This window comes from Sphingomonas sp. Leaf30, from assembly GCF_001422525.1.
Taxonomy (GTDB): domain Bacteria; phylum Pseudomonadota; class Alphaproteobacteria; order Sphingomonadales; family Sphingomonadaceae; genus Sphingomonas; species Sphingomonas aerolata.
Genome location: NZ_LMKZ01000002.1, coordinates 1 through 57,671, shown reverse-complemented (window position 1 = coordinate 57,671; position 57,671 = coordinate 1). Strand labels below are relative to the sequence as shown.

General features: G+C 58.1%; 38 protein-coding genes and 4 pseudogenes (1 of these 42 running past the window's edge). 17 read left to right on the top strand and 25 right to left on the bottom strand.

Features of this window, described 5'->3' with window-relative positions:
* The 6 genes from ASE89_RS07130 to ASE89_RS07105 form a co-directional block, all read right to left on the bottom strand.
* A protein-coding gene (locus ASE89_RS07130) for a glycosyl hydrolase 2 galactose-binding domain-containing protein (RefSeq protein WP_236701658.1) crosses the window boundary here: on the bottom strand, window positions 1-903 show its beginning. It extends 2,574 nt beyond the left edge of the window; only the first 903 of its 3,477 coding nucleotides appear in the window; its start codon is at window positions 901-903; the stop codon falls past the left edge of the window.
* Entirely contained in the window at window positions 900-2,060 is a 1,161-nt protein-coding gene (gene uxuA, locus ASE89_RS07125; RefSeq protein WP_082451357.1) for a mannonate dehydratase, read from the bottom strand. Before uxuA ends, ASE89_RS07130 begins: the two co-directional genes overlap by 4 nt.
* 41 nt (window positions 2,061-2,101) lie before the next feature.
* Entirely contained in the window at window positions 2,102-3,415 is a 1,314-nt protein-coding gene (locus ASE89_RS07120) for a gluconate:H+ symporter (protein WP_031440594.1), read from the bottom strand.
* 106 nt (window positions 3,416-3,521) lie between these two features.
* Window positions 3,522-4,667, bottom strand: coding sequence for a hypothetical protein (locus ASE89_RS07115; RefSeq protein WP_056675571.1), 1,146 nt, complete (start codon window positions 4,665-4,667; stop codon window positions 3,522-3,524).
* 311 nt (window positions 4,668-4,978) lie between these two features.
* Window positions 4,979-5,986: an ROK family protein gene (locus ASE89_RS07110; protein WP_236701657.1), complete on the bottom strand. Its 1,008-nt coding sequence runs from the start codon at window positions 5,984-5,986 to the stop codon at window positions 4,979-4,981.
* Window positions 5,950-9,381, bottom strand: coding sequence for a glycoside hydrolase family 2 (locus ASE89_RS07105; protein WP_056675569.1), 3,432 nt, complete (start codon window positions 9,379-9,381; stop codon window positions 5,950-5,952). Before ASE89_RS07105 ends, ASE89_RS07110 begins: the two co-directional genes overlap by 37 nt.
* Window positions 9,382-9,635: 254 nt before the next feature.
* Here ASE89_RS07105 and ASE89_RS07100 point away from each other — a divergent pair, with 254 nt between their 5' ends.
* From ASE89_RS07100 to ASE89_RS07085, 4 genes are all read left to right on the top strand, one after another.
* A complete protein-coding gene (locus tag ASE89_RS07100) occupies window positions 9,636-12,545 on the top strand; it encodes a TonB-dependent receptor (RefSeq protein WP_082451316.1) in 2,910 nt (969 codons plus the stop codon).
* Window positions 12,542-13,537 (top strand): alpha/beta hydrolase family esterase, encoded by a 996-nt coding sequence (locus ASE89_RS07095; RefSeq protein ID WP_082451315.1) that lies wholly within the window; start codon window positions 12,542-12,544, stop codon window positions 13,535-13,537. Before ASE89_RS07100 ends, ASE89_RS07095 begins: the two co-directional genes overlap by 4 nt.
* A gap of 167 nt (window positions 13,538-13,704) precedes the next feature.
* Window positions 13,705-16,650 (top strand): TonB-dependent receptor, encoded by a 2,946-nt coding sequence (locus tag ASE89_RS07090; RefSeq protein ID WP_052380916.1) that lies wholly within the window; start codon window positions 13,705-13,707, stop codon window positions 16,648-16,650.
* A gap of 189 nt (window positions 16,651-16,839) precedes the next feature.
* Window positions 16,840-18,045 (top strand): ROK family transcriptional regulator, encoded by a 1,206-nt coding sequence (locus tag ASE89_RS07085; RefSeq protein WP_160172633.1) that lies wholly within the window; start codon window positions 16,840-16,842, stop codon window positions 18,043-18,045.
* 2,293 nt (window positions 18,046-20,338) lie between these two features.
* On the opposite strand, the gene ASE89_RS07075 is transcribed toward ASE89_RS07085, so the two are convergent.
* From ASE89_RS07075 to ASE89_RS20235, 7 genes are all read right to left on the bottom strand, one after another.
* Window positions 20,339-20,863: a hypothetical protein gene (locus ASE89_RS07075; RefSeq protein WP_156363341.1), complete on the bottom strand. Its 525-nt coding sequence runs from the start codon at window positions 20,861-20,863 to the stop codon at window positions 20,339-20,341.
* Between the two features lie 634 nt (window positions 20,864-21,497).
* Window positions 21,498-21,944: a hypothetical protein gene (locus ASE89_RS07070; RefSeq protein WP_056675560.1), complete on the bottom strand. Its 447-nt coding sequence runs from the start codon at window positions 21,942-21,944 to the stop codon at window positions 21,498-21,500.
* Between the two features lie 280 nt (window positions 21,945-22,224).
* Entirely contained in the window at window positions 22,225-22,797 is a 573-nt protein-coding gene (locus tag ASE89_RS07065; protein WP_056675557.1) for a hypothetical protein, read from the bottom strand.
* Between the two features lie 63 nt (window positions 22,798-22,860).
* Window positions 22,861-23,736, bottom strand: a complete 876-nt coding sequence (locus tag ASE89_RS20245; protein ID WP_156363340.1) for a hypothetical protein — start codon at window positions 23,734-23,736, stop codon at window positions 22,861-22,863.
* Between the two features lie 282 nt (window positions 23,737-24,018).
* Entirely contained in the window at window positions 24,019-24,342 is a 324-nt protein-coding gene (locus ASE89_RS20240) for a hypothetical protein (RefSeq protein WP_156363339.1), read from the bottom strand.
* 50 nt (window positions 24,343-24,392) lie between these two features.
* Entirely contained in the window at window positions 24,393-25,913 is a 1,521-nt protein-coding gene (locus tag ASE89_RS07055; protein ID WP_168427587.1) for a M16 family metallopeptidase, read from the bottom strand.
* A gap of 154 nt (window positions 25,914-26,067) precedes the next feature.
* Complete coding sequence (locus ASE89_RS20235; protein ID WP_156363338.1) at window positions 26,068-26,481, bottom strand: hypothetical protein; 414 nt, start codon at window positions 26,479-26,481, stop codon at window positions 26,068-26,070.
* 99 nt (window positions 26,482-26,580) lie between these two features.
* On the opposite strand from ASE89_RS20235, the gene ASE89_RS07045 reads away from it, so the two are divergent.
* The 3 genes and pseudogenes from ASE89_RS07045 to ASE89_RS19645 all read left to right on the top strand — a co-directional run bounded on the left by ASE89_RS07045 (window position 26,581) and on the right by ASE89_RS19645 (window position 32,078).
* Window positions 26,581-29,805, top strand: coding sequence for a TonB-dependent receptor domain-containing protein (locus tag ASE89_RS07045; RefSeq protein ID WP_056675547.1), 3,225 nt, complete (start codon window positions 26,581-26,583; stop codon window positions 29,803-29,805).
* A gap of 567 nt (window positions 29,806-30,372) precedes the next feature.
* Window positions 30,373-31,128: a response regulator transcription factor gene (locus tag ASE89_RS19650; protein WP_082451313.1), complete on the top strand. Its 756-nt coding sequence runs from the start codon at window positions 30,373-30,375 to the stop codon at window positions 31,126-31,128.
* Between the two features lie 183 nt (window positions 31,129-31,311).
* A pseudogene (locus tag ASE89_RS19645) lies at window positions 31,312-32,078 on the top strand (IS5 family transposase).
* Between the two features lie 529 nt (window positions 32,079-32,607).
* Here ASE89_RS19645 and ASE89_RS07030 read toward each other — a convergent pair.
* The 3 genes and pseudogenes from ASE89_RS07030 to ASE89_RS20230 form a co-directional block, all read right to left on the bottom strand.
* On the bottom strand, window positions 32,608-35,673 hold the full coding sequence (locus tag ASE89_RS07030; RefSeq protein ID WP_056675542.1) for a TonB-dependent receptor plug domain-containing protein: 3,066 nt from the start codon (window positions 35,671-35,673) through the stop codon (window positions 32,608-32,610).
* 178 nt (window positions 35,674-35,851) lie between these two features.
* Window positions 35,852-36,609: pseudogene (locus ASE89_RS19640) on the bottom strand (IS5 family transposase).
* A 907-nt stretch (window positions 36,610-37,516) separates the two neighbouring features.
* Complete coding sequence (locus tag ASE89_RS20230; protein WP_156363337.1) at window positions 37,517-37,942, bottom strand: hypothetical protein; 426 nt, start codon at window positions 37,940-37,942, stop codon at window positions 37,517-37,519.
* Between the two features lie 232 nt (window positions 37,943-38,174).
* Between ASE89_RS20230 and ASE89_RS20225 the strand changes: the two genes are divergently transcribed.
* Both ASE89_RS20225 and ASE89_RS20220 read left to right on the top strand, forming a co-directional pair.
* On the top strand, window positions 38,175-38,636 hold the full coding sequence (locus tag ASE89_RS20225; protein WP_156363336.1) for a hypothetical protein: 462 nt from the start codon (window positions 38,175-38,177) through the stop codon (window positions 38,634-38,636).
* 897 nt (window positions 38,637-39,533) lie between these two features.
* Entirely contained in the window at window positions 39,534-39,890 is a 357-nt protein-coding gene (locus ASE89_RS20220) for a hypothetical protein (RefSeq protein WP_156363335.1), read from the top strand.
* A 544-nt stretch (window positions 39,891-40,434) separates the two neighbouring features.
* On the opposite strand, the gene ASE89_RS20215 is transcribed toward ASE89_RS20220, so the two are convergent.
* Window positions 40,435-41,136 (bottom strand): hypothetical protein, encoded by a 702-nt coding sequence (locus ASE89_RS20215; RefSeq protein WP_156363334.1) that lies wholly within the window; start codon window positions 41,134-41,136, stop codon window positions 40,435-40,437.
* 798 nt (window positions 41,137-41,934) lie between these two features.
* Between ASE89_RS20215 and ASE89_RS07010 the strand changes: the two genes are divergently transcribed.
* On the top strand, window positions 41,935-42,267 hold the full coding sequence (locus ASE89_RS07010; RefSeq protein ID WP_056675533.1) for a hypothetical protein: 333 nt from the start codon (window positions 41,935-41,937) through the stop codon (window positions 42,265-42,267).
* A gap of 886 nt (window positions 42,268-43,153) precedes the next feature.
* On the opposite strand, the gene ASE89_RS19635 is transcribed toward ASE89_RS07010, so the two are convergent.
* The 6 genes from ASE89_RS19635 to ASE89_RS20755 all read right to left on the bottom strand — a co-directional run bounded on the left by ASE89_RS19635 (window position 43,154) and on the right by ASE89_RS20755 (window position 49,436).
* On the bottom strand, window positions 43,154-44,536 hold the full coding sequence (locus ASE89_RS19635; protein ID WP_082451312.1) for a serine hydrolase domain-containing protein: 1,383 nt from the start codon (window positions 44,534-44,536) through the stop codon (window positions 43,154-43,156).
* A gap of 444 nt (window positions 44,537-44,980) precedes the next feature.
* Window positions 44,981-45,787 (bottom strand): hypothetical protein, encoded by an 807-nt coding sequence (locus tag ASE89_RS07000; RefSeq protein ID WP_056675526.1) that lies wholly within the window; start codon window positions 45,785-45,787, stop codon window positions 44,981-44,983.
* A 458-nt stretch (window positions 45,788-46,245) separates the two neighbouring features.
* Window positions 46,246-47,412 (bottom strand): hypothetical protein, encoded by a 1,167-nt coding sequence (locus tag ASE89_RS06995; RefSeq protein ID WP_156363333.1) that lies wholly within the window; start codon window positions 47,410-47,412, stop codon window positions 46,246-46,248.
* 290 nt (window positions 47,413-47,702) lie between these two features.
* On the bottom strand, window positions 47,703-47,837 hold the full coding sequence (locus ASE89_RS21550) for a hypothetical protein (RefSeq protein ID WP_443024343.1): 135 nt from the start codon (window positions 47,835-47,837) through the stop codon (window positions 47,703-47,705).
* Between the two features lie 919 nt (window positions 47,838-48,756).
* Window positions 48,757-48,960, bottom strand: coding sequence for a helix-turn-helix transcriptional regulator (locus ASE89_RS19630; RefSeq protein ID WP_082441315.1), 204 nt, complete (start codon window positions 48,958-48,960; stop codon window positions 48,757-48,759).
* Window positions 48,948-49,436, bottom strand: coding sequence for a hypothetical protein (locus ASE89_RS20755; protein ID WP_056675521.1), 489 nt, complete (start codon window positions 49,434-49,436; stop codon window positions 48,948-48,950). Before ASE89_RS20755 ends, ASE89_RS19630 begins: the two co-directional genes overlap by 13 nt.
* Before the next feature lie 485 nt (window positions 49,437-49,921).
* Here ASE89_RS20755 and ASE89_RS06980 point away from each other — a divergent pair, with 485 nt between their 5' ends.
* From ASE89_RS06980 to ASE89_RS20210, 7 genes and pseudogenes are all read left to right on the top strand, one after another.
* Complete coding sequence (locus ASE89_RS06980; RefSeq protein WP_156363332.1) at window positions 49,922-50,437, top strand: DUF2975 domain-containing protein; 516 nt, start codon at window positions 49,922-49,924, stop codon at window positions 50,435-50,437.
* Window positions 50,437-50,655 carry a helix-turn-helix domain-containing protein gene (locus ASE89_RS06975; RefSeq protein WP_056675512.1) on the top strand — a complete coding sequence of 73 codons (219 nt, stop codon included), beginning with the start codon at window positions 50,437-50,439 and terminating at the stop codon, window positions 50,653-50,655. The genes ASE89_RS06980 and ASE89_RS06975 overlap by 1 nt, the downstream gene beginning before the upstream one ends.
* The gene (locus ASE89_RS06970) at window positions 50,652-51,491 is read left to right on the top strand and encodes a hypothetical protein (RefSeq protein WP_156363331.1); all 840 of its coding nucleotides are present in this window, start codon (window positions 50,652-50,654) and stop codon (window positions 51,489-51,491) included. Before ASE89_RS06975 ends, ASE89_RS06970 begins: the two co-directional genes overlap by 4 nt.
* Entirely contained in the window at window positions 51,488-51,958 is a 471-nt protein-coding gene (locus ASE89_RS06965; RefSeq protein ID WP_056675506.1) for a hypothetical protein, read from the top strand. Before ASE89_RS06970 ends, ASE89_RS06965 begins: the two co-directional genes overlap by 4 nt.
* A gap of 401 nt (window positions 51,959-52,359) precedes the next feature.
* A pseudogene (locus tag ASE89_RS06960) lies at window positions 52,360-52,916 on the top strand (recombinase family protein).
* Between the two features lie 274 nt (window positions 52,917-53,190).
* On the top strand, window positions 53,191-53,685 hold the full coding sequence (locus tag ASE89_RS19625) for a MucR family transcriptional regulator (protein WP_082451311.1): 495 nt from the start codon (window positions 53,191-53,193) through the stop codon (window positions 53,683-53,685).
* 191 nt (window positions 53,686-53,876) lie between these two features.
* Window positions 53,877-54,293 carry a hypothetical protein gene (locus tag ASE89_RS20210; RefSeq protein WP_156363330.1) on the top strand — a complete coding sequence of 139 codons (417 nt, stop codon included), beginning with the start codon at window positions 53,877-53,879 and terminating at the stop codon, window positions 54,291-54,293.
* Window positions 54,294-56,103: 1,810 nt separating this feature from the next.
* Here ASE89_RS20210 and ASE89_RS21545 read toward each other — a convergent pair.
* Both ASE89_RS21545 and ASE89_RS06950 read right to left on the bottom strand, forming a co-directional pair.
* Window positions 56,104-56,508 (bottom strand): lysozyme inhibitor LprI family protein, encoded by a 405-nt coding sequence (locus ASE89_RS21545; RefSeq protein WP_192007786.1) that lies wholly within the window; start codon window positions 56,506-56,508, stop codon window positions 56,104-56,106.
* A 592-nt stretch (window positions 56,509-57,100) separates the two neighbouring features.
* Window positions 57,101-57,665, bottom strand: a pseudogene (locus tag ASE89_RS06950) (recombinase family protein).
* Between the last annotated feature and the right edge of the window lie 6 nt (window positions 57,666-57,671).

Here is a 57,671-nt window from a genome sequence, read left to right as displayed (position 1 = left end):
GTGAAACCATTTGCTCGCATCGTAGCCAGGGCTCGACAGCAGCTTCGGCGTGCTCGAGACGTTCGGAGCTTCGACCATTCTCCAGCCGTTGACCGCGAACAGGCCATCTCGAACCGGAATCAGCGGGCTGCCTTCCACCGCGGGCGAGGGCTGAGGTTGCGAGAACGGCGCGATGCCCTTCGGAAGGGTCCAGGCACGCTGCGGCACGGCCTCGCCGTACTGCGTTCGCACCTGAAGAGGCCAACTGGGGCTGTTTGTCTCGAAACGGACAAAATTCTCGTCCGGCACGACTGCAGCCTCAGCACGTATCCGTTCGGCGGAGTAGGCCTGCGGAGTGGCAACAAAAGCCGCGAGGCGGCCAGCATAGCCTGGCTTGCCGAGCGTGCGCGAGCCGAGCACGATCAGCGCTTCGGGCGAGGACGCCGACGTGGTCCCTTTACCTACTTCGCGCCCATTGACGTAGAGACGGGCTGTTCCGCCGTCGCTGACTGCGACCACGTGGTGCCATCTGCCGATCTCGAGCGCCCCACCGCCTCGAAGGGATCGTCCACCCATTGATAAGCCCAATCGTCCATCGACCAGATCCAACGAGCGCGAAGCATCGTCCCCGGGCCTGCCGACGCCGGCGACCTCGACCCGGCCAGGCACGAGCCTTGCCGGTTTGATCCAGGCAGACATCGTCCATGCCGCGCCTGCGGGAATGTGCTCGCCTTCGGCATAGCCCTGAGCGCGCTTCGATATGGTGTCCCCACCAGCGATGAACTCGGCGTCGTAGGGGCCAAACGCATCCATTTTCGGCTGCTGGAGTCGCGGGGAAGCCCAGTCGACCTGCTGCGCGGTTCCGGGGACCGCTCCTCCGGCCACTACCGCCAGAAGGACGCTCTTCGAAACGATGCGCTTCACTGCGATTCTCCTTCATGGGCGGCAATGCCGATTTCAAGCCCGCGCAGTTCGGCGAGCCCCCTGAGCCGCCCAATCGCGGAATAGCCAGGGTCGCTTCCCGACTTCTTCAGGTCGTCGAGCATCCGGTGACCGTGATCTGGACGCATCGGGATCGAACGCCGTCCCGACATCGATATCGAACGGATGGCCTTCATGATCGCGACCATGTCACTGGACCCACCTAGGTGTGCGGCCTCGTGGAATCCGCCACCTGCTTCGCGCCGCACGTTTCTGAGATGGAGAAAGTGAACACGGTCGCCGAAGCGGCGCATCATCGCGGGAAGATCGTTCTGCGCGGCGACGCCGAAAGAGCCGACGCAGAAGCAGAGACCGTTCGAGACGTTGGGCACAGCGGCAAACAGTTTGTCCAAGTCGTCTGCCGACCCGACCACTCGCGGCAAGCCGAAAAGCTCGAAGGGCGGATCGTCAGGGTGGATCACCAGTCGCATGCCGAGATCGTCCGCGAGCGGGCATACTTCGCGCAGGAAGCCAAAGAGGTTTTCACGCAGGGTCTGCGCGTCGATCTCGCGATAGCCTTCTATCGCCGCAAGGAATTCCGCGGAACCAAAGCTTTCCTCGCTACCGGGAAGTCCGGCGATGATCGTACGCTCCAGGCAGTGGCGCGCCGCGCTGTCCATCGAAGCGAAATAGACTGCGGCGCGAGCCTTGACGTGATCGGAATAGCTCCGTTCGGCCGAAGGGCGGTGCAGGATATGAATGTCGTAGGCCGCCAGCGCTTCTGGTTCGAACCTCAAGGCCAACGCGCCATCGGGAAGCTCGTAGGCAAGATCGGTCCGCGTCCAGTCGAGAAGCGGCATGAAGTTGTAGGTCACTGTCGTGACGCCACATGCATGGAGGTTGACCAGGCTCTTTTTGTAGTTCGCCAACGCGTCATCCCGGCCCGGGCCGCCACGCTTGATCGCCTCGTGAACCGGCAGGCTTTCGACCACCGACCACCTGAGACCGGCCTGCTCGATGAGCGCCTTGCGATGCGCGATCGCCTCGACAGGCCACACCGCGCCGTTGGGCACCTCGTGGAGGGCCGTGACGACGCCCGTGCATCCGGCCTGTCGAATGTCGGAAAGCGAGACAGGGTCACGCGGGCCGAACCACCGCATCGTCTGTTCCATAAAGTATGGAAACGAAAGGGACCGATCGATCATACGATTAGGCTCAGCATGAGAGTGAAAATCAGGCCGAACACGCCGACCAGGGTCTCCATGACCGACCAGGACCGGAAGGTGTCCGCCAGGCTCAGTCCGAAGTATTCCTTGAACATCCAGAAGCCGGAGTCGTTGACGTGGCTGCACATCAGGCTGCCGGCGCCTATGGCGAGAACCATCAGACTGGGATCGACGTGCTGCGAGGCCACCAACGGCTGCACCATGCCGGCCGCGGTCAAGCCTGCCACCGTGGCCGACCCCAGAGCCAGCCGGATCGCGAGGGCGATGGTCCAACCGAGAACGAGAGGCGGAACGTGAAGTCCTGAAAGCCAGCCGGCCAGCGCAACATCCGCCCCGCCGTCAATGAACACCTGCTTGAGCGCGCCAGCGCCTGCAATGACGAGAAGAATGCCGGCGATGTCCTTGATGGCCTCGACCGAGCCTGCGGACAGGTCGGAAGCGCGTCTGCCTTGCGCAACGCCGAGCACGATGGTCGCGATGAGTAGCGAACTGAGCATCACCACGTTCGCATCGCCTGCGACGGCAGCCGACATCAGCACCTCCGGTCGCATGCCGTCGAAGGACGTGAGGAGGGTTGCACCGGCTAGCAGCGCGACCGGCAGGAGCGCGACTCCGAAACTGGCGGCGACGCCGGGAACATGAAGACTTTGCGAGCTACTGTCCGGCCGGGACATATGCGGCCTCGCCACTACGCCCTTCAGCGTATGCGCGAACAACGGCCCGGCAATCAGCAGCGTGGGGATCCCGACGATCAGCCCATAGACGAGGGTCCTCCCCATGTTCGCGCCAAAAAGCCCGACGAGCGCGGTGGGGGAGGGATGGGGCGGCAGAAACCCATGGGCGATCGACAGACCAGCCAGCATCGGTATTCCGAGATATACCGCAGGCAGGCTCGAGCGCTGCTGGACCGACAGGATGAGTGGCACCATCAGGACGAAGCCGACGTTGTAAAACAGCGGAATCCCGACAAGGAACCCGGAGGCCGCCAGAGCAAGCGTTATCCGCTTTATCCCCGCAATGCGTATCAGCGTGTCCGCGATCCTGCGTGCAGCACCGCTGTCAGCGACGATTCTTCCGAACATGGCTCCAAGACACAGGATCGCGGTCAGGGAGCCGAGCATGTCACCGATACCGTGGTTCAAGCTGGTGGTGATGCTGGTCATCGGACGCCCGAGCAGCAGGGCCGCGACGATTGCGGCGATAAGGAACGCCACGAAGGGATGCAGCTTGACGACGGAGATCAGAAGCACGAGCGTCCCCACCGCGACCAGCACGGCAAGCAGGGTCATATTGAGCCCCGGCGGATCACGTTGCGCTGAAAACCTGGTTCGGAAACATGCCGATCCACGGATCCTTCCGAACCGCTACTCATCGGCGACAGCATGATCGACGCGATCAATTCGCTACCCCTCGGTCAGATGGTTCACAGTTGTCGGATTGGGAACTGAATCGACCCAGCGTCTCCAGCTCTCCCCCGATGTCGTCGTTGATCTTCGGGCAGAGCACGCCCTGAGGCATGAGGCGATCTTCGATCAGCATTGCGGCAGCCCCGATGGCGACGGCGTAATCGGGGGTGGTTGCCGGACATACCATCGATCCGCTTCCGCGGAGTTTGCCAAGCGCCGTGGCTAGATCGACAGCGACCAGATCCGTGACGTAACCTCCCACGTACAACGTTGTGGGTACCGACCTGCCATATGCCTCGTGCAGAGCGAGATGAAGATCCCCTGCGCAATCGGCCACCGTGTCAGTGCCATCAGTCGTCGTAGTGGCGGTTGGCTTTGCTTCACTTGCCGCGTGCAACCTTGCGGCGATTTTCGCACCCTGCGGAATGCGCTTGGCCTCTACATGAAGATGCCCCGTGGACCGTCCGGTGACTGTCACGAGCGAGGGTGTGTTACTGAGATGAACGTACCCGAAGCGCTCTGCCTCATGATCGGTCCTTTGAAATGGCTCCATCGCCGCCAATGCGTCGTAGCTTGAGACGAAAGTCAGCTCGTTTTCCAAGGCAGGCTGATCCGCGCGCCCACCGAGCCTAACGATCGCGTTGGTGGCGGCTTCCCCCCGATCTGCATGGTCGATCCAAGAACCACACCGCGCCACGGCGACGCCGATGACCTTGCGCGCGTCGACGATCCCGCTGGCAGTGAGTTGAGCGACGGCGTCGACGATCGTAGCGCAAACCACCGCCTCGTCGGCAACATCTAGCGCCTGTGTCCGTCGGTGAACGACCTGTCCGGCCAGATTGACGGCGACGAGACGCATCCTGGAGGAACCGACATCGACGCCGATACAGATCGCCCGTTCCTTCACCATCTGCAGTCGGATTGCCGGTTGGCCCCTGTTACCACTCGTCCGACCGGATTCCTGGACGAAGCCGTCCTTGATCAGAAGACCTGCGATGTTCGCAATCGCCGGCATGGAGAGGCCGGTGACGGCTGCAAGCTCCCGCCGGGTCTTCTGACCGGACGTTCGAAGGATTTGCAGTAACATCCGCCGGTTCCACTCGGCCGCGACTTCCAGATTTATCCCGTGCAGCATGACGCACTGTCTCCACTGCTAAAAGAATGTCGCGGGCTCGGACTTCCATCGCGAGCCACGACCCAAATCAGCCACCGCAAGCGGCAGCCCTTTTCAACGAAGCTTGATGACGGAGTTGTGCGGCCCCGTTGCGGCAGACTCTCCTCGATCCACAACTTCGGACGGGTCCTGAGCGCTGCCTTGTGCAGCACTGAACGCCAGGATGGCGATGCCGCACAACGAAGCTAGCCGAAGGCGTCTTTGGTGGAGGTTCATCGATTTTCCTCTCAATCTCGAGGCTGTCCGCGTTGGTCGTGGGCGACCTTCGAGGATCAGGCGTAGGTGGCAGCGTTCGGTGTTACCGTTGCATCCAAGGCGTCCAAGGCCAGAGCGAGCGAGCCCAGCGGACCAGCTTCGTCGCCAAGACCCGGCGCTACCAGCAGCGTCTCGAGCTGCGCCGTGATCGCATCCGAACCGGCATAGCCGCCCATCCGCGGTTCCAGCCGGCTGCGGATCATGGGGATAAGGAACGGCCGCCGAGATGGGACGCCACCTCCCAACAGAATGCGCTCCGGCACGACAGTGAAGAGCATGTTGTGCATCATGGTAGCCAACGCATCCGCGACGTGCTCCCATACCGGGTGATCGTCCGCGATGGCGTCACCTGACATGCCGGTCCGCCTTTCTATCGCCGGACCGGAAACCAGACCTTCGACGCAGTCCCCGTGGAACGGGCATGCGCCTTCCCACTCATCACCAGGCTCGCGCCTCACGAGCATGTGTCCCGCCTCGGGATGGCCGAGCCCATGAACGGTCTGCCCACCAACCACGATGCCTGCACCCACCCCCGTGCCAACGGTAATGTAGGTCCAGCTCGAAAGTCCTCGGGCTGCACCCCATCGACCTTCGGCCAGCGCTGCCGCGTTCACGTCTGTATCGGCCCCGGTCGGGACATCGTAGCGTCGCATCAGCCGCTGGACCACGTCCGCGCCATGCCATCCGGGTTTGGTCGTCTTCCCAATGCGGCCGAAGTCGTCGGACGACCGGTTCAGTTCAATCGGCCCGAAGCTGCCTATGCCGAGCGCCCGCACATCGTGGGTCCGCATCCAGCCATCAAGTATCCTCTCGATGTCGGCGAGCGTCGAGAGAGGGTCGCGCGTCGCAAGTCTTCTTGTCTCGACGATGTCGTCATGGCCTCGGGCCAGCGTGCAGATGATCTTGGTGCCGCCGAGCTCTATCCCGACGATGCAGTCCCCGCGAACTGGCTTAGCCCCAGCACGGATGTCCTGAGTGTGCATCTCCATCATTGCACCACCACCGTCGAAGGCATCACGTTCCATCCGCTCAGGCGAACGCTCACCGATCCGGTCGCGCGGCTCGTCGGGTATCGCACGGCGATCACCCGTTCTTCTCCTGGGAGAAGAGAGACGTAGTTGTCGGTGAAGTAGGCTGGCAAAACCTGTTTTCCGGATGCGTCGAAAAGCGTGGCCTTCGCCTCGATGATCGGCGTCTGAGTGGCATTGCGAAGCGTGATGGTAGCGGCTGTCTCCGTTCCGTCGATCCGTGCCGTCGTGGACGCCGTCAGTCCGACCTTAGGCATCGCCGTCATACCCTTCAGGTCTGATGGCTGGCGGCCCTCCCAATAGAAGTTTCGCGAGAGGCTCGTGCCCTTTGCATCCATGGCTTCGAGACTGACCAGCGTCACCGGATTCGAACTCAACGTTTCAGGAGCGATCGTCATGGCGTCTGAAACGCCTTCGCCAGCTGCATCCAACTGCACGGAACGATCCGCGATGACCTTGCCTTGCAGATCGGTCATCCTCACTCGAACCTTCAGCCCGCGCAGCGGTTCGAGCGTGTTGTTTACCACCACGATTTTGTGATCCGGCAGGTTCATCTGCACGTGGACCGGTTCCGACGACTTCTGGACCGCGTAGTAGGACGCCTGCGTATCGTAATCCGAGCTGAAGATGTTCCATGCGCTGGACGGCCAGGCAGGTTGGGTCATCCACAGCATCCGAGCGCTGTTCGTCTTCCAGATGCCGGCGTTGAACCCTTCAAAGATCGCCCGATGCGAGTCATACTGAAGAAGCTGTGCCTTGCCGCTGAAGTCCTCAAGGCTGGTCGGCTCACCGAAACGGACGCGCATGGCGTCCATGTAGGTCTTGACCGATCCGCCCCGATCCTGATGCCAGTCGTGGTAGGCCCATGCGTCGCTGATCGGCCAGAGATCCTCCTTCGGGATCGCGCGCTTCCAGCTTTCCAGAGTAGGGAATGACGGCGTGCCGAGTTCCACCGCAAAACCCTTGGCATGCTCGGTGAAGTAGGTTTCGGGTTCCCGCCAGTCATAGGGCCCGCTTCCGGCAAGATTCACGTTATTGGAGGAGCCCATGTAAAGCCGGGTTCCGTCCTCCTTTTCAATCAGCGACTGCAAAGCAACGTTGAGCGACGGCTGCGGAACACCCTCGTTCCGGCCGATCCACGCAACGATCGATGGGTGATTCCGATACCGGGCCACGACGTCCTGCGCATTGTTCATGAACAGGGGCACATCGTCGACCTGCTGGTTGTAATCCTGTGTCGATTCCCAGAAATCGTTGAGAACCATCAGGCCATATTCGTCCGCCAGATCAAAGAACACGTCCTCGGTGTTCTGGCCGACCCAGTTGCGGATGATGTTCATGTTGCCATCACGGTGCAGGCGGAAGAAAGGCTCCAGTCGGTCGCGCTCGATGCGCTTCATGAAATCGTCCATGCCGATGTTCCCGCCCCGAGCGGCGATGCGGACGCCGTTCACGCGGATGACGAGATGCGGCGCGAGCTCCTCTTCGCCATCGATCCGCTTTACCGCGGCCGACTTGAGCGCACCTGGCGCCAGGGATGCGGCCCAGCCGCCCTTGACCTTGCGGATTCCGTCGTGAGTGCCATCGACGATATGCTGTCCCATCGATCTGGCGCGAGAAAGATCGATGCCGACCCGACGCAGCTCTCCCGCATCGTCCATCAACGACATGTCGTAGGTCACCTGCCGGATCCCGAAGCGCGTCGTGCGCTCGTCGGACTTCCTCCCTGCGATCGACGTCTCGATGCGCAGATCGTGGAGGTTCGGCTTGCCGTAGCCGTTAGGCCACCAGAGTAGCGGGTTCCGGACGGTGAGTTGCGGGAACTCGCCGGGCATGAACGCGACGACGGTCTTCTGCCGCGGGGCGAGTTGAACGGAACGGCTGACGGCGACGTCGTCGAAGCTCGCGCGCACGACGGTTTCGACAGGCTGATCCGTAAGGTTCTCGACCGGAACGCGAACCTCGACGTTCGCGAGGCTGTTGTCAGGCTTTGGAAGCGTCGTGACGATCTGCGGATCGCCTATCCTCGCCGCGCTGACCTGTTCGATCAGCACGGGCTGCCAGATCCCCATGTTCCGATCGCGGATGGACGGTATCCAGTCCCAGCCTTCGGCTGCGACAAAGGTGGGGCCGTCAAGGACGAGCATGCCACCGTTCTCGCCGGCACCGGCCTTCAAGGACTCCTCCTGGGCGATGCCGGGATGGGGCGGGGGAAGGATCTTCACGGCGACTGCGACAATGGTGCCAGGCGCGGCCACCTTCGAGATGTCGAAGCGGCCCCGAACGAATGCGCCCTTCACATCGCCGACGATCTGCCCGTTGACCCAGATCTCCGCGGCATAGTTGATCCCCTTGAACGTGAGGAACGTGTTCGTCGCGGCTTCTCCCACTGGCACGCGGAACTGTGTGCGATACCAGTAGGCCTGCCGGCTGAGCTTCTCCGGAATGGCCATGTTGTTGAGGCCGTAACCAGGATCAGGATAGACGCCCCGATCTACCAAAGTCGTCAGGACGGTTCCCGGCACCGTGGCGACGTGCCAGCGGCTGACGTCGTATCCAGCCCTGGACACGACCGCTCCTGCGTCGTGGATGTCCGGTGCGGCAACGAGGCGCCAGCCGTTCAGCGTCCAGCGCCCGTCGGCGCCCCTCGCCAGAACCGGCAGATCCGGGATCGGCTTGGCGATCGGAGCCGAAAAGGGCGCACCTGACTTCGGGAGCGTATCGGCGGACTGAGGTGCCTCCATACCGATCTGCTGCTTCTTCTGCACCGGCCATTCCGGGCTGTTCGTCGCGAAGCCGATGAGATCCGGATTAGGAAGCCGACCCGCCTCAGATTCGATCGTTGCTGACGGGGTCCCGGACTGGTCCAGGCGAACGTCCGCCAAGCGGCCTGCGAACGTCTGGTAGCCGGACTGGCGTGGCGCGACAGTCATCGATCCCTGGAAAGCGAACCCTTCTAGGCGTCGTGCCCGCCCCGCGGTTCTGCCATTGACGTACAGGACGAGGCCATTGGCATCGTTGATCACCGCAAAATGGGTCCAACGCCCGACCGGCATCGTCGCATTGGCGGTAATTCTGGTCGAGCCCGCAATGAAGGTAGGACGCCCCTTGACCAGGTTCAGCGCGAACGCGACCTTCCCCTGATCAGCTTGCGCCATCAGCGGCGCATCCGCTGCCGAAGCGTCCTTGGGCAATACCCACCCGCTCAGTGTGAAGTCACCGGTTCGAGCCGTAGCGTTCGCTGACCGCGCCGCGATTGGGACCTTAACGCTGTCGCCGCCACGCGCGATGTCGACGTTGATGGGACCGCCCACGACGGCTGATGGCTCGCTAGCCGAGGCCTGCCACCCGCTAAGCGCCGTTGCCGCAAGCGCTACCGCCAAATACTTCATGCTTCCTCCCTCAGGCGTCAAAACCATTTGCTGCCTACCAGTTCGGGGCAGCCATGATCGATCGTCGATGACAGGGATAGCACCTCTCTAAATTTATTCAATCAAATTGAATAAGTCTTGATCTCGGTGTCTCTGTGTGTTTCTTTGCAACTCTAAGACAGGGCTTAGACACCGGTCGGCACAGGAGAGGACTCGACGCTGCGGCAACCGCGGCGCTCGTCCCCGCTTGCGCGATCAACACAGGGGACGACACCATGCGCACGGGCAGACAACTCATCGCAATGCGCCTGCTTGCAGGCTCGGCGGCTATTCTTATGCATCCTGACGCTGCCTTGGCGCAGCAGGAGGTATCGCCTGCCGCGCAGGAGGACGTGTCGCAGGATATCGTCGTCACTGGTGTCCGCGGCGCGCAGCAGAAGGCGATCAACGTCAAGCGCGATGCAACGCAAATCGTGGACTCGATCGCGGCGGAAGACATTGGCAAGCTGCCGGATGCGACCATCGCGGATTCCCTGCAGCGGGTGCCTGGCGTCCAGATCACGCGATCCGCAGGGGAGGGGGCTTCCCTAAACATCCGCGGTCTGGGTCAGGTGCTCACGACATTAAACGGTGAGCAGTTCCTAGGTGCCTCGAATATAACGGGAGCTCAGCCAAACCTCACCGACGTCCCATCAGAACTCTTCGCCGGCGTCGACGTGATAAAGTCGCCAACGGCGCGCAACCTGTCCGGCGGCGTATCTGGAATCGTCGATCTCAAGACGCGCCGGCCCTTCGATCTCCCCAAGGGGTTGACCGCATCGGTGTCGGGTCAGCACGTCTACGGAAACCGCACCGACGACTGGAGCCAGCAGTATTCGGCGCTAGTCGGATGGAACAACGGCAGGTTCGGCGGACTGCTCGCGGTCGCATACGACGACCTGACGCTGTCAAATCAGCGGCCATCGATCACCAACGGCATCCGCAAGACGACGGACAGGGCGGCGGGTTTCGATACGAGAGGCGATGGCGACATCACGAACAGCACCCTGCGCGCCGATGGCGATTACTTCTACAATCCTGTCGCCTTCGAGATGAGTAACTCGATCACCGATCGACAGCGGCTGGGTGCCAATGCGTCGGCACAGTATCAGATCACGGACTCGCTTCAGCTTATCGGGGATCTGGCCTACACGCGCCTGCGAAACCGAGACTCCGGCGTTTCGGCCGTGCTGCACAACAATTTTTCCGACAACGCCTACCAGTCCAGTTCGATCATCGACGGAAACGGCGTGCTGGAAGTCGGCAACGCGAACCTGTTCCGCTTCCACACCTCGACCATTAACAACTACACGAAGGCTCGTTCGCTCAACACGAACGTCGAACTGCGCTTCGACGATGGAGGCCCGTTCACCGCATCGGCGCGCTGGGTGCAGGCGGATTCGAAATCGAGCTACATCTCCGGCAACGTCGATGCGTGGGCCACCAGAAGCATTCTCGTTCCAAGGAGCTCGAGCGTCGTCGACTGCACGGCGACGCCGGCGTCCTGCGTCTACGGCAATCCGGGCGGTCTTCCCAGCGTCCTCGCTAGCATCGACTTCCGCAACCACTACCCTGCGGTGTCGTTCGCGAGCGACGTAACGAATCCTGCGCTCTACTCGCTGACGTCCACATGGGCCTTTGGAAACCGCTCCGAAGCTCAGCTCGACGCGTATAGGATTGATGGGGCCTACCGGGTCAGCGACGACGGCCTTCTGCGAAAGCTACAGTTCGGCGGCCGATACGGGACGCGTGACGTCAGCAACGAAGCTTTCCGGCTCTTGTCTCCGATCTCATTCGGCGGGACGCCTTATCTCTATTACTTCAAGGACGCGACTGGCATTAACCGGGTCAACGGGCTCAACCGCTCCCTCGTGCCGGTGCGCAAGTTCGCCGACATTCCCGGCCTGACCACGATGGCCACCGGCTTTGGTCCCATCACGGGCATTCCAGCCCTACCAGCGATCAATCCGACCGCGCTCAACGATGTCCGGCAATTCAATGAGGCATTGTTTCCTGGTACGCGGGAATACGCAAACCCGACGCAGTCGTATCGCGTCAACAGTCGTGACGTCGCCGCCTACCTTCAGGCGGACGTCGCCGGGCAGCTGATCGTTCCGTTCACTGGGAACGTTGGATTGCGGTACGCGCGCAACTCGCTCGACATCTTTACCAACCCAGCAAACGGGATTGCCTTCGTCGGGTTGAACGCCAACAACGGCGTCCAGCTGGCGCTGCCAACCGTAAAATACAAGAACGACAGCGATTTCTGGCTACCGAATGCCAACCTCAATTTCGAGCTGGCGAGCGACATGCGACTGCGGTTCGCGCTCGCCAAGGTCGTCGGGACCTACGACCTGGCCACGCTCGGGCAGGGCTTCGCTTTCAGCTACGTCATCAACGGTTCGCGGACGTTCAACGGGCAGCCCCTCCCGTCGGATCTGAAGCGGTTCAACTCGGGATCCGCCGGAAACCCATCTCTGAAGCTTCCGCAGTCGACGAACTACAATGTTTCCTATGAGTGGTATTTCTCGCGCAACAGCATCCTGTCGGTGGCTGCCTTTCTGTTCGACGTCAAATCGTTCCTACAGACGAACACGGCGATAGAAGCGCAGCCAGACGAAGACGACGTCGTTCGCGAGGGGGGACCAGTGACGCGGCCTGCTAATGGGAAGGGCGGGATCATTAAAGGCGTGGAGATTGGGCTCCAGACGACCTTCGACTATCTGCCTGGTCTGCTCAGCGGTTTCGGCACGCAGCTGAACTACACGTTGTCCGACAGCAGCAGCTCGAACATCGATCTCTTTGGAAGGACGCTGCCCGTTCCAGACAACTCCCGACACCAGGTCAACGCTGTCGTCTTCTATCAGAAGGGGCCTTTCCAGGGGCGGGTCGCAATGAACTACCGCAGCAAGCGGTTCAACGGCCTGACCCCGGCCGGAAGCGACAATCTGGCCGTCTTCACGAAACCGACGAACTATCTGGACGCGTCGCTCAGCTACGACGTCACGCCGCGCTTCACGGTATACGTGCAGGGCACCAACCTCACGCAGGAGAACGAGGAGCGCTACGCCCAGTTCAAGAACTTCTATCTCGATCAAGCCATCTTCGAACGCCGCGTCTTGGGCGGGGTTCGGATACGGCTATGAAACGCACGAAGGCGCCTGCACAGCTTGCCAGTTGGATCGTCCGGGGCGTGATCGCGATCGTCGCGCTTTCGGGCGGCGCCGCAGCATCCGCGGCACGTCCCCGCTGCGAACTGACGCCATCCGGGCGACAGATCATCGAGATCGGGACGGTGGGCATGGCGCGTCCGGTATTGCTCTACGTGCCTCACGCGACCCGGTCCTGGAAGGCTCTGCCGCTCATTCTCAACCTGCATGGTAGCGGCTCGAACGGCGCACAGCAGCTCGACCGTTCGGGATTGATGGAGCTCGCGGATCGCCACCACGTGATCGTGGCCTCGCCGGATGGGGGGCTGACTCTTCCCTCCGGTGGCCTGGCCTGGAACATACCAGGCGTGCCGACCACGGCCGGGACCTTGCCGCCCGCCGATGCGCCGGATGACGTCGCGCGCATCCTGGCGTTGATCGACACTTTGATCGCCAAGAGCTGCACCGACCCAGAACGCGTTTACGCAACCGGTCTATCCGGAGGCGGCCGGATGGTCTCACTGCTTGGCTGCGTTCTGTCTGATCGCCTGGCTGCGATCGCGCCGGTGGTAGGGCTTAGAGCGGGGGCGCCAGATCGCTCGACGCCTCCGAAACCCGACGTGAAGACCTGCCAGCCAACAAGGCCTATGCCGGTCGTCGCCTTTTCGGGTGGCGCCGACACAACAAATCCGATCGATGGCGGTGGAGCGAGGTATTGGCAGTATGGGTTGCTGGCAGCCGAGCGCCGTTGGGCGGACATTGATGGATGCCGGGGCGTCGTCGAAACTGAACTCGTCAGGTCCGGAAGAATGAAGCGTCGTTATCTCGGCTGCCAGCCGGGGGCGGACGTAGTCTCCTATGTGACGAGGAGTGGCACACACCAGTGGAGCGTCGCAGACACGCAGCTTATGTGGCGCTTCATGTCCGAGCATAGCCGTCCAGTTAGAAGTGACCCAGCAGCCCGCACCAGAGCGCTCAGCGCAAACTAACATGCCAATTTTTATTCAATCAAATTGAATAAGTATTGCAAACACAAATGAAAGCTGCTTTTCAGGCAAGACCAAGAGGGCTTGGAAAGAGCCGAGTGGGGGAGGGAACATGACACTGTGCCGAAGCGCCGTGCACGTTCGAGTTCCCTCCCGGTCAGGATGAGGGGATGAAGGCAATGCGTAAACTCACAACACTCCGATCGGTTCTGTTCACGGCCAGCTCGGCCGTAGCGCTTCTGGGTGCGCAGTCCGCGACGGCGCAGCAGACCACGTCGGACGGTCCAGCAGCAGCGGCCCCGGATGCAGGCACGCCACCGGTCCAGGAAGTCGTTTCTAACGAGCAGGACATTGTCGTCACCGGCGTCCGCGGCGCCCAGCAGAAGGCAATCAATGTCAAGCGCGAGGCGTCGCAGATCGTCGACTCGATTGCCGCCGAAGACATCGGCAAGCTGCCGGACGTGACAATCGCTGACTCGCTTCAGCGCGTCACCGGCGTGCAGATCACGCGTTCCGCAGGGCAGGGTGCGTCCGTCAACATCCGCGGTCTCGCGAACGTCCTCACGACGTTGAACGGCGAGCAGTTCCTCGGTGCCTCGAACATCACCGGTGCGCAGCCGAACCTTACCGACATTCCGTCAACCCTCTTCGCGGGCGTGGACGTGATCAAGTCGCCGACGGCCGGCGATCTGACCGGCGGCAACTCGGGCATCATCGCGCTCAAGACCCGCCGGCCCTTCGACCTTCACAAGGGACTGACCGCCACTGGCGCGGTGCAGGACACCTATGGCAGCGGGACAAAGGACTGGAGCCAGAACGCCTCTGCCCTGGTCGCCTACAACGGCAGCCGCATCGGCTTCCTCATCGCGGGCTCGTATGACAACGAGATCTTAAGCAACAAGAACCCGCGCGTGACCAACGGCATCCTGAAGACGACCGATGCTCAGGCCGGCTTCGACGTCCGCAAGGACGGCGACATTACGAACAGCACGAAGCTCGCCGACAAGGACTACTTCTACAACCCCGTCGCTCTCGAGTTCGACAATGGGCAGACGCAGCGCGAGCGTATCGGGGCAAACGCTTCAGTGCAGTACGACGTCACGGATTCGATCCAGCTCATCGGCGACGTCGCCTACACCCGATTCCGCAACAGGAATTCGGGCAACACGGCTGTGCTACACGGCAACTTCTCGAACGACAGCTACCTCCCGTCGTCGATCATCGATAGCAACGGCGTCGTGCAATTCGGCGACCTGAACCTGTCGCGGTTTCAGGTTCACACGTTGAACGCGTACAACAAGGCTCGATCGCTCAATACGAACCTCGAGGCCCGCTTCAAGAACGACGGACCATTCAGCGCGGCCCTGCGCTACGTCCATGGGGATTCGCGAAACAACTCGACCCAGACCGACATCGACTCTTGGGCCACCAGAGCAGGCGTTGTTCCCCGTTCACTTCCTACCAGCTGCGCCGGAGCCACGATCCCCGTCAACTGCAGCTACGCCAACCCAGGCGGCCTAGCCGCGGTTCGCGCTACGGTGGATTGGCGCGGATCGGAGCCGTCGGTCAACTTTCTAACGGACGTGACGAACCCCGCCAACTACTCCCTGACCTCCACCTGGTCTCAGGGTTCCAAACAGAAGGCGACGCTCGACGTATACCGTGCAGACGCGCAATACGATACGGACCTTGGACCTCTCAAGAACATCCGCATTGGCGGCAGGTACGGTAATCGTGACGCCGGCAACAATGCATTCCGATATCTTTCGCCTATCGGTCCGGCCGGGCACCTCTACTTTTACAAGGATCCCCTCATCGTCGATACGGTGGGCTACAGCGTCGTGCCGATCCGCAAGTTCAACGATCTCCCAGGACTAGTCGCATCCGCGGGCGGTTTCGGGCCAATCAGCGGCATTCCCAACGTTCCCGCCATTTCGCCCAACGCACTTAACGACGTGAACGCCTACAATGCACTGCTCTTCCCTGGCACGAAGGCCTACCTCGATCCCCAGAACAGCTATCGCGTCACCCAGCGTCAGATAAGCGCCTATGCCGAAGCCAATTTCGACGGCTCACTCGGCTCGCTCGACTTCACCGGGAACGCCGGTGTGCGCTACGTGAAGACGAAGCTGGGCATCTACTCGTTCCCAACTGGCAACCAATTCATAGGCGACTTTTCGTGGAACGGCGTAGCGATCGCGACCGGAACGTCTAAGTCGAACAATGACAGCGACGATTTCCTGCCCGATGCCAACCTTAGCCTGCACGTGCGCCAGGACATGTATCTGCGCTTCGCCTACGCCAAGACGCTTGGTCAGCTTGACCTCTCCCAGTTCGGCCGCGGCCTGGCATCGTCATTCGCGGTGAACGGAACGCGGACATATCAGGGCGTGGCGCTTGATCCGAATCTGCAACGCTACAGTTCGGGATCGGCGGGCAACCCAAATCTTGAGTTGCCGCGATCGGCGAACTACAACGTCTCTTACGAATGGTATTTCAATCAGAGCAGCCTCCTTTCCGTTGCCGCCTTCTGGTTCGACGTTAAGAGCTTCCTACAGACGAATACCCTTATCGAGGCACAGGCTGATGCTGATGGCGTCGTTCGGGAAGGTGGCCCAGTCACGCGACCGGTCAACGGTAAGGGTGGCTCCATCAAGGGCGTCGAACTCGGTTTCCAGACCGTCTTCGATTGGCTGCCTGGTGTGCTCAGCGGCTTCGGCGGCCAGCTGAACTACACCTACTCCGACAGCGGCAGTTCCAATGTCGATCTCTTCGGCAAATCACTGCCCGTTCCGGACAACTCGAAGCATCAGGCCAACGCAGTGCTGTTCTATCAGAAGGGCCCAGTGCAGGGTCGCGTGGCCTACAACTATCGCAGCAAGCGCTTCGGTGGGTTCGTCGCCGCGGCTGATGACAATCTGGCCGTCTGGAACCGCGCGACAGGCTATCTGGACGCGTCCGCGAGCTATGACGTGACACCGAAGTTCACGATGTTCGTGCAAGGGTCGAACCTGACCAAAGAGAACGAGGAGCAATACGCCCAGTTCAAAAACTTCTGGTATGGCTCCAGCATCTTCGAACGCCGAGTGACCTTTGGCGTCCGCATCCGCAACTGAGCTTCACGAGATACCCTAGGCTGGCTCTCCTCCCCTTGACCAGCCACTCACGGGGTTCACTCAGGCCGCAGCGACATTTCGCTGCGGCCATATTTTTGTTCGCGTCACCAGCCGTATTTGATGCAATATGAAGGGATGAATGATAGCGGTAACGGCAAGATGGTGGCGACGGTGTCCAAGGACGACGGCATGCGTGGCAACGACCGGCAGCCAAGGCTGACCGTTGGCCTGTCTGGCAGCAATCTTGTCCGCGTCAGCGACTTCAACCAGCGGGTGGTCCTGCAGGCCATCCGTGTCGCAGGAGGCGAGGTTTCGAGGTCCGAACTCGTCGCGGCGACCGGCCTCACGTTTCCCACCATAGCCAACATCACCCGTCGTCTCATCGACGAGGGTCTCATTCACGAAACTGCCCGCATAAAAGGCCCCAGAGGTAGCCCCGCTTCGCGGCTCGCGATCGATCCAGATGGCTGCTTTTCGCTAGGGGTAAACATCGACCGGGATCATGTCGCCGTCGTGATCCTAGACCTCGCGGGAGGCGTTCGCGCGCGATCCGTAAAGGAGGTCGATTTTCCTAGTCCCGAAATGGTCGTCGACTTCGTTCAGGAGTGGTATGCTGAGACGACTGACGCATTGAAGCTAGACCGAGAACGCTTCATCGGCATCGGTCTTGCGATACCCGACGATATCGGAACGATCGCGCTGCCGAAGATGCCTGAGGCATACGGCGTCTGGGCAACGACGAACGTCTCACACCTGCTTCAAGACGGACTGGGCCTGCCTGTCCTCCGCGACAACGACGCCGCAGCGGCGGCGATCGGGGAAGCGCAGTTCGGCAACGGACGGCAATTTACCGACTTCTTCTACGTGTTGATCAGCGCCGGACTAGGGGGTGCTGTCGTCGTAGACAACGAGTATGTGCGCGGCGGAAACGGGCGAGCAGGTGAACTCGGACTGCTTCCTGCGGACTTCAACCATCCCGCAGGGCCGACCGTCCAGGACTGCGTGTCCCTGTCCGAACTCAGGCTTAGGCTGGAGAAAGCGGGATATGCGGGTAGCGTGGCGGAACTTCGCGCAGACGTCGAACGCCACAACCCGGTCGTCCGCGCTTGGTCCCTAGAGGCGGCAAAGACTCTCACGCTCCCTATTATGACGGTGAACGCCCTCCTCAACCCGACCGCGATCGTCATTGGAGCACGACTGCCGTCGTGTCTGCTGGACAGCCTCATACTCGAACTGAATCGTAACATCGCCGCGCTCGGAAGCGCGGTCCCAAACATGGCTTTGATCCAACGAGCGAGTCATGACGAGGACGCTGTCGCGATCGGTGCGGCCATCCTACCGTTCATCGCCCATACGCTGCCGTCGCACGCCGCTCTCATGAAGAACCTTAGCTGACGCCATGCCGCGGATGACTGCGTCCCGACATGGCGCGGCGGTAAAAATCCAACGCCAGCCTCACGGATCACCGGAACAGTGCCGCGTCGTAGCGCGGACCCTCGTCTCTCAGAAACGCATGCTACGCATTCACCTCATGCCATTCGTAGCGCGCATCTACTTCCTCCAATCGCGCGCAAATCATCTGCCGTCCGGCATAGGGGACATGCGTATCCTGTCGCCCCCAGACGAACATGATTTCGGTCTTCAAGTCCGCGATGCGCTTCAGGCTGCCATCCGACCGGCCTTTTTCAAGCGTGCCTGAATAGACGCCGGTGAGGTAGAAGCAGGCGGCCGCAACACTCGTGGATCGAGTGCACCCCGATAGGCGAGATAGCCACCAAGACATACGCCGAAGGTGCCGAGCCTGCCATCTCATGACTACGCATTCACGCGGGAGAGGCGGCCGTATGCGAAGTTGATCCGGATGCGCTTTCGATCTCCCGACAGCCTTGTGTAGGCTTCTTGGAAAATCACGTCGGCACCGAATGGGTTGCACCACGTCATGATGACGGCCGGGCTGCGCAACTCGCGCAACCAAGTGTTCAAGCGCGCAAGCTCCTCCGCCGAGAGCGACTTATGCCAGAATCTAAACGACACCACCTCGTTACCGCGATCCCGCCAACGATATAGCACCTCGAGGTTCTCAATGCCGCACCCGACAACGAGGTGCTGCTCCCCCACAGTCGGTTCGAGCGCCTCGAAAGAGCTGAGAGGAGGCGGGGGGGGGGCGGGAACATTGTAGCTTGAGCGACAAGTGCCAAAGAAGCTCCTACGAGTAGCTCTTGGAGAAACATCATCGGCACACTCTACCCTCCCGCTGGGCGACTGTGATGACAGAGGACCAGCATGTCAGCAAATGCGAGGCTCCCGACCAATCGACAGCCCCACCGGATTTACGTAAAACTTTTAAATTCGCGACAGCCGCTGACGTTCGCCTTCTAAAAAGTCGATACTCGTGCGTGGCTTGCCAGCATAAGATGTCGTCCAGGCGGAATGACGGAAAACACCTGTTTGTCGCATAGTCGTGATTACGACCGGATTTTCCGCACACCCAATCGATGAATGACGATAAATGGTGGTGAGCGGACCGTCCGCTTTCGGGGGCTAATAGGAAAGTGACGCTGTTTTAGCTGCCTTCCTTCCGGCAACCAACAAGATCAAAAAATTGCCTATCGAGGAAGGCGGTGTCTTTGGAACCCGCCGCGTCCCGGAAAAGCATATGAGCCGGAGGAGGTTCTCCCCGCTTCGGAACGTGATTGATCAGATTATACATGACATCGGTTCCGATGTATTGCCTGTTTCCGTATGGACGAGGCCCCCCATCCGGACTTGGCGGCTGCCAGCCTTTGGCGGTAACGTCTTCCGTAGACGCAACGTTTTGGAGCCCGTTCGAGCCACCGTTCCACGGCAGCCACCAAAAGGTCTTCCTTAATTCCTTATGCTGGATTGCTATCGCAACATGGCTTGGCCAATCAGGACCGCTGTCGACTGAGCGAAAGTAGGCAGTTACGCTTGGATCGTGGCGCAAAACATAGTGTGCCTGCTCAACGGGACAAGTAGCTACCGTAGCCGCCGCAAGTGCTAACATGCCAATCATTGCGACAGTCTCCGCCCCTAGTCTTATCTCATTGTAGCTAATGAATGAGTGTCGGCAATCGTGACCGTCATGAAGACGGATACGAACGGGTGTGGGCGGAAGCGGAATGACCAGGATTGGCAGAAAGCGGACGTTTCGTTCTCGTGATTCCGTAACACTGATTAACCCTCTGGTAGCAACACCTCTCTAGGTGATTGATTGCTGATAAAGGGGGGATATAATACGATGAGCGGTTCGGTCCCGAGAGATCGGCGCAAAGTTGGCGTCGCATCCGCTATAATCCTTGCGTCATCTGCTGTCGTGTCGTTCGTGAGTCTGCTTGTCTATGCGCAAGGGCTCCCGGAATTACCAATAACCTCCATAGTGATCCTAGCGCTCACCACAGTGTTCACGGTAGCAGCCGCCACTTGGCTGGGACGTAAAATCTGGATCGCAGGCAGTAGATGGCCTGCAATAGCGCTGCTGGCATGGTCCCTCATGAAACAGATCAATCCGAACTTTTTATACCCAAACGCGCTGCCAAAGCTCCTTTATGTCGTAGCACTCGTGGGAGCCATAATGGTTATAGTTCCGGCTAACGCAATGAAATCCGGGGATGTCCGTTAGTTGGCGTCCGCGGAACGGCCAGAGTTTAGTGGTAAGCTGCCGTTCGTTCTACTTCCGGAAATTCGCCTGCGCCTCCGCGAGGATCCGCGCCTCAAGATCTTCGGTATTCGTTCCGACGTATGCTGCCATACGCCACCGCCCATCCAAATAGTGCTGTCCTACGGGTCGCTCCAGAAAACCGACGATCTCTGCAAGTTCGGCTTCGGTGAACTCCCAGTTTAGGTGATTCTCATAGGCCTCCTGATACTCAGCCCGGTGCTGGGCGTAAGCGTCTCGTAAAGCGGTCATCCTCTTTTCAAAGCCACCGATCAGCGTCTCGCTAAGCGTCTGGCCCGATGAGATGGTCCACATGGGACCACCGGGCACGGCGTAACGCTCAAGAAAGCTGCCAGTGTCTAGCTTATCTTGCAGTCCTATGGCCTTCATAAAGCGCCGGATCAGCGCCAGCTTTGCCAGACTGGCCGGATTCTCAACCTGAGTAGACGAAGCCAACGGCGAAGGGGTCTGACCTTGAGCTATGGCTTCGTTTGATGGCATCAGGATCGCCAGTCCGAAAAGGAAATATGTTCTCATATAGGTAGTTTCCGCGAGACGGCCTATGTCCGCAACTGGGCGGGAGCGGTCATTCGTCGATCCAGGGCGCTGAACGTCTGACTTTGGTGGAAAGCGGACCTTCGGTCTTGGAGGCCGGACCCCAGGAAACCGGCTGAACGGGTATCCCGGATGCCTCAGTATTTTGCATCGCCGGATCCCGCGTTTTGCTGCAGTTCTTCGGCTGATGCGCAATCCGTAAGTTTCGCATCACGAATGCAGTCGTTATCGCGATTACGGCCCCCAGAGGTCCCACATCGCAAGTTCGATATCAGGATCGAAGACGATGCTGGTGCTTCCTGACGGAAGCCCGCTCGTCTCCTGGTATTTTTTGAAAAGGCGTTGAATAGGATTGCGTACGTCTCGAAACCAATAGAAATTTTACCGGCCGCGGACGTTGCTCCCAGAACCCATGTGTACTCAGGTCCGTCAGCACCTGCATGTTTTTCTGGCCAAGCAAAGAATGATACTTCTCGGCGACCATTTGCATGAAGGGTGAAACGCTCTCCTACCCGGAGACCCTCACGCTGAACTTCGTATTTTCGATCGACGCCCTCCCATGATCCTGTTGCTGATTTGCTAAATGCGGTAGGAGCTCGGGATATCATATCAGTTATTACCAGGCCGTTTTAAGAACTTCTTCTGCAGCGCTGCGTAGCAGAGGCTCGTTTAGCGACTGCACTCGGGGTCCGACGCGTTCAGCGAAGGGCATGAATGATCTTTGATCATTTTTCTGCATAGCAGCGCATGCTTGGCCGATCTCAGTGGCGCTGAGCGACTGCCAGCTACTTACCAAGTTCTTCTCCCACTCTGCGTTATGACGCTTAACGGCCGCGTCGATTGCCTGCGCAAGCTTTTGGTCACCCGAAGCTCCGTCCCGGGCTTTCACCATAGCGGCAGTCTGGGTTCGCCCAACTACCATGGTCAGTATCGACTTGAACTGCTCGGCCGGCTTCATCGAGGCAACGAGGCCCTGCGCATCGCGAGTAGCGCATTGTGCAGACGCGTTGCCGCAGCTGGCGAGGGCTATAGACGCGGTGACGATCGTGAGAAGGCGTATCATGCTCAAAGCATGCCCTTGAGGGGTTAGGATTAACTGAACGAAGGCGGATTCCTGGCACCGCCCAACCTATCTGCAACCCGACACACGCACGCGATAAGGTCGCTGTCGCGAAACTACTAAATTTCGGACGTCTCAAATGTCGATACTTTTGCGACAGTTGGATTGCGCTGAGTGGTGGACTACGACGAGACTTTCGAACCGAGCTGCCCGATAGGTGCCTTCCCGCAAACGATCGAAAAATGGGAAGCGGCGGGTGTCTCCGCAAGTGCCCCTTCTTGCATCAGGGGTTCGGCACGGGGCAGCGATATGCGGCCTTGTAGCTCTGCCCCCAGCAATTGAGGAAGGCGTCGAGAACGCGAATGTTCATCGGCCAGCGAACAGCCCTTGGTTTGCCGTCCGAGCCGACCGCGTCCTTAAGCTCAGCCGGGCGGGGCAGAGCTGCGAGTTTCGCACGAGCAGCTTCCAGCTTCCGGCGATCTCCTCGAAGGAAAGCGATGCTTCCGTCCACGTAGAGGTTCCATCCCCACTTCGCATCGTCTGCTGCGGGATGCCTTCCCGCTTGGAAAAGCCTGATAGCGTCAGCATACTGGCCAACGTCGGCCCGTAGCTGGCCCTCATGCCATGAGAGGAGGGTATCGGCAGGTCCCATGCTTCCATGCGCCTCCCGCCAGACCCGGATCAGATCGGCAGCTTCCTTGGCACAGCCTTTTGCTTCGAGCGTCCGCCATCCCCCATTCATATCCTGATCGAACGCGGGAAGATCGAGCGCCAAGGTGGCGGATCGATCATATTGGCACTGGGTCGCGCCATCGGCGGGAGACAGTAAGGCAAGAGCAAGCGCTGCTACGATCATCGCATATCCTTGTTTATTGTAGATCCGCTTAGGGACGCCCAACATGCTGCTGGACGGTCAACCTCATTTACACATCAAATGAATGAGATGCCGGGGCTTGTCGTACGTGATTGACGCGCAACCACGGAGTACGTCGGCACCAACATAGACGATATATGCTGCCCGAGATGGCTTGCGCTTCCCGTTGACGACAATGTCGTCGGTCATCTCAGACGGATCAGGTTCCTCGTCTCGTATCGAGTTGGCGCTTCCGAAATCAGCGGTGCGCACCAACAGCCGATCAATGCTGACCGGCCCTAAATCCAGCGTTCGGCTCAATCGCATCACGCGAGCCGGACGTTCGACGCCGTGCGAGATCATAACTCGCTGCGGCGTACCACTAAGGGCTCCGTCAAGTTCCTCACTGATGGCGGCTCCGGCAGCAGCGCTGGCAACGGTGGTGGCAAACTGAGGCGCGAACGCGAACTTGATCGACTTACCCCCGATCATCTTGGACGTTGCAGCGACCCACCAAGTGTCGGGCAGCAGAGGAATTGAGCTTGTACGTTCCGCCCCGTTCGCCTCCCGCAAACGATATCGCACGACAGGTGCCGGCAGCGCATAGGGTCCCGCCAGCCCGTCCGCAAAATCATACGCATCTGCCTGAGACCATCTTGTGGCCACTCTGCTTGTATAGGAGCCGACAGTCAGATCAGCGTTCTGCGTGTAGCCTTTGACCAGAATCGGACCGACCTTGTTATCCGGATTCCGAGATACAGATATCAACTGGAAGCGCCGCGCGGCCTTGGCTCGTTCTTGCTCTGCATTGGGACCAAACAGGCCTAAGGCGACGGAGCGTCTCAGCGACAGCACTGACGGCATTCCAGAGCCGGAAAAGGTGTCTATGGTTTGGCCGTTTACTGAAACCTGCAACTTCCCATTTGGCGGTACGTCGATCACATGCCCCGCCTCGCTTGCCATGACGGTAGGCGCAAGCGTGCCTACCGCGATCGTGGCAAGAACCGCCCATTTTCTTCTCATATTAAGCGATGCGCCTCTACTTTTTAGCGATGGGTCCTGTGGCCACGTGCTCGAAACCCTTCATCAACGAATTCTATGGCCGCCTTTAGGCGCCCATCCGCTAGCTCACGAATAGGAACGGCGATCGAGACAGCCGAAGCATTCCCAGCGGCATCGAATTCAGAGAATGTCCGGTTTAAGCTTTGATCTTTCCAAGGCTGGTTAAAAACGCCATTTTAATGTGACGGCTGCGGCAGGCGCTACGCCAATAGGGCTGCCGTGCTGGATGACATGTACGGTCGATTCTGCATTCAGCGGACCGGTGAACTCGGCGCGTATCGGACGCGCGGCAAATCTGCCTAAATCAGATATCCAAATGTCCATGCCTTTAGGAGCGCATACAATAATCTCGTCAGATTGACCTCTGTCTATGCAGGTAGGTTCACGCGGCCGAACCTTCGCAAGATCGAAATTAACTAGAGTTGGAGTGACGATAGTCGAACCAGATGCCGCGGCTAAAAAAGCGACCATCAAGGTTACAGTCATATCTTAACCTCTCCTCGTTTGAGTAGCGATCGCTGGAAGACGCAAGCTGGTTATAACAATTTACATGTAAAGGTGCCCACTGCTTCAACCGCTGCCGCGCGGATCGCGGATACGGGATTATTCACTTTAGCCAAGTCAGGATCCTCCACCCTTAGGTGTTCGACGCCGCTACCCCACTGTTCGCGCCACCATTTGCTTGCGTTACGTGCGCTTATCTGTGGAAAAATCATCCTCGCGTAGCTAAGAAGTTCATCAGGCGGGATCAGGTCTCGGCCATCAGCAAGCACGTGAGAGAGATCTTTTGCGAGATCAACGTTCGCGGTTTTCGGCATATTAATTGTGCGCTGCTTTAGATCGGCCTCAAGGTTATGTTTAGCCGCAGCCCATTCTTTTGCCGTGAATCCTGAGGTGGCAAGATCGCACGTCGTCTTCCACAAACTCGTAACCGCCGGTTTCCATTGATCGGCAGCGAAGTTGTCCCAGAGCATGATCTGGCGCTGACCTTGCTCGCCATTCTCGATGAACATGCCGACCTTACCCGGCGGACTGCCAGGCTGGAGGGTAGCGAGCCGGTCATTGATCGCACGTGTGGTGAGCAAGTCCATGATTTCGGCTCGCGCTTGTTGATCGCGCGAAGATGACGGGACCGGCGTCGACATTACTACTGTTACCAGCGCAGTCCGACGTCCTTGAGGACGCGCGGAGAAGCTGACCGGACGGATGAGATTGCGCTGGAACATAGGGAACGTTTCTTGGCGATGCGCGGGTTTGATAGGTTTCCACTCCCCAAAGCGCTTCTCAATCAGCTTCTCCACCTCACCCGGCCTCACATTGCCGACGACGACGATCATCATGTTCTCAGGGCGGTACAAGCGTCGATACAGGCCGCGGATGGTATCAATGCTCGCGGTCGGTACATCGTCGGAGTTCTGCGCATCAATTCTGTCGTTTGGTGAACCGGGCGCGATTGCAGCGATGTAATCGGCGTAAATTTCGTTGCCGAGTTTCTTGTCCGCCATTTCCCGCATGACTGAGGTACGCTGACCGTCGACGGCGTCGGCCCTGAACGTAAGGTCGGAAGCAGCCTCACGAAGCAAGCTCAAAATCCCGTCGAGGTCGGCGCTTTGCCTCGTCTTACTCGACAGGAAATAGTTACTTTCTCGCCAGCTCGTCGTTGCGACATGAGGCGCGGGGAGTGTCAACTGGAGACCAGCACGAGTAAAATGATCGACGTCATCCGGCGATCCCACCGTTGGGCTGTGGAACACAACGTGTTCGATCAGATGTGCCAGACCCCGTTCGCCTGGACGATGCTCCGCAATGAAGCCGCCCTCGTTTCGCATGAGTACTGCAACGCCAGGTTCATTGCCTTGCCGGGGCAAGATCGCAAATCGTACACCGTTTTCGAGACGACCCATTACCGGGGCACCCCAATCGGCGGAGGGGCGATCTGCGGTCTCTGAACTGACGCTGCCCGCAACAGGCCTCCTATCCGCGGCAAGTCCCGATGAAGATAGAACGAACACCGGGGCGGCAATGAAGCACATCGATGCTTGGCGAAATTTTCGCATGTAGGCTCCACTCCTCGACAGGCCAGCCTCCCGTATCATGCGAGTATTTCTAGCCGGCTGGATCGGTGATGTGCCACCTTTGAGGCAAAAACGTGACTATGTGCGTGGTGTCAGCGCTGATAGTCATTTCCGATCGCGAAAAGCGCTCAGTGGTTTACAAACCGCCGAGCGTACGTCGACCGTCGGGAGTTTGGGCATTCGTTATATGGATCTGCTGAACCGTAACTTGCTTGTGTCCCTGCGGGAGATACCGGATCGTACGGTGTTTGCCATTGTCTTCGACCAACAATGCAAAAGGCGCTAGTGCGTTGTCCGGCTCGCCTTCTGTTCGGACGAGTATCTTCATGCCATCTCGCAACCCTGCCGCATACGCTGGCAACAATCGATCAACGGCTTCATCTGCAGGCCTCCTGTTTCGGTTATCGACGATCAACGACACATACGGGATCGTCAGGGTCGTCGTTGGAGGCGAGTTGCTGATCCGCATGTCGTTCAGAAGTTTGAGACGGTCGCGCAGTGAGGGTCTCAAGCTTTTGCGGCATGCCTGCACTGGGATGGCTGTTGCCACAAAGGCACATCATGCAGGTTTCGTGAGCCAAGCTTATAAACAGCTGTAACGTCTCATTATTTCTGAATATGACATAGGTGTCATATTCAGGGGGCGTTAATGCAAAAGGCTTTGTTCTGTCGTGCGTCGATCGCCGCAATCGTGGCCGCAATCCTGCCCACGGCGGTGCTTGCGCAAGCCGTGCCGGTCGGGGGTACGCAAGCCGATCCGGCGCTGGAGCAGAGCTCCGGAACGCAGGTGGGTAGCCCCACTGGCGTTAACGCGGATGGTTCGCCGGTCACTGTCGACGAGGCCGCCAGCAATGATATCGTCGTTACTGGTTCACGCATCCGGCTTCCCAATATTCAAAATCTAGAGCCGACGATTGCCGTAAACCAGCGCTATCTGCAGGATCGCGGCATCACGAACGTTGCCGATGCGCTGAACGAAATTCCGGGTATCAGGGGCAGTATCACGCCAGCGGGCGCGCAGGGATCGTTTGGGCAGGGCGTGAACTTTATCAACACCTTCGGTCTCGGATCGAACCGGACGCTCACGCTTGTCAACGGACGCCGCTATGTGTCCTCCAACGTCAGCAGCATCTTCAACCAGGGTAGCCAGGGGACGCAGGTCGACGTCAACGTCATTCCGACGCTGCTTATCAGCAATGTCGACGTCGTCTCGATCGGCGGGGCCCCGGTCTATGGCTCGGACGCGATCGCGGCCACGATCAACTATGTACTCGATACGCGCCTCAAGGGTATTCGGGCACAGATAACGAGCAACGTCACCCAGGAAGGCGACGGCTTCCGATACAATGCCGCAATCGCTGGTGGCTTTGACTTCGCGGGTGGGCGCGGCAACATCACGCTGGCCTATACGCGTGACGAACAGAAGGGCATCCTCGGCAACGCGCGCGGCTTCATCCGCGATAATATTGGCGGCGCGGGCAACCCCACGACCGCTCAAGCGGCGACGCTTGGTCGGCCGGCCGGCACCAGCTTTACCAATGACGGGCGCCTCAATGGCGGAATCGGCTTCAACGATTCCGCGACCGACGGCTTTCCCGGCACGGTGCAGGTGGTGGATCGCACCATCCCACTGCTGACTCGCGGCGGGCTTATCACGTCGGCGTTCGCGAACGCCAACGGGACGGGGGCGGTCGGTGCGGCCGTGCAGAATTTCCAATTCGATCCAAGCGGCAATCTCGTTCCGTTCAACCGCGGAGTTCGCTTCCTCAGCGTACAGGAGGCAAGCGGCGGCGACGGGTTTCGCTTTAACGATTTCGTCCAGCTGACCAGCGAGCTGAAGCGCGACATTTTCAACGGCTTCGCTGCATTCGACGTATCCGACGCGCTTAAGTTTTTTGCGGAAGGCACGTATTTCCACTCGCGCGGCGATGAGCTTGTCCAGCAGCCGACCTTCAACTCCAGCCTGTTCGGAGGCCTGAGCGGTGCAACATCTTTCAGCGTCGACAATCCTTTCCTGACGCAGCAGGCCGCAACCCAGCTCCGCGCTCTAGGTGTCAACCGGTTCAGCGTGTCGCGCGCCTCACTTGACCTGTCCGATCCAACCGGTTTTTCGACCAACAACCTGTACCGCGGCGTGTTCGGCGTGAAGGGCGACTTCGGCATTGGAAGCCGCAAGTTTAACTACGAGGTCAGCGGAAATTACGGCCGGGTCGACATCACGGACACCGGTCAGGACCTCAATGCGCAGAACTTCATCAACGCTGTGAACGTAACGCGCAATGCCACCGGGCAGATCGTCTGCAATCCGACGCCGACCTTCCAGGCAGCACCTGGAGGCACGCCGACCGTCGATGCGGCCTGCGTGCCGCTGAACCTGTTCGGTGAGGGCGCTGCCAGCCAAGCGGCGCGCGACTACGTCATTTCCACGAACGTTACGACCAGCCGGCTTGAGCAATATATCTTCAACGCCAATGTCGGCGGCAGCCCCTTCGCCCTGTTCGGGAACGATGTCGGCTTCAACATCGGCTACGAGCATCGTGAGGAGAAGGGCAGTTTTACGCCCAGCGCATTTCAGCAGGCCGGACTTGGCCGGTCGGTCGCCATCTTGCCGGTCAACGGCAAGTACAACGTGGATGAGGCGTTTGGTGAAGTGGTCGTGCCGCTCGTCACCGCGCAGAACGGACTTCGCTTCGTCAACAGCCTCGAGGTGTTTGGCCGCGGTCGCTACGTCGACAATACGGTAAATGGCGGATTCTTCGCTTGGGCGGCGGGTGGCCGGTACGCGCCGGTGGAAGACATCAGCTTCCGCGGCAACTACACCAAGTCGTTCCGAGCACCGGCGATAACCGAATTGTTCTCGCCTCAGACCAACGTCTTCACTAACGTTACCGATATTTGTTCGCCCGCGAACATCAACGCAGGCGCGGTGCCACTGACGCGCGCCGCCAACTGCGGCGCGTTCCTGGCGGCGTTCCCGAATGCCACCCCGCTCGATGCGGCGGCGGCGACCGTTCCGGGCATCAATGGCGGCAACCCCCTGCTCGACAACGAAGTGGCGCGCAGCTTCACCTATGGCGTGGTGTTGCAGCCGCGCTTCATTCCAGGCTTCTCGCTGTCGGTCGACTATATCCGCATCAATATCAGCAATCCGATCTCTAGCGTCACGGTGGCGACGATCGCGCAGTCCTGCTTCGACAACAGCAGCTTCAACACTGCTGATCCGGCGAACGGCAACGCATTTTGCTCGCAAATCCGGCGTTATGCAGCTGGACAGGGCGGGGCCGCGGCCAATGGTGGTGATCGCGGCGGGCAGGTCATCAACGATCCGCTCAACCCTGGCGTGACGAGCGGCTTCATCAACGGCAACCGGATCCGCTTCAGCGGCATCCAGGCGCAGATGGACTATATCCGTCCGCTGTCCGGATTGGGCCTGCCGGGCCGCGCGGGTATCGACGGCACGTTCTTCTACACCCGCCGGCGCGTGAACGACATCACAGGCGTGGCACCAGTCCGAATCGACGGAACATTGGGTGATCCAACCTTCCAGGGGCAGCTTAACTTCCGCTATATCGGCGAGGGGTTCGGCGTCACGATGTCGGCCAACTACATCGGCGAACAGCTGTTCTCCCGCGTGACGCGCGGGCCTGACATCCGCGAGGTCGACGAACTCAATGATTTCGTGCTGTTCAACCCCAATGTCTATTTTGACGTGGACCAGCAGTTCCGCCTGACGTTTTCGGTCACCAATCTGACTAATCGCAAGGGGCAGAACTATTTCGGCTACGTCCTACCCGCGAGCCAGCCCACGTCGGGCGCGATCGGGGGCGATCCAATCGGCCGTCGCTTTGCGGTAACCGCACGCGCAAAGTTCTGAACGATCGGCGGGTCGCCTGATACGGGGGCCCGCCTTTCCGAAGAGATTTTTAATTGAGATTGCGACGTTATGTTCGTCAAAGACGAACCGTATCGCGGTCAGGCCAGCTATGCCTCTTTAGCGCCGCCTTAATGAACATGAGCGCGGCGCTTTTTCGCGGAGAAATAGTTAGGACAAGCGCCTGAAGCAACGTGGCAAAGTGTTTCCGCCTCCCTTGTCCCTTCTCAGAAGCAGAGGATGTTTAGTCTAATGCGAACCGCCTTCTTTGAGACGAAGCCTGGTCATTGGGAATGACAACTCAGAACGCAGCTAAGGCGTCATTCCGCCCTTAGCCGGGACGATCCCAAACTGCGACAATCTTACATAGCGTAGCGCTGTTTGATTCATTGCTTGGGAGAGTGCATCATTTTAGCTAGGGCGCCCTCGCTACCGAGGTGGCTACCGCTAAACCGCCATCGTCGCTGCCTAGCTTTTGTCTATTTGAAACGTAAGCTAGAACCGCCTGTCGGTTAATGCGAGAGACATACCTATGTTTGATAATGGACATTTTCGAGCATTGATCCGGACATGACTTTCAGGCAAAGCAATATTCAAAAGCCGAGACTTATTATAGTTGGTTCGCCTGCTGACGATGGAGGCGTCATAGCATCACTATCTCCGCAGCTTTACGATATGGAACAGGCAAGTACGGCTCAATCTTTGAATGCCTGCCTTTCGGTAGCAAAGTACGACTTAGTTATACTAGATATAAACATTCCAGATGCAGACAATGTGTCTTTAATTAAAACTCTATACTCGAGAAGCGAATCATTCTATCTGTTAGTAAGGTCTGACACCGATGACCAGGTAGATACAGTACTCGCGTTAGAGCTGGGTGCTGATGACTGCGTTACCTTTTCGTGCAGCCCTCGAGAAATAAAGGCGCGAGTTCGCGCGCTACTCCGCCGTCGTAAAGGTGATGCTCGGAGTGAAATTGAAATTTCCGACGAAAAGACTAACGTTCTAGCATCAGAATTTTCGTTTGAATCCTGGATATTACATGGAGACAAATGTCAACTATTAACGCCAGCAGGTTGTGCCATAGCCCTAACCAAAGCAGAGTCTTCAATATTAGTGAACCTGTTTGCCGATCCTGGTCTTATTAAAGATCGTTTAGGCCTTATAGGTGCAGATGCCAATCCTAAGGATTACGATATTAGATCTATCGATGTATTTATAAGTAGGCTTCGCAAAAAGATATACAACCATGGCGGTCACAGTCTAATTAAGACTGTTCGAGGCAGGGGATATCAGCTAAATACATCTATGCGAAACAGTAAATAGAGCCTTTGCGGGATTTACTTAGTGGATGGCATTATCTCAAATCAAAATGATAAAGCTATATTACATCTCGTGGTGCTTATTATGTTATTTACGGCGATGCTACAAGTTAAGGAAGTCTCTTAGTGCCAGGACCCATTAATGAAAGGGCGGCGATCTGATTCAGGGTTCGTAAGGAGACTGGTAATAAGCGACCTGTTCTGGCTGACGGACGAGCAGATGGAGCGGTTGCGTCCGTTCTTTCCCAAGAGCCACGGCAAGCCTCGGGTAGACGACCGGCGGGTGCTGAGCGGCATCGTGTTCGTTAATCGCAACGTGCTGCGCTGGCGCGATGCGCCAGCCGCCTACGGCCTACCCAAGACGCTCTATAACCGGTTGAAGCGCTGGGGAGAAGGCTGGTGTGTTCATGCGAATGATGGAAGGCTTGGCAGCGGAGGATGCTGAGCCGAAGACGGTGATGATCGACGCGACCTACCTCTAGGCGCACCGCACCGCACCGCACGGCATCGAGCTTTCGGGTTAAAAAGGGGGCTTTGGCCGCCTGATCGGGCGCACCAAAGGAGCATGAACACCAAGCTCCATGCCATCGCCGATGCTAACGGGCGCCCGTTGAGCTTGTTCATGACGGTGGCCAAGTCAGCGACTACACCGGTGCGGCAGCGCTTCTCGACGACATGCCCAAAGCGCAATGGCTGCTCGGCGACCGCGGCTACGACGCCGACTGGCTTAGAGACGCGCTCCAGGCCAAAGGTATCCAGCCCTGCATCCCGGGCCGGCGATCACGCAACGAGCCAGTCAGATACAACAAGCGTCGCTACCGGCACCGTAGCCGCATCGAGATCATGTTCGGGCGCCTCACAGACTGGCAGCGCGTCGCAACCCGCTACGATCGCTGCCCCACCGTCTTTCTCTCCGCCGTTGCCCTCGCTGCCACCGTGATCTTCTGGCTATGATCAACGAGTCCCGACCCTAGGGCTTTTATGCGCCGACATAGTATCGTTAGCGGCGTTCATGCTCCCACATCAGCAGCGCCAAATTCTAAATCCGCCCATCCCTCGGTAGCTAATTACTGGATGCTCGATAAGGCCAGATGCCAGCTTTGGGCACCATCTGAAAAGAGAGTATCGTTGACCAACGTGGAATATATTATTCTGGCGGCTCTTTTGGACAAACCAAGATAAATTGAGGATCGAAGCAGGTTACTTGCGATTAAAGTGGGGAGGGCGAGGTTCAGAACGAACGAACGCTCGATCTGTATGTCATGCGAGTAAGAAAGAAGCTCGCAGAGGCGGGAGGATAAAAGTTAATCGAGACTGTACGGGACAGAGGCTATCGGCTGCGCCTCGATCAATAAGTTAGTCTTAAAACCCTAATGAATAAGACAGCGCTTATTGCCCATGCAAAATGCTATTGAGACTAGTTCACATAAAGAGGAGCCGCAAATAACTGCGGCTCCTAAAGTACTGCAACTCTTAGTTTTATTTAGAACTTGAAGTTTACATTGGCAAACAATGTCCGACCGACATAGTCGTAGCCCGAATAAAGCGGCGCGTTGCCCTGTACGGAATAGCCGACCGCAGAAATCCGCGGCGGGGCCGTGTTGAGCATGTTGCGAACGCCAAAGGTGAATTGGTACTGCTTGGCGACGTTAAGCTGCACTGACAGTGAATGCAGGAAGTAGTCATTTACCTCCAGATAGTAGCTGTCCTTGTATTGCTGCAGCAAATCTGAATCAACTTGGCCAGTCAAATTGTCGAAGGCGAAATACTCATACGTACGACGATGATCGCCATCCACCCAGTCGAGCCCGTAACGCACGGTCACCGGACCGTTGGTATACGTTGCGTCGAAGCTTCCCGACCAATCCGGCGCCGTGACGGTGCCATTCATGTCGGTCAAAAATTCGTCCGGAAAAAGCCGGGTCGACTGATTGGTGAACTTGGTGACTGCAGCGTTCAGAATGAACCGCCCACCTAACAGGTCATGAGCGTAGCGCCCGTTGAATTCAAAACCACGGGCTATATTTTCGGAAAGATTAACGAAGCTGCTCGTAACGCTCAGTGCCTGATTGGCATCGCGCGTCACGAAACGACAGAAACCCGCCGTCGGATCGAAGTTGGCGTTTCCGTAACAGCGACCGAGAATGGTAGCGGCACTCAGATCAGAGACGCCGTTGCTGACCTTTACGTCGAAATAGTCGAGCGAGAACGAGATCGAGCCGAATGCCTCTGACAGACGGGGGCTGATAACAGCACCGACGGTCCAGTTCTTCGACGTTTCTGCACTCAGACCCGCTTCCGCTCCGCCGACGCGGAAGGTGGTGATGCCGCTGCGCTGTTCGAAGTCAGCTGGCAATCCAATGGCGGCGCAGTTCCGAGCGAGGATCTGCTGGTTGGGAGATTGATCGGCTGCAACCGGAAGCGCGCTACAGGGATCGTTGTTGGAGCCAAGGAAGCCGCTGGTGGCGCCCAGATACTGCTCCGCCAGGGCCGGAGCCCGGTAGGAGGTGCCATAGCTGCCACGGAACCCTAGGCCGCGGATTGGCTCCCATTCGGCCGCGGCCTTATAGGTCAGGTCAGAACCGTAAGAGGCATAATCGGTGTAGCGACCAGAGGCTGTCAGGTTGAGGCGGTAGAAGAACGGCTTGTTCGCGAGAAGAGGCAGATAGAGCTCGCCATAGCCCTCCTTGACGTTGTCCTTGCCTACCGTTGGCGTAGCCGCTGTCAGACCGAACAGATTACCTGAGACCGAATTCGGGTCTGGCTGGTCGTTAATGCTCTGCTTGCGGTATTCGGCACCAAGTGCGAGCTGAGCGTTGCCGCCGGGGAGCTCGAAAAGAGGGCCGTCGATGTTGAAGGCGAAGGTGGTTTCACGGAACTTCGTATTACCGATCGTATTCGCAACGATGTAATTGCGGAACTCCTGTGGCAGCTGGCCACCGATCACCGCCGCACTGAGAGCTGGTGCCGCCACACAGGCCGGGTTTGATGCTGCGCTGGCGCAGCTAAAGGTGCCATTGGCATTTGCAACGACGTTAAGCGAATTCGCCAGACGATCGCTCAGGAACGACTCCGCCGAGTACGATGCGTCGTTCCAAGACTTGCCTACATAGGCATCGTAGCGCCACTTATTGAAAAAGAAGTCACCGCGCACGCCACCTGACGCGCGAACGTAATCAACCTGTTGATCCGAAGAGGTCAAACCATAGCTGATGAAAGCACGAGCGGCGATGTTTTGGCCGCTGGACGTAACCGTCGGGGCAGCAAACAGGCCATTGCGAATATCGACGGGGAGCAGCGGGCTACCCTGAAGGTAGTCAAGTGACAGCTGACGATAGAGAGGAGAAGACGATTTGCGGCGGGTGGCCAGCAGTTCACCATAGATCTCAGCGTGACCAAGGATCTCCGTTTTGTATGTGCTGCTCAGATAGCCGGTGTAAGTCTTTACACCGGTGATCAGCGGTTCGTTCTGTGAGATGGGATCAAAGGTATCGCGGTCATAGGTACCTACGCCAAGATAGCCAGGGAAAGGTCCCGTCGTGACCCCCGGTGCCGGCACAAAGCGATTGAATCGTCCAGCTACACCGCTGGTGCGGCCGATAGCGGTGCGCGTCGGCAAGCCGAGGGTGTTGATCGTCGTGCCGCCGTTATCGAGCGTGAAGCAGGCGCGGGGATCGGTCGGTGCGAAATTATCGCCAGAACCGAAAGCGCTTCCTTCGCCGTCCAAAAATCCGCCGATCGGGCACTTAAAGAAGTTGCTGTCGTTGACCGACAGCTGATTGCGTTTCCGATATTCGAGCGAGCCAACGACGCTCAGTCGATCGGCATCAAAGCCGAAAACGCCGGAAACGCGTCGATCAAGGCCGGCACCAACTTCGGGGAGATTGGCCTGAGCGTCGAGCCGGAGCCCGCGCAGCTTCTGATCCGTGATGATGTTGATCACGCCTGCGACCGCATCGGAACCGTAGACTGACGATGCGCCTGCCTTGAGCACCTCGATCCGATCTAGGATGGCGGTAGGCAGCACGTTGAGATCGGGCGACAGTAGCGAGCCACGCGATCCACCTGGAGCCAAACGGCGGCCGTTTAGAAGGACGAGCGTACGATTGGCACCGAGGCCGCGAAGGCCAATGGTGTTCGCACCGGTGCCGCCATCCGTGACAAAGCCGCCATAAGCATTGTTGATCTGCGAAGTGCCTTGCGTAATTGCGTTGCTCTGCAGCGCATCGGTAACGCTGTTGAAGCCGGCTTGAGTGACTTCGTCCTTGCCGATGACCGTGATCGGCTCGGCCGTTGAGAATTCGTCGCGGCGGATGCGCGAGCCGGTGACCGTAATTTCGCCCGTTGTGGCACTTTCAGCGTCAGCAGCGGACGGCGAAGAAGGATTGACTGCATCCCCAGGAACCTGGGTTGCGTCCGGACGGACGTTGGTTTGGTCAGTTGCCTGGCTGTCCGCGGTTGTACCGTTGGTCTGCGCAACAGCCGCTACCGGCAACAGAACGAAAGACGTGGCCAGCGCCGTCGCGCTGAGAAGGCGAGTGATTTGCATTGTGTCCCCGTTTCAGCATTTTTGCTGTAGGCGACCAATGAGGCGCATAGCCCGATGATATGCAAGCCGATTACAATTTCCTTACATGAATCTTCGCATTTATGTTGCGTTTTAGACACACGCGGTGATCACCCACGGAGCGGGCACCGCGATGCGTCCTAGGGTCAGGACTCGTTGATCACCGCCAAAAGATAACGGTGGCAGCGAGAGCGACGGCAGAGAAGAAGGCCGTGGGGCAGCGTTCGTAGCGGGTGGCAACACGCCTCCAGTCCTTGAGGCGGCCGAACATGATCTCGATGCGTCTGCGACGCCGGTAGCTACGCTTGTCATACTTGATGGGCTCGTTGCGTGATCGCCGGCCCGGAATGCAGGGCTGGATGCCCTTGGCCTGAAGAGCGTCGCGGAACTAATCAGCATCATAGCTGCGGTCGCCGAGCAGCCATTGTGCCTTGGGCAGGTCGTCCAGCAGCGCTGCCGCGCCGGTGTAGTCGCTGACTTGGCCGGCTGTCATGAAGAAGCTCAAGGGGCGGCCGTTCGCATCAGCAACGGCATGGAACTTGGTGTTCATGCCGCCTTTGGTCCGACCGATCAGGCGGCCGAAATCCCCTTTTTAACCCGCAGGCTCGATGCCGTGCGATGCGCCTTCAGGTAGGTCGCGTCGACCATCACGGTCTTGGGCTCGGCATCGCCCGCAGCTAGCCCCTCCATCATGCGCGTGAACACGCCTCGCTCGCCCCAGCGCTTCCACCGGTTATACAGCGTCTTGTGAGGATCGTAGGCGCTGGGCGCATCTCGCCAGCGCAGCCCATTGCGGTTGACGAAGACGATGCCGCTCAGAACCCGCCGGTCATCCACACGAGGATTGCCATGGCTCTTTGGAAAGAACTGCCGCAGCCGTTCGATCTGCTCGTCCGTCAGCCAAAACAGATCACTTATCCCGGTCTCCTCGCGGAGCCTGAATCAGATCGCGACGCTCACATCAATGGGTCCTGAGCCTAGACGGCGAGCCAATACCTACGAGTGTCATGTATGCTAAAAACTGGCAGGGACTGGCAGGCTGCTGGCGGAAAGAAGAAGAATGGCAGAGACAGCGGCCGGGGGGCGGATGGGCCGCTAGCTAAAACGATCCGCACGGCATTGAATATCACAGATTTATGCAAAACTTTGCGGGTTTGCATCATGGGGCAAAGTGCTGGAGCAAAACTTATGACTTTGCATGAGCACAGTGGCAGGTTTTGGGTTTGAAAGATCGGTCTGGAATGACCTACTTTGGGAGCTTCGGGTGCATCCGGCTTTGGGGTCTGCTTTGCTGGTCGCCAACGTCGCGAAGGGGAGGTGAGCAGCCGTTCGGCAGACGCTATCGGGCGGTGCGGCGACGCCGGTAGAACATCAATGCTGACAGGGCGCCCAACCCCACAACTGAACCAAGCGCGCGGAGTTGGAGAACGTTCTCGGGTTCCTTAGGCGCATGTCCTCCAAAACTTCCAAGTGCGAAACCGAGAGCGAGAAAGAGTCCGGCTATACGAGCATGGCCTCGGTGGCCCAACCAGCCCACGATGGCCCAGCCCAGAAATCCGTAAATTAGGACGTTTGCACAAACGGTAAAGACGGTGAGCATTCGCAACGCTTCCTCAGATCAGGCTTGGTGAAGCTAACCAACCGAGACCTAGACCGCAATCGTTCGTCCGCTTTTGGGCGTTTCCCGACCGTCCGCTTCCGTGCCTGAAAGCGGACGGTCGGCTTTCGGGCTCGTCGTTCGCGTTCGTCGCGGCCGAAACGTCGCAATCTGGTGAATTCCGGTCCGTCTGCTTTAGAGCGGAGAAGATGCGACATTGCCGTTGCGTCAGCCCAAACTATCGGGCGAAGGGCCTTCAAGATCGGGCCGGCGGATTGACTCCCCCCCAGACCTTTCCCAAACTTGCAGGATAGCGATCCATTCCGCAATCATCGGGTTTCCGGGGCAATTGAAGCCGTCATCTCGAAGATGAAATGGCGGATCATCGTGTGCTTCGCTGATGGTCTCACCAGTCTTGCTATCGAATGGATAGCCTAAGACGGGTTCCACAACGTTCGGTAGCAAAATGGCTTGTGTGCCGATGGCAACGTCGAATGCGCGGCGGCACTGTTGGCAGCATACCCGCACCAACATATTTGTGCGGGCAAAGGTCGCTTTATCTGGAGCGTATTCACAGTACCGCGGGATACCGTCGAGCCACCAAGTCGGCGGCTCCGAGATACGATCCGTGATGTCCATGAGGGGGTAGTGCATCTCGATCCCTGCCTTCGAAGATGAACCTATGGCAGGTTTCAGGTGAGGGATAGCCCTAGGGGAACGACTAGGTTTGGGCGTAAGCGGTCATGTGACACGATCGGCTCTGAAATGGCCGGAGTTGGTGGATTGCGGCCCGACTACTTTTAGGCGAGGTTCGATCAAGGCAGACGTTGACGGGCTACGATTGCCGCCGTGAGTTTGCCTCGACGATGTAGCCGGGAGACAGCAGATGATTGCTTTAGTGGTCGGCCTCATGATGACAGCCGCCTCTCCAAGCTCGGCACAGCTAACAGTCGTCTGCGAAATTGGAAGCATCGCCCTGCGCGATCTGCCAAGCATCAACCACAACAAAGGATTTGATTCCTACTACGTCGCTCCTGACCCAAGTCGCCCCGATCTTCTGACGATTTGCCCTAGGCTTAAAGATGAAATCCCCCAAGGGTATCCCATTGCAGACGACGATGCGCGATCGCGAGCGGCGGTGCACGCGCCTATTCCCGGCCAACACATCCGAGAAGCCTTCATCTACTCTGTCGGAATTCCACAGATTAGTAGCGACGTTAAAAGCGCCGTCGTTCATTTCGCCTATTCGTGCACTGGCCTCTGCGGTGGAGAATTAGAGGCTCGCTATATTCGCACATCAAAGGGATGGCAGCGCAAGGGTGGGATCCGCATGCTCTTCGTCTCTTAAGCGTATCAGTAGCTGAACAATCGGTAGATTGCGGGCAAGCCGACGCGCATCCGGGATGACCGATTATGAGCGGAAGCGAAAAGGCGGGGATTGGTGGACAGCAGGCCGGTGGCTTTTCAGACGCCCTCTAGCAAAAGCCGCCGTCGCGAGCGGCACGGTTGTGTTCTACCTTGTGACGTTCACCGTGATCGTATCCGATACTATTTGGGCATAGCGGACTGGCTTGGACGGGAAGTTGAAGAGGAATACCCGGGCTCTCACTTTGTATCGGCCTGCTCCTGGGAAGATCGTTCTTGCGCTTTCGTGAGTGAGGACGCGGTAAGGCGATGTTACTGATATGGCGATCAGCTCCTCTATCTTAAGAGGAGGCGGGGGCGGTGAGCCTGCCATTGGCTTAGCAGGCGCGACCGGTTGCCCATCTTCCGAGATGACTTCAAACGCAATGCCCCGTGTGGGTTGCAGAAACGGCGATACGGCAAAGGTATTGTCCTTTGCGATAAGGTCGACTTCGATGGCCGCATCCCCGCGCATGGACAAGGTAGCCGCATGCAAGCGGACCTCGATAGGGGGCTTTTCCCCTGCCCATGCTGCCTGAGCGGGAGGATTCCAGGTTGCCGCAGCCTGAAGGCCTATAAGCCAGAGCAGTGGCATACCGATATTCCTCTATCCGTCAGCACTATCATAGCGCCTATGAACGGATGACCGGTCCTGGGTATGCTGCACGACCCGTCAAGTGGCAACAACTGGGCCCTTCCCGCCGGACCGGTTTTGGGGTCTGCTTATCCGCCAAGGAATGTCGCGACGTGGTGGAGAGCGGACGGTCCGCGTCCTGCAGTAGTGTAGCAGATTCAGAAGCCGCTACTTCAAAGAGCTTCTGATTGTTACTAAGATCGCAGCATGAGCAAAGATCCACTCTTTCCCCACCTACGAAAGGCTTGGCCGTTTGGTTGTCTTGCGGTCGGGCTTCTTGCGTCTGGCATCGGCGGTATTGTACTGCTGGGCAGCCTGTTGGGTACGTGCGATCCCTCAATCGGCTGTGCTGAAACTCATATTCTGGCCAGTCTGGGGTGGGTGCTATTGATCGCTTCATTATTCGCCGCACCAATATGGCTGGTCTGCGGGATTTTGAGGAGGCTGGTTCACCCTTCGGCTGGCGCATTTACGACCAACCTCCTTTTGACGTTCGTGGTGGTTCTTGCCGTAGTGCTCTGCTTCAGCCCTGCTGTCGACCTTCTATTCAGGATCGATAGGTGAGACCCTGATGATCCGCAGCAGATGTGAGCGAGTCCGCCCTTGACCCGCATCGGTCGGCGCATTTCTAACCTATAGCCATGTAAGCTACCATCAAGGTTGCGGCTTGCGCGTCTGTGTTTTGGCGTAAGCGGAATGGCCGAAATTGGGCGTTATCCACGTTCGCGCCGCCTCCGGACCGAATGGCCCATTATGGCGGACGGCGCCCCTTCAAGTGCCATTCGGCCATTCTACCAAAGTACGTGATCTGTAATCACGCCGCACCTGACAAGAAGTCCCAGCGTTGCGCCGATCAAAAGAAGGGTCAGGTACATAGCAATGGCTCGTGTTCGGCTTCGACGATCCGTATGGTAGCTCATGCTTGAATACCTCGTAGCTGGCGCTGCCACCAAGTTGAACGTTCCAGCCAGCAACCGAGGTTACTCGGAACTAAAGCTGGCCGTGTAAAGAGCAAAGCTAACGTCGAGTAGATTGAAGTCAATGTATAGATATCGGGGCAAGTGAGGCTGACCACTTTATCGCGGTTCCATAAGCCATACCGCAATGGTCATCTCGATCGACGCCTATTCTGCTCCCGCACAATGTAATCCGTCATGGCGTATCGCTGCGACGCCGCCGAGACTTGCTCCTCGGTCGCATATAGGGCCTTTAGCAAAAGACGATCTGAATCTGTGAGGTTATTGGGCTTATCACGAGTGGTAGCGTCAAACAGCGACATGATTGATCCAATGTCTCTGCTGACACTGTGCTCAGGATTGGCAAGCACGACCATTGAGACGTAGGAGCTCAGCTGCTCCCACGTGACATCGCCGCACCGGGGCAAATCGATGATCACAAGTATTTGCTTTTTATCCTCTCGCGAAGGTTGGGAAAGCCGCGATGCCGCATCCAAGCGCTTTTCAGTAGCTCTGCCCATAGTCCATCGGACCGGACGAGGATCCGTCAGTTCGGCCCGGTTCCGCGAGCGAGCGAGACCGTACTTGGCCACGTTCCGAAACATATTTGGCTGACGACGCAGAAAGCGTCTTACCAGTGCATCCGCCTGATCTGAGATTATAATTTCGACATTCGACGGACATGATTTGCCTTCTATCGGTACACCGACCGTTCGCGCATTAGCTGCAACCGTTTCAGCGATATATTGCGCCTTGTCCGGCAGGACGCCGCGGACAGTAACGCAAATCGACGTATTCCAGCGTGGAATTTGCGCATCGCTATCACCGGTCATCCGCTTGACCATGCCCGCCACTCGGGGCCTCCTAGTCGCGTTTACGATGATCTCTCTATCTGCAGATCCCGGCGCCGGCGGAGGTTCGATAGCCATGACTGACGGCCGCTGCGTCAATGGTTCTGGCGTGCCTTGGAACATCAGTAGGGCAACTGGCAGGAGCATCAGCACTTTGATACCATCCCAACCACGGCGCTTATAACTCGCGTGCCACGATAGGACGCAATTGCTTACCTATCAAGTTTGAGGCGTTCTGAGCGGTGTTTGTAGCATCGATCGTCCCGCATCCGCGAACGTAAGTTGCTCCCTGTCTCGCGCTAGGCTGTCTCACGATGGAGGATTAAACGAGCGCCGGTGCGGTTCGAAGCTGTCAGCAGCAGTCAAATTTACCCGTTCTCCTGAGATAGGCCCCGTCACCTTTTCAAAACTGCCTTTGGAGAATGACAATCGGGAGCCATCTTGGTGAATGAATGGCTGTTTTGAGAAACGAAGCTTACCCGCCACAGCGTCTGATTTTGGGCGTTAACGGACGTATCGCGGGTCGCCTGCGTCACGCGTTGGGCTTTCGTTTCGTTAGCGTCAATCCGCGCCGGGATTGTTGGTCCACGATGTCCACACACTCAGAAAGCAAGGCCGCAATAAGCGAATTATTTTCCGCGTCGGCCTTGGCCAATGCAGCTTGTATGAGGTCGTGTAGGCTTACCGCGTGCGATACGTCGTTCATTTCGGCTTCTCGACAATGACCTGGGTGGCAGCGGAGTAATCGTGCTATCATAATCGATACGCGGTGACCATTGCCTCGTTGTTATCGGATAACGCATGGCAAAGTTTGACAGTGCACTTGACATGGCAAAAACTCAAGTGGCCCTCCGCGCATTGCGGTACGGCCATTTTCCCGCCGACATTTTTGATGAATATGCTTGGGATATGATGCTCCACATGTACATCGCTTCCCTTCGCAAGCAACCAATGCATGTTGATAACATCATCAATCTTACATCGAAGAATACTGCGACCGGCTCACGTTGGATCAAACACCTTTCCGCTGAGAATATGATCGATGTGGACGGTGATGTAATTTCGCTATCCGAAGACGCATTTGATCGAATGAACGAGTACCATAGCCAGGCTATGGATCTCCTGGAGGCGTAAGGCTTAATTGTCGTTCGGCTCTAGGTAGCCTGAATGTCGGCTTGTGGGCGCTTCCCGCCTGTCCGCTCATGGGGTCCGCTTTGCCGACAGCGAATGTCGCGACCTGGTGGTAAGCGGACGTTGATCGCGCAATCATGAGAACGGCTTCCTAACCGTCTTTGTAGGACCGCCGTCCAGGTCTAGCCGCGAAGTAGCCCAGCAGCGCTGTGCCTCCCCAACCAATCAAGACCAGTATTGCCCACGGAATCGACACCAGCACCAAGCCGCTGCCACTCTCGGCTACGGCTTTACCAAGGAAGAGGGCCGGTGGAGTGAGCGCCCACAGAGTAAGCAGCGAGCGTCGCAGTCGCGCAACTGTCAGAGACGCGAGCCAAAACCCGACGAAGCCGCTGAAAAGCAGAGCGGTAAGTAGCGGCAACATGGCACTGACCCTAGTAATCAATCAAACTTCCGCAATTGGGGGTAAGTGCAGTTGCTTGGATGGAGAGGAAAGCGGACGCTGGCAGTTAGTGTGAGCCGAACCACATGCCCGCGACGTGGGCTATGCGGCCACCGCAAGTGAGTGCTGTGAAAACCCCGCATACAACCAAAAATGCGTTTCCCAAATCCACTAGCTTACGGCTCATTCTTGTACGCTCCATCATTGACGGTCCGATAGCGTATTTACCCATTCGAATGTCTGCAAGTGGGCGCTTTCGGTCATTCGGCGCGATCAGCGTCGCAATGGCTGAATGTGGTGGATTGCGGACCGTCCGCTATTGGGAAGCAGATGGCGTTAGCGGACGTCGCCTGATGCTGCGGCCTTTCTCAAAAAGGATCGAGAAATGGGAATGGTCGGCAACCCACAAGCTAACTGTCCAGCGGGAAGCCAGAATGGTTAGTGCCTCTAATTTATCGGAGTCACGATAAACTCTTCAACTTTCCCCTTTGGGCCGGGTTCTGCCCGCAGCGAAACTCCAAGCTTTCGACTATCGAGATCAAATAAGAATTGCTCACTTGTGAACCCACCGCGAATGTCGGATTGTACCTGTATCACGCTTTTAGGCTCACCAAGCGGTGCGAGACTTGAATAGTATTTCAAAGTCATTTCAGGTGAAAAGTAGGAGTTTCCATTCAATGTGAAAATGCTACGGTCGAGCGTCCCGGATCGCACCATATTGTAAATCACGCGGGCTCGATCAACACCGCTGCTGTTGGCAAACAATTGCTGCTCAATTGCATCTGCGATGGATATTTGCGCGTTGCCGAAATCGGCATTGTCTGCGACGACGATCGCGGCGTGATCGTCAGGATAGATCCTGTTCTCGGTAAGGAACCCGACAAGACCTCCCCCATGCGCAATGACACGATGCCCGTTTGTGTACGCCACGGTGACACCGAGGCCGTAGTTTGTGCCAACCCCATTCGACAAAACGGTTTCACGTTCCTGCGCCTTGTAGGCTACGTCCGACATCAGGCTGCGATTAATTACAGATATATCCCAGCGCGCTAAGTCGGCCGCAGTCATTGCGAACTGGCCTGCCGCGAAAGACCAATTAGCTGCGACCGGTTGGGCGGCACGGATTGGACCAAGTGCATCTCGGGTAAACCCTTGCGGATCAGCGTCGTTTAGTCCGGAGTCGATTTCAACTGGCCTTAGGCCGAGACGGGCGAAAACGTGAGTTTGCAAATAGCTTGCGAGCGATCGCCCAGATACTATTTCGACAATCCGACCCGCCGCGACGTAGCCAGTGTTAGAGTATTGCCATCGCGTACCGGGCTCGAAGTCGAGCGGCAATCTTGCCCAACGATTTAGTATTTCATCGGGGGTTGTTGCCCTTTTCATTTCCGTAAATGCATAATCCTGCGGCCAGTAGTCTCGATATCCGGCTGTGTGATCGAGCAACTGCCGAATCGTTACATCATTAGCTCTCGTAAGGTCGGGTAGGTATTTGGACACCCTATCGTCCAGAGACAGTTTGCCTTCGTCAGCGAGGATTAAGATCGCAGACGCGGTAAATTGCTTGGAGACTGAGCCTATCGAGTAGCGAGCATCCGTGCGGGCCGGCTGGCCTTCGCGTTGGAAGCCATATGCCTTGGAGTAAACAAGCTTCCCGTCCCGAACGATAGCAATCGAAGCGGCCGGCACCCCGCTGTCGGCGAGTGCCCTGGTAGCTGCGGTATCAATAGCATTGATTTGATCGTGTGAGAGGGACTGACCGCTACACGGTGCCGTAGCAAGAGCGACAAGCCCAACAGAAAACGAGAAAATTACAGGCCAGCTAAACATCAGGGCACCCTCTCATCCAATCTTTTATTCAATATCACTTCGAAACGATATGGCAGGTTGCCGCTTGAATGAACGGAAGCGGGCAATCTTTCTCGATTATTGCCATCCGGGTTTTGGCCTCACGGCATACAGGCTGCCGGTCCGACTTTGAACTTTCCCGATTGGGAAGGTCCAGCGGGAAAGGCGTGGTGCGGCAATGGTTTCGTCGTCGCCGAACGAGCCGCTTTCTCAAAATCTGTTCCCAATTGGGTTTGCCGAAATTGCCTGCCGGACATGGAAAACGGGAATCTGATTATGGCTCGAACGTCAGGTTTCAGGATCTTGCGCGTACAGACTGAACGACCGGGTTTGGGCGAAAGACGAATGCCCGGAATTGGCGGGAGGCGGCCCGGCCCCTTTCGGAAGGACCGAGACGTTAGGGGAGCAACCTGACGGTCAAGACCGTCATGAAGGGTCGGGGCGCTCGACTAGTGCACCCCACCTACGACGGCCCCATCGACGCCAAAACAGGAGTACAAGCGCTAGCACGAGGAATGGCGGCCCAAGTCCGGCTACGACCCAGAGCAGAGCGGCGAGCGTCAGGCCGATCGAGCCCAGCGCGGTATCGCCGGCATCGCGGAACCGGTCGACCAACCCCGTTCCCCGGCCGGTCCGATACGCGAAGGTCATCGGCGTGTTGGCCAGGCTCTCGCGCTGCGTCGCCGCTTGGGCCGCGGCGGCACGAACGGGTTCTGCAAGCGCCGCCTGCTGACGGAGAAGCTCAGTGCGCTCGCGTGGCGAGAGGTCAACGCGCGCGAGTTCCCGCGTGATGCGCGCACGGTCGCTGTCCAAATCGGCCTGTTGAAGGGTCGTGACGGCTGCCTCGGAGGCAACGTCGGTACCGCTGATGTCGACGCCGGTTAGTGTCGCGCCCATGCTCTCGGCACGCTTGACGCCGTCGCGGCCAAAGGTCCGGGCGATCGACGCCGCGACCTTGACCGCCAAGCTGGCGTTCACGTCGCCTTGGCGGTCAACGCTATAACGTAACCCTGTTATGCGACAGCGCGCGGTACCGAGGCTTTCGCACGCTCGGGCATGGTCCTCCTGCAGATCCCCTATGCGCGTCGAGGGCAAGACCAAGGAATAGCTGTAGTCGAATGCCACGCCAGCGATCGCGTTGCCGGCGACGTCGGGCTCCCCTGCGCTGCCCTCCGGGGCGCGGCTGCATCCGGCGAGCACGATCAGGGCAATGCCCGTAACAAGCAGCTTCATCGGTGCGCTCTCCCTGCGATTTCAATTACCATCGGATGCATGGGGATTTGCGTCAAGCATTGTTCTATCAAGTTAAGGCGCTCTGAAACCGATCACCTTGGCAGGGGCTCACGCTTGAGGACGTCTTGGCGACGCGTTGTTCGTGCTAGCGGCTGAGGCTGCCGAGCATGCTTGTCAGACGTCGGATCGTAGTCGGTCGACTTCGGAGTGAGTGGGTCGGCCCAGGAGCCTCAGAACGGCACGACTTGGTGGATTGCGGACCTTCGAACGGCCGTCGGCCGCTGCTATTAGAGGATATGGTCAGTAATCACGTCGAGCCTGACAAGGAAGCCTAGCGCCGCGCCAACGCAAAGAAGGGCCACGTATAGGGGTCGGTCCCGGCTAAGGGCAAAATGACACCCTAAGCCGAATGGTAGGCCGGTCGAGCCCGTCTAGACACGTGAATAGATCCGTCGCTGTCATGGTTGGGTGACGAAACGGACCGGCCCCCGGGGGGCAATTAGCATGGCGGGGGGCGATCCGGCGCGGACGACAAACTGATCTAGCGGAACCGCATCGGTAGGTGCGGTTGCAGCAAAAACTTGGACGAGTCGGTGTCCATCGGTTGGAATAAGCGTCTTGGGAATGGATAACGGTTCGCCACCAAGATCGCCTAACCAGGTAGGACGGCCATAGCGATAGGTGCGTCGAGGGTGGACGACTTGCAGGTCAACCGCCCCGGCATATTGCCCGAGCACCAACGGCCGGTCGCCCTCGAACAGGATACCGTCGCTATTTTTCACGCGCGCGGCTGCCATATAATAAGACTGGCGAGTAGAGGCGGGCACCTCGGTCACGGTGGTCTGGTCGATTGTCAGCGGGTTAATGCCGGTCATTCGCTTTAGCCGTGCGGCCATCCACTCGATCTTGCCACCGTTATCTTCATCAAGCGCTGCCTCGGCAACGTGGCTGTGGCCTACATAGATCAGAAGCTTGGCTGTAGGCAGGCGCCGGTGGATTGCGGTTAGATTATCCGCCTCGGCCTGTTCTCGCGCTTCGATGCTTTGGCGTCGTGGGAGACGTCCCTTGGGCCGCTGTAGTCTGTTCTGTTCATATGACACCGGCTCGTAACCGATAGCGAGTGCGTTGCGCAGAAACGCGGCATATACCGGGTCACGGGTATAGAAGCCGGTGCTGATCCGGACGAAGCGATCGTGGGCGAGCCGTTCCACAAGGGTCGGCTGACCAGCATAAGGGGGTTCGTTGTCGAACGTCTCCGCCGCAAGCACCGAATAGCCCAACGGGCGCAGCGCCTGCGCGACCCGCCAGGCAAAGGCACGATCGCGCGGGTGGCTATGCGCTTCATTGAGGATCACGATGCCCGTGTCTCGCGCCCGGCGAACAATCTCCGCGATCGCGTCACGCCCGACTGAACCCGCGATTGCCTTGTCCCAATCGGTGTCAGCAGGTCTAGGCGGCCGAGACTTGTCGAGCGTTGCCAGATCAAGCTCGTTGGTGACCGCCGAGCTGACCTGCTCCCACATCTGGAACGCGTATTCGTCAGTGGCTTTACCGTGCGTATCGAACGCGGCAGCGGCGAGTTTGTCGGTTGCTTCTAAATAGCGACCATTGTCGTACGCAGCCATTGCAGTAACCACCGGGCCACCGGGCTGGGGCACTTGCGCCCAAAGCGGCGTAGCAAAGATGATTGCCAGCCCTATAGCCACTCTCATTCGGCTGCTCCTCATAATCCCGATGCCGAAGATGGATCGTCTTCCAACGCACGTCTAGTCGGCATCAGTTTGTCTCGACCGGCCCCTGCTCGAAGCCCCTGCTGATAGGTCAATCACAAGACTCCTTTTGGTCAAGCTTCGGGCCAGTTCAAAGGGCGAGAAGTGTCTGAATGCCGCTCTCAATGATATCCGGAGGGTACCGCTTATTCAGCCGTTTCGATATAGGGAGCCGTCTCCATCCGCGCCCGCCCGACGATCGCAGCGACGGCGTTCTTGCTGAGACTGAGATCGCGGGCGATCCAGCGATAACAGCGGCCCTCGGCAATGAGCGCCAGCACTTTGGGTACCAAGCGTCGGACTTAGGGCGGTCGCCGACCTGCCGCCCAAGCTTCCGGCCCCGCGCCCGTGCCGCGGCGAGTCCGGAGCGAACTCGCTCGCTCAGCATGTCGCGCTCGAACTGCGCGATGCCAGCCAGGATCGTTGCCATCATCCGGCCGTGCGGCGTATCGACCTCGAAGGTCATGCCGCTTATCGCGACTACCGACACCCTCAGCCCGACAGCCGGTTGGGCGCACATCCTACTCACCAGCGAATACCTCTGGCCCAAGAGCACCACCACTTAGGGTGTCATTTCGCCCTTAGCCGTAACCGACCCCGTATACGGCGATGGCTCGTGTTCGGCTTCGACTGTCGGTCTGGTAGCTCATGTCTGATCGCTTCGTAGCAGCATCTGCGTAAAGGTGGACGATCAAACCGATGTCCGCGATTGGTGGAAAGCGGACCTTCGGTCTTAGAGGCCGGACCCCAGGAAACCGGCTGAACGGGTATCCCGGATGCATCGGTGTTTTGCATCGCCGGATCCCGCGTTTTGCTGCAGTTCATCGGCTGATGCGCAATCCGTGAATTTTGCACCAGCACCGCAAAAATCAGCTGCGGCTTGGCTTTGCCGCTTTAAGTCGTTCCGCCACTGTCATGTTGCTCTTTGGACGGCATATCCGTGTCAAAGGCTGACAAGCGATGCCGGGGTTTGAGCAGCGCTGCTTGCCATCAGTTATCGTACAGGCGCGGCATTCCCGCTTTGTGTCGATGCATCCTTGTGGCGCAGCTAGCAGTAGCGCGAATGTCAAAAACATCATTAGATCCTTCAATCACGGCATGCCCAGCAGTTTGCGGCCCCACACACGGCATCGTCAAGCGACTGATCGCTTATGCAAAGATTGTGATTTTGCATCAGCACAGCAGCAGTACCGCCGATGTTTAATTTTCCGGAAGGCTAAAAAGGTTCTCTACGGGCACGTTGAATAGATGGGCCAGCTTGAGCGCCAATGACAAACTAGGCTCAAACCGACCTGTCTCGATTGAGTTGATTGTTTGTCTGGAAACGCCAACGAGCGTTGCCAATCCAGCCTGCGTGAAGTTCGATTCAGCCCGGTGTTCCGGGAGGCGAGTTAGGACGCCCATTTGCGCGCAGCCGTCCGGCCGAACAAGATCGTGAGCGCTGAGAACAGGATTAGGGGGGCAGGCCCCTGTATGGGCGGGCTAATCCCGGTCATATCTAACAGGCCCCACACTGTAAGGGCAGCGGCAGTCCACGCGCCACTCATGCCGAGCGACCAGTTCTGCACTCGATGAAACAGTTCATCCTGCCGGATGCTCATGCGCCACCATAGCAGACCAGATAAGGCAGCAAAGCCGATTACCCAGGCCATGACCCAAGCGGCAGGCAGATAGAGGGAAGGAGTCGAAACAGCGGTGCCTTCAATGGGCATTGCGCCTTGAAACTCGATACCCACTCGGCGTGCAGCGTCAGCGGTCCATTTGAAAAGCGGCATAACGGCCACCACGGCGCTAGCCATACTCCCAGACACAAGGCGTCGGCTCTTTTGATCTAAAGCCGCCCAATTGACCCCGGCCCCACGGTGAGTGAACTCGTACATCTGCTTCCCCTACGCTTCTGCAAAATGTCAAACATACGCGACATTTTGAGTCAAGTATGTTTGACTCGTAGGAGCGGTTTTCTCGCGTGAGCGACGCTACCCTTCAGGAATCATAGTTCGCAATTTGAGCCGGTCCTGTGATGCAAAACTTTTGATTTTTGCATCAAGAGCGCGTCAGCTCTCTTGGAATCGATCAAATTTTGAGAAGGCGTTGGGCTTCGCGAAAACCGCAGATATCAGCGCTAATTGGCCCGGTCTGTCAGTGGTAAATGTCCTCATCACGGCTTGGCCGGAGTGTCGGAATTGCTGCTGTTTTGAGCCTGAACCACAGTAATTCTTATAGTCCGATGCGGAATGCAGACGCTCTCTGGGTTCAGCGTTCGCCCAAACTGATAATGCCCGATCGGGCATTGTCCTGCCTCCCAAGACAGTTGACGGTTTATCGAAAAACGATACATATCGTTTTTCGATAAACGGAGCGCTGTGTGCAGGATCGTATTCTTGTCGTCGCAAACGGATTGGTACGGTTCGCGCACTGGCTGAACTGGGTGGTGGCATTCGGTTTTGTGATCGCAATCATCCTTTCGTTCGTGTTCGGCGACGCGTTGTACGCGCAGATTTCTGCAAAATATCACGGCCGCCATGTAACTGAGACGATCGCCTTGCTGCGGGCCACAGGCATGCTCAGCATTGTCGTCTGCCTCGCGGTCTACCAGCTCTTCAGCCGCCTGTTGTCGATTATGGAAACGGTGCGCGCGGGCGACCCGTTCATCGTCGCCAACGCAGATCGGCTTCAGCGGATTGGCTGGGCTTTGTTCGCGATCCAGGTGCTTGATCTCGCATTCGGTGCGATCGTGTTCGCGCTTGATCGTCTTGGTATTGATCACGCAACATGGGTTCCCGGCTTTACCGGCTGGATCGGCGTGGTGATGCTCTTCGTGCTTGCCCGTGTGTTCCGCGTCGGTGCGGCGATGCGTGACGATCTGGCAATGACCGTCTGATGCCCGTCGTCGTCACACTCGACGACATGCTGGCGGCTCGGCGGATAACGTTGACCGAGCTATCGCAGGCGGTCGATATCACGATGGCAAACCTATCGATCCTGAAGACTGGCAAAGCGAAGGCGATCCGCTTCTTGACCCTGGAGGCAATCTACGAGGTGCTCGACTGTCAGCCGGGTGACATCCTGAGTTTCACGCAAATGGGGGAAACGGATTGATCGAACTTGCGGAGAAAGCCGGAACGCGAAGGGGGATCGGCAGCGCGCTACGTGGTGTAGGGCGCGCCGTGCTCGAAACTTATCAGCATGGCGGGCGGACGATCGTGACCGCGCCGCTGATCCTGGGGATCGCTGTGCTGCCGGAATTCATGCAGCATGTCGCAGAGATCCATCTAGGTATGTTCGACTCCGCCGGGCGTTTCCGCGCGCTTGCTAACGATCCACTTCGCTGGGGTTTTGGCTACGTAAAGGTGGCAGGGTTCATGATCGCCATGCTCGCTGTCGCGCGGTTCTGGTCAGTGAGGTCGATCCCTCAAACACTACTGGTCCCGCCAGCAACTCTGCTACGCGTCGCGGCGGGATTGATCATAGGGTTCGCTTTTGCGTGGCCGTTTGCCTGGCTGGGCAAGCAAGGCTTGTCACCCGTAATCAATATACCTCTTCAGATCGTTTCTGCCGTGATTCAGGGGGGCTTTCTGATCTACGTCATTGGCGCGTTAGTGGAGGACGGGTCCGTGACGCCAAAGCGCGCTATGACGTCGCTGCTGCCCGCCGCGATCATGCTCAGCGTGCTGGTCGCTGTGGCATTCACGCCGTCGCAGGCGCTCCACATGGCAAACCACAAGCTGGCTTTGGGACAACCCCTGCCGATCGTGTGGATGCTCATGCTCTTCGATGCACTGTGGGTCGGACTATTTGCAGCGCTGGTTGGCTCTGCAATGTTTGTCGGAGTGAGAACCGGGCTGACCTGGCGGGGGTGGACGGTGCATCCTAGTGATCTGAACCGGTCAGATGTTCATATCCTTGAAGGCGCAAAACGGAGTGCGGTTATATGACGCCGATAGTTCTGTTCTTGATCTGCTGGGCAGCTTTGATCGTGGCCGGGGACACGCAGATCGGGCGCTCGCTGCACAATGTGATGGTGCAGCTACCCGCCGTTGCGGCAAACCGCCTTACACGGGGCAACGTCGCGATTGCGATCGCCGTTCTGTTATTGATCGTCTTGCACGTAACTGCCGAAGACGGTGATCGAATCCGCATGGCGGGCCTGGCCGTCCCTGACTTAACCATTTGGCTTACAACCTTCGAAATCAGCACCGTCATTGAGGCGACTACTGGTTTAGCAGTAGCATGGGGGGCAATACGCCGAGTGAGCGTCTCAGCGGCACATGCGATCCTTCCTTTTCGCTCTGCTGCACTTACAAAGGGTAAGGCTCGACGGGTTCGCCGCAATCGGCGCCGCAGTTACTCTTCTCCCGTGAACGACGATGAGGATAGGGCGGGGCTGTCGCTCGCGGCCTAAAACAAAAGGTTGCCCATCATGTTCGTGATCCTCCGACGCCTTTCAGGAGTGAATCACGCCTCCCGCCTCTTCGCAGGCAGCCGTTTTTCAACAGTCTCGGTCGGTTGTGAAGCTGCCGCAGGCTCCACACATTTTTGCGAAGCACTCAGTGTCAAGATCCCGGTTCGAAATGTCCGCTTTCAAAAGCGGCCGACTTTTCTCGCTATGACCGACGTTAGACGGGAAAGGCCCGACCACTTTTCAGCGTCTACTGCCCAACGCGCATTGTCGGAAAACACATGATTTACGACACTTCTAGTCTTGGCCGCTGCCGCATAAATGCCGCCTTCGGTCAGGTTGTTCGACAAACCCTGTCGCTTTGATAGAGGGTTCGAGAACGTGCTTTCGGGGGTTTGTCGTACATGCTGGTTGGATATATGCGGGTCTCGTCGGCCGACGATCGCCAGACGGTCCACCTTCAGCGGACGCGCTAGTCGCAGCCGGCGTCGATCATCGTCATTTTCATACCGACAAAGCATCTGGCGCACGTGACGATCGGCCAGGACTGAAAGCCTGCCTCGATTATCTGAACCCAGGCGACACGCTAATCGTGTGGAAGCTCGACCGGCTTGGACGCTCGCTGCCGCACCTACTGGCGATCGTCACCGATCTGAAGACGCGCGGTATCGCGTTCCGGTCGCTAACCGAGCAGATGGATACGACCACGCCGCACGGCGAACTGCTGTTCTCCCTCTTTGGCGCACTTGCACAGTATGAGCGCGCGCTTGCTGCGGCAAAGCGTCGCGGACGCCAGGGTGGCCGCCCGCCGATGATCGATACCGAAATCCTCGAACGGATTACAGCCGCGCTGAATGGTGGGGCCAGCAAGGCATCTGTCTGTCGAACCTTTAAGGTACCGCGCTCGACGCTAATCGGCACGCTGAGCCGGATCGGCTGGACCGCACCCGCGAAGACCTAACTCGATCGCATCAAGCAGTCTGTCCGAGGAACACACGGCTATCGAGAATAGGCTCTGCAGGGTCGCTCATCCTAAGTGATATGCCGTAATCACGGCACCAAACGACCGGCAACTCGTGCCTCATTATATGCGGTGCGTCCCAAGATGGATCATTGAACGGCAATTTAGTAAGCTTTCCGCAAACGGATCGATTCGTCGTTAAATATCTGTTTGTCTTGAACATCGGAGCAATTGAACCTAGTTGCATGCGCCCCCCAAAGAGACAGAGATTATAATGGACGATGATATCAACGCGGTCGAGTTGGCCGCTGAACTGACCGCTGCGTGGTTGGCCAATCCTAACACCCGCACGAATGCCGAGGATGTGCCTGCCTTTTTGCGGTCAATGCATGCCGCTGTCGCTCAACTGTCAGGAGCAGCTAATTCAGCAGCCCCGGAAGAAGCTGCACAAGCTTATGAGCCTGCTGTCACGGTACGTAAGTCGCTGGCGTCGCCCGATCACATCATTTCGATGATCGACGGCAAGTCATACAAGACGTTACGCCGCCATCTGTCGAGCAATAGCCTTACACCCGAGGAATACCGAGAGCGCTACAACCTGAGGGCCGATTATCCTATGGTCGCACCTTCGTACTCGGAAGCACGGCGGACCATGGCAAAGTCGATCGGTTTGGGGCGCAAACATGGTCAGACAGCCGAAAAGGCTACTGATGATTCTTCTAAGGCTCCCCGCAAACCTCGCGCAACCAAGGTAACCGAGGAGGCATAAACGAAAGCGGGGAGGCTAGCCCTCCCCGTTTCCGTTCGGCTTCGCCAAGTTTGGGACGTCTCGTATGTCGCTAGTTTTGCAACAGTAATTGACCGAAGGCAGCTTGTGTCGTGTCGCAAAAGTGGTCCCTTTTGCAGCTAGCTAGGGCACTACTGCTTCTCTAGAACAAAAGCGGCCCGAAGGACTGCATGATGATCGCGTCTTTATTAATCGCTGCCTTGGCGGCCTCGGTCGCACCCACCCACGAGAAGTCCGAAACTGTTCAAAACCGCAGTTTTTATGCGATTGGTTGGCTATGTGATGGCAGAGAATGCCAGTCCAGTCCTCGCGAGTTTGGTCCCAATCTGGTCTTTAAAGTGCCCCCCTCAAAAGCAGGTTTCGACCGCGCGAAGAAGCTGGGTCAGAGCTGGGGCGTTGTGCTGGAATGTGCGATCGTGGTTGATCGCCTCGTCAAATGTAAAGTTGCAGACGATACGGCTGGTTCGGAAGAGGCACGGGGTGTTGCCCTTGGGCTTGTAAGTTTCTTCCGACTTCAGGCTGGAAACCCGGGCAGGAAAGCCTCTAAGTCCCACGCAATCGTCAACATCATGTATGAGGCAGGCGACTGACCAAGTTGGATGTGCACCATCACACCGGCGCCTGTATCAATACCGCCGGCATCTACGCCCCCTCGATAACGCTGCCGACCACTTATCGAAAATGATGCAAAATCAAAAGTTTTGCATCAGGCCTGACAGTAGCGCAGCGGGCTCAAGAGGGTTGGAGGCAATCCGAATTCGTTCAGTTTATCCTAACCCTTCAAGCGCATGCTTTGAGTATGATACGCCTTTTCACGATCGTTACCGCGTCGGTAGCCCTCGCCAGCTGCGGCAACGCGTCTGCACAGTGCGCTACTCGCGATGCGCAAGGCCTCGTTGCCTTGATGAAGCCGGCCGAGCAGTTCAGGTCGATACTGACCATGGCAGTTGGGCGAACTCAGACTGCCGCTATGGTGAAGGCCCGGGACGGGGCTTCGGGTGACCAGAAGCTTGCGCAGGCAATCGACGCGGCCGTTAAGCGTCATAGCGCAGAGTGGGAAAAGAACTTGGTCAGTAGCTGGCAATCGCTCAGCGCCGCCGAGATTGGCCAAGCATGCACCGCTATGCAGAAAAATGATCAAAGATCATTCATGCCCTTCGCTGAACGCGTTGGACCCCAAGTGCAGTCGCTAAACGAACCCCTGCTACGCAGCGCTGCCGCAGAGGTACTCAAAACCGCCTGGTAAATCCGACTTGATGCAAAATTCACAAGATCTGCATCAGGCTCGAAGCCGCGGGAATCGTAGCATCGCTTGATGCAGAAATCTGATGCGTTTCGGCCCTGAATGTCCGGGTTTGGTGGGAAGCGGACATTCGATCGGTCGTCGAAGGCTGTTACCAGAGGATATGATCGGTGATCACGCCAAACCTCACGAGAAAGCCTAGCGCCGCTCCTATGAAAAGCAGGACCGCATACACGGTGATCGCTCGCGTCCGGCTTCGACTGTCTGTTTGATAGATCATTCTTAAGAACCTCGTAGCGGAGTCTGCTGCGAAAGTGACCGATCCAACCGATGTCCGCTAGTCGGCGTAAGTGGCATGGCCAGAATAGATTGCTAGCTGCCCTTACGGCTCTCCGCATTTTTCATAAATACGACCGACAAAATCAGAACCGGGGTAACGAACTTCGAAATCGATGATGCTGGATCATCGGTGGTCGTGCACCAGAACAAATAGAGGAGGTTAGCCAGCGCAAGCACAACAAGGCCGCTACGAGCCTTATGGCCGCGTATCCAATATACAGCCCTCATTGCCTTCGTTCCTCGCCGCCACGGCGGTAACTTATCTCGGGAACGAAATGTCCGCTAGTGGGCAAAGGCGGACATAGCCTTGTCGCGGAAGTGCTGAGTTTCGAACGTCTCGAATGTCGCTGCTTTTGCGACATTCGAAACCGATAACGGCTTGTGTCGCGTCGCAAAAGGGGTCCCTTTTGCAACGGTCGAAACCGCCCATTGTCGCCGTTCAGCACGGTTGTCGCGGTGCCGGAAAGCCGTCGCTTATTGAGGCTGGAAGGCTATGCTGCCTGCAGCCTCGGTTGCCTGCAATCTGACGCAGGCATAGGATGAAGCGACTTATCAAGTGAGGACTGATCCCATGAACGCCTCCGATCAACGTCGCCGAACTGGAAGAAGGCACCTTTTGGTTGCCGCAGTTGTCGTCCTCGTGGCGATCACACAATATGCTGGCTTGAAGGACGCTACTCACGACTTCGAACGCGGCTTCCGGGACGGCACTGGCGGCCGCTAAGCCGCCATTCCGCTTTCCACCCATCCGGCCATTCGTGATGCACAAATCAAAATTTTTGCATCAACGATAATGCCGTGAAAGCGCGTACCCTCAGCTATCCGCGACCATCTGACAGTGCACTATCGATGGCTGGGCGAGGTAGTAAGGGAGGCGTGCTATCAGCATAAGTCAGCCAGTTACGCCAGATCATATAAGTCCGTAAGCGCGTTAGGCGTATGCGGCACCCGGCCTCCATGCTCGTCCTGATTGTGCCATCCCGATACTTCTCAAAAATCGCACCGCATTCAGATTCTCTATACGATAGCCATGACCGTTGAGCTTGGATGAAACCTTTGGCTACAGGCTCCCCACCGTCTTTGCGAACTCGCTGAACTGCCACGTCGTAATAGCGGTTTAGATCAGCATCTGCCTCGCCGAAGCGAGCTGCGAGACAGTCGTTCACCTGTGTAGTTGTTGCACCAGAGCAAGGAGCAGGATCAGGGCTGGCACTGACGACCATCGCTAGCGCTAGAAGGGGCAGCACAGGCTCTCTCCTTAATCAGTAGATCCTAGTGATAGCTCGCTAAACCAAGAACGGAAGATCGTTTCCCAATGATGCAAAACTCACAAGTTTTGCATCATACGATGAAGGGCAGAACCGTGGTCTGAATTTTGATGCACATCTCCGATGCGTTGTAGCAGTCAAATCTGCCGTTAGGATCGACAGGGAACAGGGGGCAGTAAATTATGAACCTATCAAATCCACTGGCAGCGTTGCTCGTCGCTGCCGTCATTGTATCGCCGGCATTGGCTGAAACATTCAATTATAAGGCACCGGCTGGGGCTAACTTTCTGCTCCGCGATCAAGCCATTGGCTGTTATCGGGGGTACAGCTTCTCAACGTCGTCGACCCTAGCTAACGTTGCCGGTTATTATGACAGGCAAGCTCAAAAATCTGGCCTAAAGCGTTCTGTCGTTCAGCGCCGCCCTGGTTTTCACTTCGCTAACTATCACGATGCTACCGGTTTTTCGTTGAGCGTGGCCGTGAATGCTCGATCAAAGCCGACCACCGCTACCATCATGTATCGCGGGAGAAACAGGCCACCCCGCTGTTAGCGTCCCTGATTTCGATGCAGCCGCGATATTGTTGCCTGATCGACGTCGAACAGCGCTGCGACAGTGCGTTGCGTGTCGCCAGCTGCAAGCCGCTGTGGCGCTTCTGTCTGCTGGTGAGGGGAAGGGTAGCACGTCGGCCGAACTTGACGCCACGGGCCTTGGCCTGGCCCCTGCCGGCAGCGGTGCGCTCGGTAATACGATGGCGCTCATAGCTGGCGGCAACCCCCAGCACCGCAATGATGACATCGGCAAACTGCGAGGTGGTGTCCACCATTGGCTCCGCAATCGAGCGGAAGCCAGCACCGGCTTCCTTCACCGCATGGAGGATGTTCAACAGGTCACGGGTATTACGGCAAGGCGATCAGTGGACGTCACCATAAGCACGTCGCCGGTATCGAGCGAGCCGATCGCGCGCTTGAGCTGGGGCCGCTCGGCAGTCGCGCCGCTGACCTTCTCGCGATAGACCTTCGTGCAGCCGGCCGCATCGAGCTGGGCGAGCTGCTGGGCTAGGGTCAGGACTCGTTGATCAAAGCCAGAAGATGACGGTGGCGGCGAGGGCAATGGCGG

Coding starts and splice junctions, on each gene's coding strand:
- ASE89_RS07090 (WP_052380916.1), top strand. CDS start 13,705: ATGAAGGCAATGCGTAAACTCACAACACTCCGATCGGTTCTGTTCACG.
- ASE89_RS07110 (WP_236701657.1), bottom strand. CDS start 5,986: ATGGAACGTGATGCCTTCGACGGTGGTGGTGCAATGATGGAGATGCAC.
- ASE89_RS07065 (WP_056675557.1), bottom strand. CDS start 22,797: ATGATCGTAGCAGCGCTTGCTCTTGCCTTACTGTCTCCCGCCGATGGC.
- ASE89_RS07055 (WP_168427587.1), bottom strand. CDS start 25,913: ATGCGAAAATTTCGCCAAGCATCGATGTGCTTCATTGCCGCCCCGGTG.
- ASE89_RS07085 (WP_160172633.1), top strand. CDS start 16,840: ATGCGTGGCAACGACCGGCAGCCAAGGCTGACCGTTGGCCTGTCTGGC.
- ASE89_RS07075 (WP_156363341.1), bottom strand. CDS start 20,863: ATGAGAACATATTTCCTTTTCGGACTGGCGATCCTGATGCCATCAAAC.
- ASE89_RS07030 (WP_056675542.1), bottom strand. CDS start 35,673: ATGCAAATCACTCGCCTTCTCAGCGCGACGGCGCTGGCCACGTCTTTC.
- ASE89_RS21545 (WP_192007786.1), bottom strand. CDS start 56,508: ATGGTCGTCAGTGCCAGCCCTGATCCTGCTCCTTGCTCTGGTGCAACA.
- ASE89_RS07010 (WP_056675533.1), top strand. CDS start 41,935: ATGGCAAAGTTTGACAGTGCACTTGACATGGCAAAAACTCAAGTGGCC.
- ASE89_RS07100 (WP_082451316.1), top strand. CDS start 9,636: ATGCGCACGGGCAGACAACTCATCGCAATGCGCCTGCTTGCAGGCTCG.
- ASE89_RS07095 (WP_082451315.1), top strand. CDS start 12,542: ATGAAACGCACGAAGGCGCCTGCACAGCTTGCCAGTTGGATCGTCCGG.
- ASE89_RS07105 (WP_056675569.1), bottom strand. CDS start 9,381: ATGAAGTATTTGGCGGTAGCGCTTGCGGCAACGGCGCTTAGCGGGTGG.
- ASE89_RS06975 (WP_056675512.1), top strand. CDS start 50,437: ATGCCCGTCGTCGTCACACTCGACGACATGCTGGCGGCTCGGCGGATA.
- ASE89_RS19635 (WP_082451312.1), bottom strand. CDS start 44,536: ATGTTTAGCTGGCCTGTAATTTTCTCGTTTTCTGTTGGGCTTGTCGCT.
- ASE89_RS19625 (WP_082451311.1), top strand. CDS start 53,191: ATGGACGATGATATCAACGCGGTCGAGTTGGCCGCTGAACTGACCGCT.
- ASE89_RS20240 (WP_156363339.1), bottom strand. CDS start 24,342: ATGACTGTAACCTTGATGGTCGCTTTTTTAGCCGCGGCATCTGGTTCG.
- ASE89_RS07070 (WP_056675560.1), bottom strand. CDS start 21,944: ATGATACGCCTTCTCACGATCGTCACCGCGTCTATAGCCCTCGCCAGC.
- uxuA (WP_082451357.1), bottom strand. CDS start 2,060: ATGCGGTGGTTCGGCCCGCGTGACCCTGTCTCGCTTTCCGACATTCGA.
- ASE89_RS20230 (WP_156363337.1), bottom strand. CDS start 37,942: ATGCACTACCCCCTCATGGACATCACGGATCGTATCTCGGAGCCGCCG.
- ASE89_RS20210 (WP_156363330.1), top strand. CDS start 53,877: ATGATCGCGTCTTTATTAATCGCTGCCTTGGCGGCCTCGGTCGCACCC.
- ASE89_RS06995 (WP_156363333.1), bottom strand. CDS start 47,412: ATGGCTGCGTACGACAATGGTCGCTATTTAGAAGCAACCGACAAACTC.
- ASE89_RS07115 (WP_056675571.1), bottom strand. CDS start 4,667: ATGCTGCACGGGATAAATCTGGAAGTCGCGGCCGAGTGGAACCGGCGG.
- ASE89_RS20220 (WP_156363335.1), top strand. CDS start 39,534: ATGAGCAAAGATCCACTCTTTCCCCACCTACGAAAGGCTTGGCCGTTT.
- ASE89_RS07045 (WP_056675547.1), top strand. CDS start 26,581: ATGCAAAAGGCTTTGTTCTGTCGTGCGTCGATCGCCGCAATCGTGGCC.
- ASE89_RS20755 (WP_056675521.1), bottom strand. CDS start 49,436: ATGTACGAGTTCACTCACCGTGGGGCCGGGGTCAATTGGGCGGCTTTA.
- ASE89_RS06965 (WP_056675506.1), top strand. CDS start 51,488: ATGACGCCGATAGTTCTGTTCTTGATCTGCTGGGCAGCTTTGATCGTG.
- ASE89_RS19650 (WP_082451313.1), top strand. CDS start 30,373: ATGACTTTCAGGCAAAGCAATATTCAAAAGCCGAGACTTATTATAGTT.
- ASE89_RS07000 (WP_056675526.1), bottom strand. CDS start 45,787: ATGAAGCTGCTTGTTACGGGCATTGCCCTGATCGTGCTCGCCGGATGC.
- ASE89_RS07120 (WP_031440594.1), bottom strand. CDS start 3,415: ATGACCCTGCTTGCCGTGCTGGTCGCGGTGGGGACGCTCGTGCTTCTG.
- ASE89_RS19630 (WP_082441315.1), bottom strand. CDS start 48,960: ATGGGCGTCCTAACTCGCCTCCCGGAACACCGGGCTGAATCGAACTTC.
- ASE89_RS20225 (WP_156363336.1), top strand. CDS start 38,175: ATGATTGCTTTAGTGGTCGGCCTCATGATGACAGCCGCCTCTCCAAGC.